43 protein-coding genes (1 of these 43 running past the window's edge) are annotated in these 43,694 nt (G+C 70.7%); 18 read left to right on the forward strand and 25 right to left on the reverse strand.

The window, feature by feature from the left end; genetic code table 11:
- The 4 genes in view from uca to CHC09_RS17455 are tightly spaced (at most 19 nt apart) and all read right to left on the reverse strand, a layout consistent with a single transcriptional unit that may run on beyond the window.
- Nucleotides 1-3,080: the 5' portion of an urea carboxylase gene (gene uca, locus CHC09_RS17440; RefSeq protein WP_089294132.1), read on the reverse strand. The gene continues 484 nt to the left of window position 1, outside the view; 3,080 of the gene's 3,564 nt are visible here — the first part of the coding sequence; it begins with the start codon at nucleotides 3,078-3,080; its stop codon lies off the left edge, out of view.
- A gap of 19 nt (nucleotides 3,081-3,099) precedes the next feature.
- Nucleotides 3,100-3,744: an urea amidolyase associated protein UAAP2 gene (locus tag CHC09_RS17445; protein ID WP_089294133.1), complete on the reverse strand. Its 645-nt coding sequence runs from the start codon at nucleotides 3,742-3,744 to the stop codon at nucleotides 3,100-3,102.
- Nucleotides 3,741-4,547 carry an urea amidolyase associated protein UAAP1 gene (locus CHC09_RS17450; RefSeq protein ID WP_089294134.1) on the reverse strand — a complete coding sequence of 269 codons (807 nt, stop codon included), beginning with the start codon at nucleotides 4,545-4,547 and terminating at the stop codon, nucleotides 3,741-3,743. The genes CHC09_RS17445 and CHC09_RS17450 overlap by 4 nt, the downstream gene beginning before the upstream one ends.
- The gene (locus tag CHC09_RS17455; RefSeq protein WP_089294135.1) at nucleotides 4,544-6,136 is read right to left on the reverse strand and encodes an amino acid permease; all 1,593 of its coding nucleotides are present in this window, start codon (nucleotides 6,134-6,136) and stop codon (nucleotides 4,544-4,546) included. The genes CHC09_RS17450 and CHC09_RS17455 overlap by 4 nt, the downstream gene beginning before the upstream one ends.
- Nucleotides 6,137-6,325: 189 nt before the next feature.
- Between CHC09_RS17455 and CHC09_RS17460 the strand changes: the two genes are divergently transcribed.
- Nucleotides 6,326-6,973 carry a TetR/AcrR family transcriptional regulator gene (locus CHC09_RS17460; RefSeq protein ID WP_203833100.1) on the forward strand — a complete coding sequence of 216 codons (648 nt, stop codon included), beginning with the start codon at nucleotides 6,326-6,328 and terminating at the stop codon, nucleotides 6,971-6,973.
- 48 nt (nucleotides 6,974-7,021) lie between these two features.
- Here CHC09_RS17460 and CHC09_RS17465 read toward each other — a convergent pair whose 3' ends face one another.
- The 3 genes from CHC09_RS17465 to CHC09_RS17475 are packed head-to-tail and all read right to left on the reverse strand — an operon-like array spanning nucleotide 7,022 to nucleotide 10,020.
- Nucleotides 7,022-7,894, reverse strand: a complete 873-nt coding sequence (locus CHC09_RS17465) for a TIGR03619 family F420-dependent LLM class oxidoreductase (protein ID WP_089294137.1) — start codon at nucleotides 7,892-7,894, stop codon at nucleotides 7,022-7,024.
- Between the two features lie 23 nt (nucleotides 7,895-7,917).
- Nucleotides 7,918-8,850, reverse strand: a complete 933-nt coding sequence (locus tag CHC09_RS17470; RefSeq protein WP_089294138.1) for an acyl-CoA dehydrogenase family protein — start codon at nucleotides 8,848-8,850, stop codon at nucleotides 7,918-7,920.
- Nucleotides 8,851-8,859: 9 nt separating this feature from the next.
- A complete protein-coding gene (locus CHC09_RS17475; protein ID WP_089294139.1) occupies nucleotides 8,860-10,020 on the reverse strand; it encodes an acyl-CoA dehydrogenase family protein in 1,161 nt (386 codons plus the stop codon).
- 68 nt (nucleotides 10,021-10,088) lie between these two features.
- On the opposite strand from CHC09_RS17475, the gene CHC09_RS17480 reads away from it, so the two are divergent.
- Both CHC09_RS17480 and CHC09_RS17485 read left to right on the forward strand, forming a co-directional pair.
- The gene (locus CHC09_RS17480; RefSeq protein WP_089294140.1) at nucleotides 10,089-11,222 is read left to right on the forward strand and encodes an acetyl-CoA C-acetyltransferase; all 1,134 of its coding nucleotides are present in this window, start codon (nucleotides 10,089-10,091) and stop codon (nucleotides 11,220-11,222) included.
- Nucleotides 11,223-11,710: 488 nt separating this feature from the next.
- Nucleotides 11,711-12,682, forward strand: a complete 972-nt coding sequence (locus CHC09_RS17485; RefSeq protein ID WP_143232393.1) for a DUF8189 domain-containing protein — start codon at nucleotides 11,711-11,713, stop codon at nucleotides 12,680-12,682.
- A gap of 150 nt (nucleotides 12,683-12,832) precedes the next feature.
- Here the strand turns inward: CHC09_RS17485 and CHC09_RS17490 are convergent, their stop codons facing one another.
- A complete protein-coding gene (locus tag CHC09_RS17490) occupies nucleotides 12,833-14,653 on the reverse strand; it encodes a response regulator (protein WP_179277154.1) in 1,821 nt (606 codons plus the stop codon).
- Between the two features lie 281 nt (nucleotides 14,654-14,934).
- On the opposite strand from CHC09_RS17490, the gene CHC09_RS17495 reads away from it, so the two are divergent.
- Nucleotides 14,935-15,516 carry a hypothetical protein gene (locus tag CHC09_RS17495; protein ID WP_089294143.1) on the forward strand — a complete coding sequence of 194 codons (582 nt, stop codon included), beginning with the start codon at nucleotides 14,935-14,937 and terminating at the stop codon, nucleotides 15,514-15,516.
- A gap of 8 nt (nucleotides 15,517-15,524) precedes the next feature.
- Here the strand turns inward: CHC09_RS17495 and CHC09_RS17500 are convergent, their stop codons facing one another.
- The 4 genes from CHC09_RS17500 to CHC09_RS17515 all read right to left on the reverse strand — a co-directional run bounded on the left by CHC09_RS17500 (nucleotide 15,525) and on the right by CHC09_RS17515 (nucleotide 18,914).
- Nucleotides 15,525-16,574, reverse strand: a complete 1,050-nt coding sequence (locus CHC09_RS17500; protein WP_089294144.1) for an NAD(P)H-dependent flavin oxidoreductase — start codon at nucleotides 16,572-16,574, stop codon at nucleotides 15,525-15,527.
- Nucleotides 16,571-17,263 (reverse strand): CoA-transferase subunit beta, encoded by a 693-nt coding sequence (locus CHC09_RS17505; protein ID WP_089294145.1) that lies wholly within the window; start codon nucleotides 17,261-17,263, stop codon nucleotides 16,571-16,573. Before CHC09_RS17505 ends, CHC09_RS17500 begins: the two co-directional genes overlap by 4 nt.
- Nucleotides 17,260-18,078, reverse strand: coding sequence for a CoA transferase subunit A (locus CHC09_RS17510; protein WP_089294146.1), 819 nt, complete (start codon nucleotides 18,076-18,078; stop codon nucleotides 17,260-17,262). The genes CHC09_RS17505 and CHC09_RS17510 overlap by 4 nt, the downstream gene beginning before the upstream one ends.
- Before the next feature lie 98 nt (nucleotides 18,079-18,176).
- On the reverse strand, nucleotides 18,177-18,914 hold the full coding sequence (locus CHC09_RS17515) for an enoyl-CoA hydratase family protein (RefSeq protein ID WP_089294147.1): 738 nt from the start codon (nucleotides 18,912-18,914) through the stop codon (nucleotides 18,177-18,179).
- Nucleotides 18,915-18,960: 46 nt separating this feature from the next.
- On the opposite strand from CHC09_RS17515, the gene CHC09_RS17520 reads away from it, so the two are divergent.
- Both CHC09_RS17520 and CHC09_RS17525 read left to right on the forward strand, forming a co-directional pair.
- Nucleotides 18,961-19,692, forward strand: coding sequence for an SDR family oxidoreductase (locus tag CHC09_RS17520; protein ID WP_089294148.1), 732 nt, complete (start codon nucleotides 18,961-18,963; stop codon nucleotides 19,690-19,692).
- Between the two features lie 26 nt (nucleotides 19,693-19,718).
- Complete coding sequence (locus tag CHC09_RS17525) at nucleotides 19,719-21,227, forward strand: aldehyde dehydrogenase family protein (RefSeq protein WP_089294149.1); 1,509 nt, start codon at nucleotides 19,719-19,721, stop codon at nucleotides 21,225-21,227.
- A 66-nt stretch (nucleotides 21,228-21,293) separates the two neighbouring features.
- On the opposite strand, the gene CHC09_RS17530 is transcribed toward CHC09_RS17525, so the two are convergent.
- Nucleotides 21,294-22,184, reverse strand: a complete 891-nt coding sequence (locus tag CHC09_RS17530; protein WP_089294150.1) for a helix-turn-helix transcriptional regulator — start codon at nucleotides 22,182-22,184, stop codon at nucleotides 21,294-21,296.
- A gap of 131 nt (nucleotides 22,185-22,315) precedes the next feature.
- Here CHC09_RS17530 and CHC09_RS17535 point away from each other — a divergent pair, with 131 nt between their 5' ends.
- Nucleotides 22,316-23,221 carry an oxidoreductase gene (locus CHC09_RS17535; protein ID WP_089294151.1) on the forward strand — a complete coding sequence of 302 codons (906 nt, stop codon included), beginning with the start codon at nucleotides 22,316-22,318 and terminating at the stop codon, nucleotides 23,219-23,221.
- Between the two features lie 54 nt (nucleotides 23,222-23,275).
- Here CHC09_RS17535 and CHC09_RS17540 read toward each other — a convergent pair whose 3' ends face one another.
- Nucleotides 23,276-23,977, reverse strand: a complete 702-nt coding sequence (locus tag CHC09_RS17540; RefSeq protein ID WP_143232395.1) for an HAD family hydrolase — start codon at nucleotides 23,975-23,977, stop codon at nucleotides 23,276-23,278.
- Nucleotides 23,978-24,275: 298 nt separating this feature from the next.
- On the opposite strand from CHC09_RS17540, the gene CHC09_RS17545 reads away from it, so the two are divergent.
- Together CHC09_RS17545 and CHC09_RS45225 are read left to right on the forward strand one after the other, a co-directional pair.
- Complete coding sequence (locus CHC09_RS17545; protein ID WP_143232396.1) at nucleotides 24,276-24,653, forward strand: hypothetical protein; 378 nt, start codon at nucleotides 24,276-24,278, stop codon at nucleotides 24,651-24,653.
- 351 nt (nucleotides 24,654-25,004) lie between these two features.
- Nucleotides 25,005-25,400 carry a hypothetical protein gene (locus tag CHC09_RS45225; RefSeq protein ID WP_179277155.1) on the forward strand — a complete coding sequence of 132 codons (396 nt, stop codon included), beginning with the start codon at nucleotides 25,005-25,007 and terminating at the stop codon, nucleotides 25,398-25,400.
- On the opposite strand, the gene CHC09_RS17555 is transcribed toward CHC09_RS45225, so the two are convergent.
- The 5 genes from CHC09_RS17555 to CHC09_RS17575 all read right to left on the reverse strand — a co-directional run bounded on the left by CHC09_RS17555 (nucleotide 25,397) and on the right by CHC09_RS17575 (nucleotide 28,867).
- Nucleotides 25,397-25,987, reverse strand: coding sequence for a uridine kinase family protein (locus tag CHC09_RS17555; protein ID WP_089294155.1), 591 nt, complete (start codon nucleotides 25,985-25,987; stop codon nucleotides 25,397-25,399). The two genes, CHC09_RS45225 and CHC09_RS17555, sit on opposite strands and share 4 nt — an antisense overlap.
- Before the next feature lie 61 nt (nucleotides 25,988-26,048).
- Nucleotides 26,049-26,528 carry a pyridoxamine 5'-phosphate oxidase family protein gene (locus CHC09_RS17560; RefSeq protein WP_089294156.1) on the reverse strand — a complete coding sequence of 160 codons (480 nt, stop codon included), beginning with the start codon at nucleotides 26,526-26,528 and terminating at the stop codon, nucleotides 26,049-26,051.
- Nucleotides 26,525-27,424 carry an SDR family NAD(P)-dependent oxidoreductase gene (locus CHC09_RS17565; RefSeq protein ID WP_089294157.1) on the reverse strand — a complete coding sequence of 300 codons (900 nt, stop codon included), beginning with the start codon at nucleotides 27,422-27,424 and terminating at the stop codon, nucleotides 26,525-26,527. Before CHC09_RS17565 ends, CHC09_RS17560 begins: the two co-directional genes overlap by 4 nt.
- A 1-nt stretch (nucleotide 27,425) precedes the next feature.
- Nucleotides 27,426-28,178, reverse strand: coding sequence for a glucose 1-dehydrogenase (locus CHC09_RS17570; protein ID WP_089294158.1), 753 nt, complete (start codon nucleotides 28,176-28,178; stop codon nucleotides 27,426-27,428).
- An 83-nt stretch (nucleotides 28,179-28,261) separates the two neighbouring features.
- Nucleotides 28,262-28,867, reverse strand: coding sequence for a TetR/AcrR family transcriptional regulator (locus CHC09_RS17575; protein WP_089294159.1), 606 nt, complete (start codon nucleotides 28,865-28,867; stop codon nucleotides 28,262-28,264).
- Nucleotides 28,868-28,963: 96 nt separating this feature from the next.
- Here CHC09_RS17575 and CHC09_RS17580 point away from each other — a divergent pair, with 96 nt between their 5' ends.
- From CHC09_RS17580 to CHC09_RS17595, 4 genes are all read left to right on the forward strand, one after another.
- The gene (locus tag CHC09_RS17580) at nucleotides 28,964-30,052 is read left to right on the forward strand and encodes a Zn-dependent alcohol dehydrogenase (protein WP_089294160.1); all 1,089 of its coding nucleotides are present in this window, start codon (nucleotides 28,964-28,966) and stop codon (nucleotides 30,050-30,052) included.
- A gap of 1 nt (nucleotide 30,053) precedes the next feature.
- The gene (locus CHC09_RS17585) at nucleotides 30,054-31,100 is read left to right on the forward strand and encodes an LLM class F420-dependent oxidoreductase (protein WP_089294161.1); all 1,047 of its coding nucleotides are present in this window, start codon (nucleotides 30,054-30,056) and stop codon (nucleotides 31,098-31,100) included.
- Between the two features lie 71 nt (nucleotides 31,101-31,171).
- A complete protein-coding gene (kstD, locus tag CHC09_RS17590; protein WP_089294162.1) occupies nucleotides 31,172-32,935 on the forward strand; it encodes a 3-oxosteroid 1-dehydrogenase in 1,764 nt (587 codons plus the stop codon).
- A 1-nt stretch (nucleotide 32,936) separates the two neighbouring features.
- Entirely contained in the window at nucleotides 32,937-34,532 is a 1,596-nt protein-coding gene (locus tag CHC09_RS17595; protein ID WP_089294163.1) for a GMC oxidoreductase, read from the forward strand.
- A 64-nt stretch (nucleotides 34,533-34,596) separates the two neighbouring features.
- Here the strand turns inward: CHC09_RS17595 and CHC09_RS17600 are convergent, their stop codons facing one another.
- The 3 genes from CHC09_RS17600 to CHC09_RS47640 all read right to left on the reverse strand — a co-directional run bounded on the left by CHC09_RS17600 (nucleotide 34,597) and on the right by CHC09_RS47640 (nucleotide 37,186).
- Entirely contained in the window at nucleotides 34,597-35,862 is a 1,266-nt protein-coding gene (locus CHC09_RS17600) for a hypothetical protein (protein ID WP_203833101.1), read from the reverse strand.
- A gap of 56 nt (nucleotides 35,863-35,918) precedes the next feature.
- Entirely contained in the window at nucleotides 35,919-36,065 is a 147-nt protein-coding gene (locus CHC09_RS46340; RefSeq protein ID WP_179277156.1) for a hypothetical protein, read from the reverse strand.
- Nucleotides 36,066-36,487: 422 nt separating this feature from the next.
- Nucleotides 36,488-37,186 (reverse strand): hypothetical protein, encoded by a 699-nt coding sequence (locus tag CHC09_RS47640; protein ID WP_089294164.1) that lies wholly within the window; start codon nucleotides 37,184-37,186, stop codon nucleotides 36,488-36,490.
- A gap of 184 nt (nucleotides 37,187-37,370) precedes the next feature.
- Between CHC09_RS47640 and CHC09_RS17610 the strand changes: the two genes are divergently transcribed.
- Together CHC09_RS17610 and CHC09_RS17615 are read left to right on the forward strand one after the other, a co-directional pair.
- On the forward strand, nucleotides 37,371-37,925 hold the full coding sequence (locus CHC09_RS17610; protein WP_203833102.1) for a GNAT family N-acetyltransferase: 555 nt from the start codon (nucleotides 37,371-37,373) through the stop codon (nucleotides 37,923-37,925).
- Nucleotides 37,926-38,029: 104 nt separating this feature from the next.
- The gene (locus CHC09_RS17615; RefSeq protein WP_089294166.1) at nucleotides 38,030-38,473 is read left to right on the forward strand and encodes an NUDIX domain-containing protein; all 444 of its coding nucleotides are present in this window, start codon (nucleotides 38,030-38,032) and stop codon (nucleotides 38,471-38,473) included.
- Here CHC09_RS17615 and CHC09_RS17620 read toward each other — a convergent pair.
- Complete coding sequence (locus CHC09_RS17620) at nucleotides 38,470-39,108, reverse strand: PadR family transcriptional regulator (protein WP_089294167.1); 639 nt, start codon at nucleotides 39,106-39,108, stop codon at nucleotides 38,470-38,472. The two genes, CHC09_RS17615 and CHC09_RS17620, sit on opposite strands and share 4 nt — an antisense overlap.
- A 165-nt stretch (nucleotides 39,109-39,273) precedes the next feature.
- On the opposite strand from CHC09_RS17620, the gene CHC09_RS17625 reads away from it, so the two are divergent.
- Together CHC09_RS17625 and CHC09_RS17630 are read left to right on the forward strand one after the other, a co-directional pair.
- The gene (locus CHC09_RS17625; protein WP_089294168.1) at nucleotides 39,274-40,221 is read left to right on the forward strand and encodes an ATP-binding cassette domain-containing protein; all 948 of its coding nucleotides are present in this window, start codon (nucleotides 39,274-39,276) and stop codon (nucleotides 40,219-40,221) included.
- Nucleotides 40,218-41,036 carry an ABC transporter permease gene (locus CHC09_RS17630; RefSeq protein ID WP_239138266.1) on the forward strand — a complete coding sequence of 273 codons (819 nt, stop codon included), beginning with the start codon at nucleotides 40,218-40,220 and terminating at the stop codon, nucleotides 41,034-41,036. Before CHC09_RS17625 ends, CHC09_RS17630 begins: the two co-directional genes overlap by 4 nt.
- Before the next feature lie 128 nt (nucleotides 41,037-41,164).
- Here the strand turns inward: CHC09_RS17630 and CHC09_RS48705 are convergent, their stop codons facing one another.
- Nucleotides 41,165-41,821, reverse strand: coding sequence for a DoxX family protein (locus tag CHC09_RS48705; protein WP_089294228.1), 657 nt, complete (start codon nucleotides 41,819-41,821; stop codon nucleotides 41,165-41,167).
- An 82-nt stretch (nucleotides 41,822-41,903) separates the two neighbouring features.
- The gene (locus CHC09_RS17640; RefSeq protein ID WP_089294170.1) at nucleotides 41,904-42,464 is read right to left on the reverse strand and encodes a TetR family transcriptional regulator; all 561 of its coding nucleotides are present in this window, start codon (nucleotides 42,462-42,464) and stop codon (nucleotides 41,904-41,906) included.
- Nucleotides 42,465-42,559: 95 nt separating this feature from the next.
- Between CHC09_RS17640 and CHC09_RS17645 the strand changes: the two genes are divergently transcribed.
- Nucleotides 42,560-43,474 carry an SDR family oxidoreductase gene (locus tag CHC09_RS17645; protein ID WP_089294171.1) on the forward strand — a complete coding sequence of 305 codons (915 nt, stop codon included), beginning with the start codon at nucleotides 42,560-42,562 and terminating at the stop codon, nucleotides 43,472-43,474.
- Nucleotides 43,475-43,694: the final 220 nt, after the last annotated feature.

A 43,694-nucleotide genomic window follows, 5' to 3' on the forward strand; every position in this document is an offset into this window, starting at 1 on the left:
CCGACCGGGTACCAGGAGATCCGGTCGAAGTGGCGCAGCAGCCACGGCGAGCCGGGTTCGAAGCCGCCGGCCTGCCGCCAGCGCGACCACACCTGCACGGTGCGGCCGACGAACTGGTATCCGCCCGGTCCCTCCATGCCGTAGACGCACAGGTAGGCGCCGCCGATGCCGACCGCGTTCTCGGGTGTCCAGGTGCGGGCCGGGTTGTACTTCGTCGTGACCAGCCGGTGCCGTGGATCCAGCGGGGTCGCGACCGGCGCGCCGAGGTAGACGTCGCCCAGGCCGAGGACGAGGTAGCTGGCGTCGTAGACGGTCCGGTGAACGTCGTCGGTGCTGTCCAGGCCGTTGACCCGGCGGATGAACTCGATGTTCCACGGGCACCAGGGCGCGTCGTCGCGGACACCCGCCATGTAGCGGGCGATCGCCTCCCGGGTCGCGGGGTCGTCCCAGGACAGTGGCAGGTGCACCACCCGGCTCGGCACCTCGAGGTCCCGGGTGGCAGGCAATTCGTCCTCGGCCTCGCGGACCAGGTCCAGCAGCCGGCGAACCGGCAACCGGTCCGGGTCGACGTGGATCTGCAACGACCGGATGCCCGGGGTCAGGTCGACGACGCCGGACAGTCCTTCGGCACGAAGCCGGTCCATCAGGGCGTGCGCGCGCATCCGCAGGCCGAGATCCAGGGTCATCGGGCCGTACTCGACGAGCAGGTTGTCGTCGCCGCTGCGGCGGTAGGTCACGGCCGGCGCGCCGCCGGTGGGCTCGCGGCGGGCGAGGACGCCGTCGTCGCCCGTGATCAACGGCTTCACCGGGGCCAGCGGCCGGCCGCGCAGGACGACGGCGGTGTCGTCGGAGACGGGTACGAACCGCACCGTGTCGCCGGGGCTGAGCTGCCCGAGCTTCCAGCGTTCCGCGGTGACGACGGTGGCCGGGCAGACGAAACCGCCGAGACTGGGTCCGTCGGGCCCGAGCAGGATGGGCACGTCCCCGGTGAAGTCGACGGCGCCGACCGAGTACGGGGTGTCATGGATGTTCGACGGATGCAGGCCGGCCTCACCACCGTCGGTACGCGCCCAGCGGGGTTTCGGGCCGACCAGGCGCACGCCGGTGCGGGCGGAGTTGAAGTGCACCTGCCATTGCGCGGCGTAGAACGCGTCGAGGTCCTCGCGCAGGAAGAACTCCGGGGCCGCGTGCGGTCCCTCGGTGACGGCGATCCGCCAGTCCCGCCGGATGGCCGGACGCTCGTCGCGGGCCACCGGGCCGGCGACGGCTCCGGTGGGCGTGCCGTGGCGCAGGACGTCGCCCACGCGTAACGTACGCCCGCCGTGGCCGCCGAACTGGCCGAGCGTGAAGGTGGCCGCACTGCCCAGGTAGCGCGGCACGTCGAATCCGCCGGCCACCAGGATGTAGACGCGCAGCCCGCCGTCGGTCGCCTTGCCCACGTCCAGCACACCACCGGCCGGGACCTCGACCGGCTCCCAGCCCGGGACGCGGACGCCGTCGACGGTGATCGGCGCGGCCGCACCGGTGACGCAGACGGTGGCCGCCGCGGTGAAACGCAGGGCGGGGCCGTCGACGGTGCATTCCAGGCCGGGGGCGCCCTCCGGATTGCCGAGGGCGCGGTTGCCGAGCCGGAACGACAGATCGTCCATCGGTCCGGACGGTGGGACGCCGACCTCCCACAGGCCGGTACGGCCCGGCCAGTCCTGCACCGTCGTCAGGGTGCCGGGCCGTTCGACGACTATGCGCGGCTCGTCGTCGTACACGCCGGCGAGGGTCGCGGTGGAGTGCCGGGCGGCCAGGACGGTGGGGTCGGCGGCCGCGGCGCGCAGCAGACCGAGGTTGGTCTCGATGCCGTCGACCCGGGTGGCGGCCAGCGCGTCGCGGAGTTTCGCGTACGCCTCGTCGCGTGTCGCGCCGGTGACGATGACCTTGGCGAGCATCGGGTCGTAGGAGGTGGTCACCTCGGTGCCGGACTCGATCCAGCCGTCGACGCGGACACCCTCCGGAAGTTCGACGTGGGTGACCAGCCCGGCGCTGGGCCGGTGGCCCTGGGTGGGGTCCTCGGCGTAGACGCGGGCCTCGATCGCCACGCCGGTCGCCCGAGGCGGTGTCAGCGGAACCTCGTCGCCCTGGGCGAGGCGCAGCATCCACTCGACCAGGTCGACGCCGAAGGTCTCCTCGGTGACCGGGTGCTCCACCTGAAGGCGGGCGTTGACCTCCAGGAACGAAGCCTGTTCACGCCCGGCGTCGTAGACGAACTCGACGGTGCCCGCCGAGCGGTAGTCCACCGACGCGCACAGCGCCGCGGCCGAGGCGTGCAACCGGTCGCGGACCACATCGGGCAGGCCGGGCGCGGGTGCTTCCTCGATCACCTTCTGGTTGCGGCGCTGCAGGCTGCAGTCGCGGTCGCCGAGCACCGCCACCCGGCCCCGGCCGTCGCCGAAGACCTGCACCTCGACGTGGCGGGCCTGTTGCACGAACCGTTCCAGGAAGACACCGCCGCTGCCGAAGCTCGCGACGGCCATGCGTTCGACCCGGTCGTACGCCGCGGTCAGCTCCTGTGGAGTGTGGCAGGCCTGCATGCCGATGCCGCCACCCCCACCGGTGGCCTTGACCATGACGGGGTAGCCGATGCGCTCGGCGGCGGCCAGCGCTTCGTCGAGCCCGGAGAGCAGACCGGTGCCCTCGATCATCGGCACTCCCGCAGCACGGGCCAGGTCCCGGGCGGTGTGCTTGGCGCCGAAAGCGGTCAGCTGAGCCGGGGTGGGGCCGACGAAGGCGAGACCCGCCCGCTCGACGGCGGTGGCGAAGCCGGCGTCCTCGGAGAGGAAGCCGTAGCCCGGGTGTACCGCGCCGGCACCGGTCGACAGCGCCGCGTCGAGAACCCGCTCGACGTGCAGGTAGCTGTCGCGGGCGGGGGCCGGGCCGAGGCGTACTGCCAGGTCGGCCATCCGGACGTGTGGGGCCGCCCGGTCGGGGTCGGAGAAGACGGCGACGGTCTTGAGGCCCATCCGCGCGGCGGTGCGGATGATCCGGCAGGCGATCTCGCCGCGGTTGGCGACGAGCAGGGTGTCGAACATGGGGGCGCGTCCTAACCGGTCAGGGGGCGGTGACGACCATGCGCACCGGCGTCGGGTCGAAGCCGTTGCACGGGTTGTTGATCTGCGGGCAGTTCGACACCAGGACCAGAACGTCCATCTCGGCGCGGAGTGCGACGCGCAGGCCCGGTGCGGAGATGCCGTCGACGATGCCGAGGCTGCCGTCCGGGTCGACGGGCACGTTCATGTACCAGTTGATGTTGCTGACCAGATCGCGCTTACCGAGCCCCCAGCGGGCCCCTTCGATCAGGAAGTTCTCGACACAGGCGTGCTGGTGCTTGGTGTGATGGCCGTACCGCAGGGTGTTCGACTCCCGGCTGCACGCACCGCCGACGGTGTCGTGCCGGCCCACCTCGTCGGCCACCACCGTCATCAGCGGCCGCCCCTCCGACGAGCGCAGCACACTGCCGGTGGTGAGAAAGACGCCGCCCTGCGCCGCGAGGGTGTCCGGCGCCGAGTACCGCTCGGCGGTGTCCTGCGCGTTGTAGATCAGGCAGTCGACGGCCTGGTTGCCGTGCAGGTCGACGATGGTCAGCACCTGCCCGCGGCGCACGATCGCCGACCAGGGCGCGCGCGCCGGGACGGTCTCGTCGAGGATGACGGTGCCCGGAACCAGTGCGGGCGATTCGGTGGTGGTGGCGCTCACGAGATCCCCCGGGCGGTGAGGTAGTCGGCGGTGTTGAGGAAGGCGCGCTCGCCCTCCGGGGTGCGGGACCAGAGCCGGTCGGTGGGCGCGGTGGGCGCTCCGTTCCAGGCCCGGATCTCGACGGGCGAGCAGGTGTACGCGTCGCGCGGGTCGAGCGGGTGCGCGGTGTTGACCAGCAGCACCGTGAGCGCCATCTCGGCACGTAGTTCGACGCTTGCCCCGGGGCCGGCCGAGCCGAGCCAGGTGAACATGCCGTCGTCGCCGACCCGCACCCCTTGGAAGAAGGAGATGCTCGGGGGCAGGTCACGGCGGGTGAGGCCGTGCTTGGCGGCGGCGAGGGTGAACAGTTCCCGGCCGGCGGGCGACGGGCCGTGCGGGGTGCCGTCGCCGTACCTCTCGGTGTTGCGCGTCAGGGTGGAGACGCCGCAGAAGGTGTCCGAGCGGTTCCGTTCCCCGGTGGTCACCGAGGCCAGCACTCGCCCCTGGTCGGAGAGGAGCAGGTGCCCTTCGCCGACGTACGCCTGCCACAGCACCTTGACGGTGTCGGCGACGTTGAGCCGTTCCCACGGCTCGTCGGCGTTGAACAGCAGCACCGAGACGCAGGCGTCGCCGTGCGGGTCGGTCAGCCGCAGTGTCGTCCCGCGGGCCAGCCGCCGGCTCGTGCGGCCGCCGCCGGGGATCGTCTCGGCCCAGGTGAGTCCTTCGCCGGCGGCGGAGGCCGGAACGATCGGCATGCAGTCGACGACGGTCCCGCCCTGTGCGCGAGCGTGTTCGCGGGCTCCTGCGGTGGTAGCGGTGCTCACGCGGTTTCTCCTTCGGCGCCGGCGGGAACGACGGTCGTCAGTGGCCGCCACGAGTGCGGGGACCGGGTGCGGTAGCGCAGGTAGGCGAGGCCGCCTGCGAGCAGGGCGCCGCCGACGAACAGCAGCGAGAAGTAGTGCAGGTACCAGTGGCCGCCCGCGGGGTCGTAGACCTCCGGGCGGGGCCAGCCGAGGTTGAGGATCATGCCGATGCCGTAGAGCACCGCCAGGACGTTGACGACGATCCCGAACCGCCCGAGAGCGAACAGCCGGCCGCCCCGTTCGGTCCGGGCGATCCCCTCCTCGTGCGGCCAGCCTTTGCTCCGCCGGACCAGCAACGGGACGGTGACCAGGGCGTAGGCGATGTAGAGCATGACGATGCAGACGCTGGTGATGGCGGTGAACAGGGCGGCCTGGCCGATGTTGACCAGCAGCAGCCCGGCGGCGCCGGCTCCGACGACGATCGCGGGCAGTGCCGGGGTGCCGGTGCGCGGCGACACCTTGCGCAGTGCGGCGGAGAACGGCAGCACGCCGTCGCGGGCCATCGAGAAGACCATCCGGCTGCCGGCGGTCTGGATGGCGAGGGTGCAGACCGCGATCGCGATCGCCACGTCGATCAGCAGGATCTTGCCGCCGGTCTCGCCGAGGCGGCTGGTCAGCACGTACGGCAGGCCCTCTGTGGCGAGCCGGCCGTCGGTGAGGCTCGGCGCGGCCATCAGTGCGGCCAGCAACATCAGCCCGCCACCGATGCCGGACGCGGCGAGCGCACGCAGGATCGTGCGGGGCGCGATGTGGCGCGGGTCCCGGGTCTCCTCGCTGAGTTCGCCGGCGCTGTCGAAGCCGACCACCACGTATGCCGCCATCAGCGCGGAGACCAGGAACGGGCCGACGTATCCGAGCCCGGAGCCGGTGCCGCCGGTGTCGAAGACGACGCCGGGGCCTCGCTCGGTGTTGAACAGCAGCAGCACGACGACCGCGAGCACGCCGATGATCTCGAGGGTCACCCCGGTGCTGTTGACGATCGCCATGAGCCGTACGCCGATGACGTTCACCACGGTGGTCACGGCGATCAGGATCGAGCCGAGGATGACGGCGTTGGTGGCGCCGCTGCTGGAGGTCAGCGCCGGGTCGTCGCCGACGAGCTGAAACCCGGACCAGATCGACGGGAGCACCACCTGCAGGGCGATCGCGGCGGCCGCGACGGTGGCGATCTGGGCGATGATCATGACCCAGCCCGCGAACCAGCCGACCGTGGCGTTGGACAGTCGCCGCGACCACTGGTAGATGCAGCCCGACAGCGGGTAGCGGGCGGCCAGTTCGGCGAAGTTCAGCGCCACCATGAACTGGCCGGCGAAGACCAGCGGCCAGGTCCAGAAGAAGGCGGGGCCGCCGAACGAGAAGCCGAAGGCGAACAGCTGGAAGACCGTGGTGAGGATCGATACGAACGAGAATCCCGCGGCGAACGACGCGTAGCTGCCGATGCCGCGGCGCAGCTCCGGCTCGTACCCGAACCCGCGCAGGTCCGTGGCATCGGTGGACGGGTCTACCGCACCGCCCGGAGGCGGTGCCGACAGTGCGGGAGTAGTGGACATGACCGCCTCCTCGGGCAGGCGGCAGCGGGGCGCTGGCCGCCCGCCACCGGAATACCTGTCAGTTGACAGGTTGCGGTAGCGGGTATCGACGATGGTTTCTGTGCCGTAAACCTTGGGTTGCCGGATGTGTCGCTGGCGTTACAGCCCCGGCCGGGCGGTTGTGACATGGCCGCGTGCGACGATGCAGTCGTGAGCTCCCCGCCATCGACCCCGACCGCCGGCCGGCCCCGCTCGGGCACGCGGCGACTCCCGGCCGCCACCGCCCGCGAGGAGATCCTGGACGCGGCCGCCGAACTCTTCGCCCAGCGTGGCTACACGGCCACCTCTACGCGGCTGATCGCCGAAGCCGTCGGCATCCGTCAGGCTTCGCTCTATTACCACTTCGCCAACAAGGAGCAGATCCTCGCCGAACTGCTCGAGGCCACCGTCCGGCCCTCGCTCGCCTACGCCGGCGAACTCTCCAGGAAGGATCTGACCGCTGCGGTCGCCCTGCGCGAACTGGTCAAGTACGACGTCGGCGTCCTTCTCGGCGCCCGCTGGAACATCGGCGTCCTCTATGCCCTGCCCGAGATCGCCACCGAGCCGTTCACCCACTTCCGCCGTGAACGCGAGCGTCTGCGCCTCGCCTACCGACGGCTGGCGGCCGCTGCCGCTTCCGACCGCATCGGTGACCCCGATGTCGCCGGTGACCTGGTCTTCGGCCTGGTGGAAAGCGTCATCGGCATGCGTCGCGATCTACCCGTCCTGTCCTCGGCGGAACAGTTGCAGCGTACGGTCGCGGCCGCGGCCCTTCGCCTGCTCGGCGCGGACGACGACCGGTCCGACGATCCCGCATAGCTCATCGGGTGCACAGCCTCCGTGGCCACGCGCCGGGATCGATCCTCATCAGGCGAGCTTGCTGATCACCTCGTCGGCGAAGCGGCGGATGCCGTCGCGTTTGGCGGTCAGGTCGCCGTCGAAACCGGTGCCGTAGAAGCGCCAGGGCACCACGATCGCGTCGGTCACGCCGGCCTCGGCCTGCTGACGGAAGCCGTCCAGGCCGAAGCGGTCGATGCACACCGCCTGGATCTCGAAGGGCTGGCCGGCGCGACCGTACTCGGCGCGCAGGCGGGCCAGGCGGTCGATCACCGCGCGCAGGTCGTCGAAGCGCATCATCGCCGAGGACCAGCCGTCGCCGACCCGGGCGGCGCGGCGCAGCGCCACGCCGGTGTGGCCGCCGACGTAGATCGGGACCGGCTCGGTCGGGGCGGGGCTCATCTGCAGGCGGCCGAACTCGAAGTGCTTGCCGTGGTACTCGACCATGCCGCCGCCGAGGATCAGCTTCAGCACCTCGATCGCCTCGTCGCCGCGGGCGCCCCGGTCCTCGAACGGGGCGCCGCACCACCGCGACTCCTCCGGGGACCAGCCGAGCCCGACGCCGAGGCCGAAGCGGTTGCCGGTCAGGTGGGCCACCGAGCCGACCTGGCGGGCCAGCAGCACCGGGTTGCGCGGGCCGAGCTTGAGCACCTGGGTGTAGAACCGGATGCGGCTGGTGGCGGCGCCGAGCGCGGCGGCCGTCACCAGCGGGTCCGACCAGGGTGTCTCGGCCGTCCAGAAGCGGCTCCCGTCCGGGGTGTACGGGTACTTCGCGCTGACCTCTTCGGAGTAGAAGAGCGAGTCGGGCAGCGCGATGGACGCGAAACCGCACTCCTCGGCGGTCCGCGCCAGGTCGATGAGTTGGTCGAGAGGGCTGAGCGCGATGCCGAGGCTGAACTTCATCCTAGAACTGTAACGTGTTCTAGTTACGACCGGAAGGTGTCGGCCAGCGCCAGCAGCTGCCCGGTGGCGCCACCCAGCAGGAACTCGTGGTGTTTCGCCGCCAGGAAGTAGCGGTGCAGCGGGTAATCGATGTCCAGGCCCACGCCGCCGTGCACGTGGACGGCGGCGTGCAGCACGCGGTGGCCGGCCTCGGCCGCCCAGAACCCGGCCGTGGCGACCTCGGGCGCCCCCGGTGACCAGGCCGCCTGCCAGAGGGCCAGGCGCAAAGCCTCGACGTCGATGTAGGCGTCGGCGAGCCGCTGCGAGACGGCCTGGAACGAGCCGATCGGGCGGCCGAACTGGATCCGCGACCGGGCGTATCCGGCGGTCATCTCCAGGGCGCGCTCGACCACGCCGAGCTGGGCCGCGCAGGCGCCGACCGTGGCGTGCGCGGCGAGCCAGGCGGCGGCACCGGCCAGCCGCGGAGTCTCGGCGCCCGCGAAGTGGACCAGGCCGGCTCCGGGGCCGCCGTCGACCCGTTGTGGCCGCACGGTGACGGCGGGGTCGTCGGTGCGGACCAGGAGCACGTCCGACCCGTCGGGGACCAGGACGAGAGCGGCCTGATCGGCGGCGGGTACCGGGGCGCCGGGAGTCGGCGCGGCGGTCAGCACCAGCCTGCCCTGTCCGGCCGGGGCGGCCCACGAGGCGACCTGGTCGTCGGTGCCGAACCGGGCGAGGGTCGCCGCGGCGGCGACGATCGAGGGCAGGTACGGCACGGTGGCGGCGGCCCGGCCCAGCTCGACGAGGATCGCGCACTGCTCGATGAGCCCGTACCCTTCGCCGCCGGCCCGCTTCGGCAGCGCGGCGGCCAGCACCCCGGCTTCGGCGAGGGCCGGCCACAAGGGGCGGCCGGAGGCGGCCAGCTCGCGGGTGAGCGCGGCCAGCTCGCGAGCCTCGTCGCTGAGCGTGAAGTCCATCAGGCCCTCCTAGCGCTTGATCGGCAGGCCGAGGGCGCCGGCCGCGATGATGTCGCGCTGCACCTCGTTGGTGCCGCCGCCGAAGGTGAGGATCAGCGAGGCGCGGTGCATCCGCTCGATCCGGCCGTGCAGCAGGGCGCCGGGCGAGCCCGCGCGCACCGTGGCGGCCGGGCCGAGCACCTCCATCAGCAGCCGGTACGCCTCCACGGCGAGTTCGGTGCCGTAGACCTTGCCGGCCGAGGCGCGCACCGCCGCGGGTGGCCCGTCCCCGCCGGCGGCCACCCGCCAGTTCAGCAGTTTGAGGACCTCGGTCTTCGCGTGCACCCGGGCCAGGTGCAGCCGCACCCACTCCCGCTCGATGGCCCCGGTCTCCACGGCCCACGCGGTGACCTCGTCGAGCGCGCGGCGCAGCGGGGCGGCCGAGGTGAGCGCGACCCGTTCGTGGTTGAGCTGATCGGTGATCAGCCGCCAGCCCTCGTTCTCGGTGCCGACCAGCGCCGAGGCCGGCACCCGGACATCGGAGTAGTAGGTGGCGCTGGTGGTCGGGCCGGCGACGGTACGCACCGGCGTCCAGGAGAAGCCGGGCGCGTCGGTCGGCACGACCAGGATGGACAGGCCCTTGTGCCGGGGTGCCTCCGGATCGGTGCGGCAGGCCAGCCAGACGTAGTCCGCGTACCGGATCAGGCTGGTCCACATCTTCTGACCGTTGATCACGTAGTCGCCACCGTCACGGACCGCGCGGGTGCGCAGCGCCGCGAGGTCGGTGCCGGCCTCGGGCTCCGAATAGCCGATCGAGAAGTGTGCCTCGCCGGCCGCGATCCGTGGCAGCAGCTCGGCGCGCTGCTGGGCGGAGCCGTGCCGGGCGATGGTCGGCCCGACCGTGTAGATGGTCAGGAACGGGACCGGCACGCCGGCCATGGCCGCCTCGTCGGCGAAGATGAGCTGGTCCAGGCGGGAGCGCCCGCCGCCGCCGTGCTCGACCGGCCAGCCCAGCGCCAGCCAGCCGTCGCGGCCCAGCCGGCGGACCACCGCCCGGTAGGCGTCGCCGTCGCCGTACTCACCCTCGTCGTCGGTGAGCGCCGCGCGCAGCTCCGGCGTCATCAGCCCGGCGAAGTACTCCCGTAGCTCCTGGCGGAGCTTCTCCTGCTCCGGTGTGTATCCCACGTGCATTGCGCCCGCCCGATGCCATGGATTAGAACAAGTTCTAGTAGAGTCCATCCGGCGGAGAGGCGTCAACTGTGGAATCGGCCTACTTGGCGGCGGCGGTCCGGACACCTGTCGGCAGACGCGGCGGCCGTCTGTCCGGAGTGCACCCGGCCGACCTGGCCGGGCACACCATCGCGGAGCTGCTCGACCGCGCCGGCGTCGACCCGGCCGAGATCGACGACGTGGTGCTGGGTTGCGTCGACACCCTCGGACCGCAGTCCGGCGACATCGCGCGGACCAGCTGGCTCGCGGCCGGTCTGCCCGAACACGTCCCCGGGGTGACCGTCGACCGGCAGTGCGGTTCGGGCCAGCAGGCCGTGCACTTCGCGGCACAGGCGGTCCTGAGCGGCACGGCCGGCCTCGTCGTGGCCGGCGGGGTGCAGAGCATGAGCCAGGTGCCGATCGGCAGCGCGATGGCGCCCGACGGGCCCTACCGGGGATCCCGCGGCTGGGCGGCCCGCTACGGCGACCGGGAGGTCGACCAGTTCCGCAGCGCCGACGAGATCGCCGCCAAGTGGGCCCTGACCCGCGCCGAGCTGGAGGAGTGGGCCCTGACCAGCCACCGGCGGGCGATCCGGGCCATCGACGAGAACCGGTTCGCGGCGGAGATCGTGCCGGTCGCCGGATGCGACACCGACGAGGGCCCGCGCCGGGACACGACCGCCACGCGGATGGCCGGGCTGGCGCCGCTGCGAACCGGCGGCGTCACCACGGCCGCGACCTCCAGCCAGCTCGCCGACGGTGCCGCGGCGCTGCTCGTCGCGTCCGGCCGGGCCCTGCGGGAGCACGGCCTGCGGCCCCGGGCCGCCATCCGGCACCTGTCCGCTCGTGGCGGTGACCCGGTGCTCATGCTCACCGCGCCGATCGAGGCGACCGCGTACGCGCTCGCCCGGGCCGGACTGCGGGCCGCCGACATCGACCGCTTCGAGGTCAACGAGGCGTTCGCCAGCGTGGTGCTGGCCTGGCTGCGCGAGACCGGCGCCGACCCGGCCAGGGTCAATGTGAACGGTGGCGCGATCGCGCTGGGCCACCCGCTCGGCGCCACCGGCGCCCGCCTGCTGACCGGCCTGCTGCACGAACTGGAGCGCTGCGGCGGCCGCTACGGCCTGCTCACCATGTGCGAGGGCGGCGGCCAGGCCAACGTCACCATCATCGAACGCCTTTAGCTCGCGAGCCGATGTGAGAGGCCGTTCTCACATCCCGCTATGCATGATTCGTGATCGAAGAGGAGAAGACGGCCGACCCGAGAGGGAAGCTGCTCGAATCCTCCTGATCGACGAGCTGCGTCACCAGCGAGTGACCATCCAGAACGGAATCCCGGCGGCCGATGAGCCGGACCGGCCTGCCGCAACTCGGCCGGCGCCGGATGCGGATTCGCCGCTCACCCGTCGTCGAACAGCCCTCTCCTCGCAGCGGGCAAAAATCGACCACCATCTTTCTTCTGCGCGACACCCGCTACGTCGCCGGCGGAACGTGCCTGCTCCGCCGCCCTGAGGTGTGCTCGAGATCGCCCGATGGAATTAAGGATGGAAGCGCCCGCGGCAGTGAGTTATGTCCCTCCGAAATGGTCTTAACCTTTGATTCTTAATCATCGATTAGTGTCACTGCGTCCCGCACTGAGCGTGCGGAAGCGACCACAGGGAGAGAAGTCTTGATGGTTCATGAGACGCGTGATGGCGTCGGCCAGCGTTTGGTCCGCGCCATCGTCGTCGGTGTCGCGGCGATCTTCGCGGCGACCGCACTGATCGGTTCGCCGGCGCAGGCAGCCCTGTCCCCGGCGTGGTCCGGATGGTCGCAGGTGCCCGGCGGCGGTGCGACACCGGACTCGCCCGCCACCGCGACCTACCACGACATCCAGTACGTGTTCGTCCGCGGCACCGACAACCGGATCTACGCGCAGACCCACAACGGTGTGCAGTACTCCGGCTGGCGCGAGGTGCCCGGCACCGGCCTGACCCCGTCCGCTCCCGCGGCCGCGGTGTACCGGGACAAGCTGTACGTGTTCGTCCGGGGCACCAACGACCGGATCTACAGCAACACCCTCACCGGCACGACCTGGGGTAACCAGTGGACCGAGGTGCCCGGCACCGGCCTGACCCCGTCCGCTCCCGCGGCCGCGGTGTACCGGGACAAGCTGCAGGTGCTCGTCCGGGGCACCGACGACCGGATCTACAGCAACGCCCTGACCAACACGGCGTGGGGCAGCCAGTGGACCCAGGTTCCCGGCACCGGCATCACGCCCAGCGGGCCCACGCTCGCCGTGTACCAGGACAAGCTGTACGCGCTGGTCCGCGGCACCGACAACGGGATCTACAGCAACACGCTGACCAACGCGACCTGGGGCAACCAGTGGACCGTGGTCCCGGGCACCGGCCTGACCCCGTCCGCGCCGAGTCTCGTCGCGTACCGCGGTGACCTGCACGCCTTCGTCCGGGGCACGGACGATCGGATCTACCTCAACACCCTGACGAACACGACCTGGGGCAACCAGTGGACGGAGGTGCCCGGCGGCGGCGCTACCCCGTCGGCTCCCGGCGCCGGCGTGTACCAGGGTGTGCTGCACCTGTTCGTCCGGGGCACGGACAACGCCATCTGGCTCAACCGGGTCGGCCCTCCGCTGCCCTGACGCCCGGCCGGCGCCTCGGATCCGCCAAGCGCGCGGTCGGAGGATTCGAGGCGTCGCGTGGGAATGTCACGGCACTTGGCTCGAGCCTGGGCACGGGGCCCCATCGGTCGTACCTGGGAATGGATTTTGAATTTGTTTTTAAAGATCCGATCAGGTACGTACGTAGTTCTCGCTGAGTGCGGTTTGCAGGCCCTGGTGAACGGCGTTGAGCAGTTCGGCCGCGGTGAAGGGCTTCTGGACCAGCGGAATGTCCGAGTCGATCATGTCCTGGGCGGCGAGCAGGCCGTCGCTGTAGCCGGACATGAACACGACCGGTAGCCGCGGGTGCTGCTGATGCAGCCGGCGAATCAGCTCCGGGCCGGACATCTCCGGCATGATCACGTCACTGATCACGATGTCGACGGGGTGCTCCTGGAGCACCTCGAGCGCGAACGGGCCGTTGTCGGCCGCGACCACGTGGTAGCCGTGGCGCTCGAGGATGCGTACGACCAGGTCGCGTACGGCGGGTTCGTCCTCGACGACGAGGGCCCGCTCGCCTCGCGCGGGCCGCGGCAACCCCGCCCTGGGTTCGGCCACCGCGGTGGCCGACTGCTCGCTGAGCGGCAGGTACACCCGCATGGTGGTGCCGATCCCGAGCTCTGAATAGATGCTGATGGCTCCGCCGGCGCGGCTGACGATGCCGTAGACCGTGGCGAGCCCCAGCCCGACGCCCTTGTCCTTGGGTTTGGTGGTGAAGAACGGCTCGAACGCGTGCGTGATGACCTCGCTGCTCATGCCGGTGCCGGTATCGCTGACCAGCAGGCGGGCGTAATTGCCGGCCGGCAGCGACGGCTGCAGGCCGCTCTCGTCGCCGTCGAGTTGGACCCGGTTGGCCTCGATGACCAGGGTGCCGCCGTCGGGCATGGCGTCCCGCGCGTTGAGTACGAGGTTGAGCAGGACCTGCTCGATCTGGCCACCGTCCGCGCTGATGTTGAGGTGTTGTGCCGGATTCTTGGTGATCAGTTTGATCTGCTCACCGAGGGTCTTCGTGAGCAGGTCGCCGGTGGACTTGATGATCGACGGCAGGCTGACCTCTTCGGTGTGGTTCGGTTCCCGCCGGGCGAAGACCAGGAGTTGGCGGACCAGGGCCTGGGCCCGTTCGGCCGCGCCGCGGATGCGCGCCAGATCGGCCTGGGCGCCCTTGTTGTCAGGGAGTTCCTCGGCGACGAAGTCCGTGTAGTTGAGGATCACCGCGAGCAGGTTGTTGAAGTCGTGGGCCACGCCGCCGGCGAGTTGCCCCAGGCATTCCAGGCGTTCGTTGAGCGTCGTACGCTGCTGGATCTGCTGTGCGAGCGCCTCGGCTCGCTTGCGGTCGGTAATGTTGCGGCCGATCGCCGCGGCCGCGATCACGTTCCCCTGGTGATCGCGAATCGGCGAGAAGTTGACCGACACGTCCAGGATCGTGCCGTCCTTCGTGACGCGTTTCGCCTCGAAGTGGTCGATGTGCTCGCCGCGGGAGACCCTTTCCATCAGGTGAGGCAGGTCGGTCGCCTCGGCCGTGGGCATGATCAGGGAGATGGGCCGGCCGATCATCTCGTCGCGGCGGTAGCCGTACATGCGTTCCGCGCCCGCGTACCACGCGAGGGTCGTCCCATCCAGATCCTGGATGACGACCGAGTCGTCGGAGGACTCGGCGACCGCCGCGAGCCTGAGGTCGCCCGCCTCGAGCAGTTGCCGGGTCCGGCGGTGGATGGTGGCGGCGATGGCGCTCAGCGCCGTCACCACGCTGATCATGCAGACGTAGAACAGTTGCTCCCGGCTGCCCCAGATCCCGTCTCTCCAGGCCATCACCATGGCCAGCAACAGGGTGTACGTGCCCACGGCCAGGACAGCGCCGGTGCTGCGCGAGAACGCGGCCAGGATCGGTCCTATCGTCAGCGCCGCGATCAGCAGCAACGGCGCCGGAGTCACCAGATCCAACAAGGTGATCATCGTGACCACCATTACCGCCATGCCCACCAGCCATGGCAGTACCAACCGCTGCACTTTCCTGGTCGCCCACTGCATGAGCACACCCCCGGTTCAGCGCGTTTCCGCTGCTTGAAAGCGTAGGCGGTGACGGGAGCAGCCCTCGCGAATCGGCCACATGATCTAGAGCCCGGCCGCCTTGCGGCGCCGTATCAGGGCTATGTCGAGAACGGCCGCCCTGCTAGAGTCCCGCGCCGACGAGATCAACTTTCCAGCCCTCCGGCTGCGTTCCCCTCGAGGCGCTCATGAGCATCGCAATCCCCTCCGGCCTGGTCCATAACGGTGCCGGCATTCCTGACCTCTGCTCGCGGCACGGCGAGTCCGCCTCGGTGCGCAAGCCGGTCAAGTTCTGGTCCAAGCCTCCGGCGTGGTCGTACCTTCTGATCGTCTTCGGCGCCCTGCCCTTTCTGATCGTGACCCTGATTCTCCGCAAGGAGGTTCAGGCGCAAGCCTGGCCGTTCTGCCCGCAGTGCGTGAAACTGCGTAAGAACCGGCTGATCATCGGTATCTCCCTGATGGCTCTCCTGCCGCTCAGTTTCGTGCTGGCGGGCGTGGCCGGGGACGCAGGCCCGGTCCTGGTCATGCTGGCGTTCTTCCTCGCCATTGCCGGCCTGCTCGTGGTGACCCGCGGCATCTACCGCATCCTGCCGTGGGGCTTCGCGTCGAGGGACGGCTCCACGGTCGATTTCCCGAAGGCCCACCCCAACTTCGTCGCCGCCGCTCAGGCCGCCCACGCGCAGGCCATGCAGCAGTACGCCGCGTGGCACGCGAGCCAGCAGGCCGCGTACGCCCAGCAGCAGGCCGCATACCAGCCGCCGCAGTTCTGAATCCAGCCCTAGCGAACGGCCGCGAGGGCGGTCAGCCGGGCGTCGGCCTCGGTCATGATGCGGTCGATCAGCTCGGCGCAGGACGGCAGGTCGTCGATCAGGCCGGCGACCTGACCGGCCGACATGACACCGGCCGACGGGCGGCCGTCGACCATCGACGCGTGCAGCATCGCCGGGGTGTTGGCGGCCATCAGGGTCTGCGCCCAGGACAGGTCCCGGCCGTGCCGGGTGGCGCGGCCGGCCCGCAGCAGGGCCGGCCAGGACAATCCGGACGCACGGCGGAACGCTGCGGCGTTGCGCAGCGCGCGGGTCAGCGCCGTGACGCGGCCGGCGCGCTCCAGCGAGTCGACGAACGGGGTCCGCAGGACCCGGTGCGGCACCCCGTCGACCCGGGTGGTGACCACGGTGCCGGTCACGTCGGCGGCCAGGTACCGGCGCTTCACGTCGAGGGCAACGGGACTGTCCGAGGTGAGCAGGAAACGGGTGCCCATGGCGATGCCGGACGCGCCGTAGGCCAGCGCCGCGACCAGGCCCCGGCCGTCGAAGAAGCCGCCGGCCGCCACCACCGGGATGCCGACCGCGTCGACCACCTGCGGCAACAGCAGCGTCGTCGGGACCGGGCCGGTGTGGCCGCCGCCCTCGCCGCCCTGCACCAGGACGGCGTCGACGCCCCAGTCGGCGACCTTCTCGGCATGCCGGCGGGCGCCGACCGACGGCATGGTCAGCACACCGCCGTCCGCGCAGCGGCGGATCAGGTCCCGGCTCGGGGCGAGGGCGAACGAGGCGAGACGGACCTTCTCCCGTACCAGCAGATCGATTCTCTCCTCGGCGTCCGGCGCGTCGGTGCGGACGTTGACCCCGAAGGGCGCGTCGGTGCGGGCGCGGATCTTCCGCAGGGTGAGCCGCAGCTGATCCAGCGGCATCGTCGCGGAGGCGACGATGCCGAAGCCACCGGCCGCCGAGGTGGCCGCCACCAGGCCCGCACCCGCCACGTAGCCCATGCCGGTCTGCACGATCGGATGCCGGCAGCCGAGCAGCTCGGTGAGCCGGGTCCTCACCGGATCTCCCTCTCCCGCAGGCCGTCCGGGTCGAGCCGCTCCCGGAGAAGCGCGAGCTCGTCGCCGGTGGGCCGCCGGGAGACCGGCACCTCGGCGGGCACGACGAGAGGGAAGCCGGTGGCGGCCCGCACGTCGGCGACCGACACCCCGGGATGCACCGAGCGCAGCCGCATCGACCGGTCCGGGGTGGCGAAGTCGAGCACGGCCAGGTTCGTCACCACCACCCGGATCTCGACGGCGCCGCGGTCGTGGCCGACCCCGGACACCATGTCGACCCGCTCGACGAAGACCCGCGGTTCGTGCCGGGGCACCCAGTAGCTGGTGGTGTGGTTGACCGTGTTGCCCGGCGCACCACGCACGCCGAGCAGCTGCCGGGCCGGCCGCCGCCAGCCGCCGACGCAGGAGATGTTCTGGTTGCCGAAGCGGTCGAGCTGGCTGGCGCCCATCATCACGTGCCGGGTGCCGGCCGCGACCACCCCGAAGACCGCGCGGTAGGGCAGCCAGCCCTCCGGCTCGTCGTCGTATGTCAGCGTGGCCTCGCCGTCGGTGAGCAGCAGCGCGGGAGCGAAGGTGAGCTGGGCGAGCCGAGCGCCGAGCCGGGGGATCAGCCCCGTGGGGGAGGCCAGCACCGCACCGTCGCCGCGCCAGGCGTCGGCGCACGCCACCACACAGACGTCGGCCCGGCTCATCGCGCGGCCACCGCCTTCTGGTAGTGCTCCTCGTCGCCGTCCAGATAGGTGGCCCGGAACGTCTCCCAGTCGGTGGTCGCGTACTCCCGCTGGAACGACTCGTCGCGGTCGTAGTCGGGGACGCAGCTGGTGAAGTGTGCCCCGTGCGGCGTCTCGATCACGCCGTCGACCATCATCCGGTTGAGCAGCAGGCCCTGCGGTGGTCCGCTGTCGATCAGCTCCGCGGTGCTGACCAGTCGCTCGCAGGAGACGAAACGGCGGCGGGCGGCCAGGCAGAACAGGTCGTCGAAGTAGGGATCCGGGCCCAGATACCGCGCGTTGCCGCGCCGGTCGGCGCGATTGAGGTGGACCAGCGCGGCGTCCAGGGTCACGGCCGGCATCGCGACGAGATCACTGCGATCCGCGTACGGCGATCTGACGGTTCGGAGTTCGGGATTGACGTTCAGGACGTCGGAGCCGAGCCCGGCCCGGATCGGCAGGAAGGGCAGCCGGTTGGCGGCCGCGAGCAGGCCCCAGTAGAGCATCCCCTCGTCGTACTCGGTCAGCTCGATCGTGCCGCGCTCGCGGGCCCGCCGGAAGTGCGGCTCGAGCGGGATGCTGTCGAGCGACACGAAACCGGTGACCACCCGCCGCGCGCAGCCGGCCGCGACCAGCAGGCCCACGTCCGGTCCGCCGTAGGAGACCACCGTCAGGTCGCGCAGCCCGGCCCGGCAGATCGCCCGGACCAGCGCCATCGGCTTGCGGCGCGACCCCCAGCCACCGATGCCGATCGTCATCCCGTCCCTGAGTTCGGCGACCATGTCGTCGACGGACATGACTGAACTTTTTTCGGCGTGGCGAGGGCGGCTGGGCCCGGCGCCGGTCGTCGCCGCCGGAACCGCAGGCCCGCTGCCAGGTTGAAAATGGTTCACAGTCATCGGCCCTCCACGAACTTCTGCCGGGCGCGGTCGCCCGCGCCGTTGAGGTTGAGCTCGAAGGTGAAGCCCTGCTCGAACCGGTACGACCGCTTCACGTCGACCGGGTCGATGCCGTTGAGCGCCTCCTTGGCCCGGCGGATCACCACCGGGTCCTTGGCCGCGATCGAGTCGGCCACCGCCCACGCCGCGGCCGGCAGGTCGGCGGCGGGCACCACCTCGTGAACGGTGCCGAAGCGGTGCAGGTCGGCGGCGGTGACCGGGCGGCAGGTGTAGACCATCGCCCGCATCAGCTGCGGCGGCACCAGCCGGGCCAGGTGGGTGGCGGCTCCGAGCGCGCCCCGGTCGACCTCGGGCAGGCCGAAGGTGGCGTCGTCGGCGGCCACGATCAGGTCGGCGTTGCCGGCCAGGCCGATGCCGCCGCCGAGGCAGAAGCCCTGCACGGCGGCGATCACCGGGACCGGGCAGTCGTAGACGGCCGCGAACGCGGCGGCGCAGCCCCGGTTCGCGGCGAGCAGCACGTCGTGGCCGGCGGAGCGCTGCATCTCCTTGATGTCGACCCCGGCGCAGAAGCCGCGGCCCCGCGCCGACAGCACCACCACCCGGGTCGCCGGATTCGCACCGGCCGCGGTGACCAGGTCGGCGATGGACTGCCAGCCGGCCGCCGGAACCGCGTTGACCGGCGGGAAGTCGATCACCACCTCGGCGACGGCGCCGGGTTCCAGGTGTACGCCCATGCGGCGAGTCTAACCAAGCGCTTGCTTGGTGAGCTAGCATCGCGCCATGGACTTCACCGGCCGTTGCGTGGTCGTCACCGGCGGCACGCGGGGGATCGGTGCCGCGATCGCGTCGGCCTTTCTCGCGGCCGGGGCGAAGGTGCTGGTCTGCGGCCGAGGCTCCTATGCCGGGCCGGCCGACTTCGTCCGCGCCGACGTCCGTGATCCTGAGCAGGCCGCCGCGCTGGTGGCCGCCGCGCGGGAGCGACTCGGCCGCCTCGACGTGCTGGTGAACAACGCGGGCGGTGCGCCCGCCGTCCCCGCCGCGACCGCGTCGCCCCGGCTGCACGCGAAGATCATCGAGCTCAACCTGATCGCCCCGCTGCACGTCTCGCAGGCGGCCCACGCGGTCATGCGGGAGCAGCCCGATGGGGGCGTCATCCTCATGGTGGGCAGCGTCAGCGGCACCCGCCCGTCGCCCGGCGGTGCCGCCTACGGTGCGGCCAAGGCCGGCCTGCATCACCTCGCGACGAGCCTGGCCGCCGAGTGGGCGCCGGCGGTGCGGGTCAACAGCGTCGTCCCCGGCCCCGTCGCCGGCTTTCTCGACGCCGAGGCGGTGGCGCGCACTGTCCCCATGGGACGGCCGGCGACGCCGGAGGAGGTTGCCGGCGTCTGCCTGCTGCTGGCCTCGCCGCTGGCCTCCTACGTGACCGGCGCCGCGGTGGCGGTGCACGGCGGCGGCGAGTGGCCGGGGTATCTGGCGGACCTGCGCGATGCGGCGTACCGTGCGCAGAAATAGAACCTGTTTCAAAAAAGAGGTGCCCGATGGTTCTCTCGATCAAGACGAAGCGGGACGCGGTCGGCCTGGCCACCGGCGAGCTGCTGATCGGCGGCGCCTGGCGCGCCGCGGCCGACGGCCGGACCTGGACCCACCGCCATCCGGCCACCGGGGAACAGGTCGGCGACTTCGCGGTGGCCACGCCGGCCGATGTGGACGCGGCCGTACGCGCCGCCCGCCAGGTGTTCGACGAGGGCTCGTGGCCGCGGTCCCGGGCCAAACAGCGGATCACCGTGCTGCGCCGGGTGGCCGAGCTGATCCGCACCCACACCGATGAGCTGCGAACCCTGCAGGCGCTCGACAACGGCGTGCCGCTGACCTTCGGCGACGAGTACGCGATGTCGATCGAATGTGTCGCCGACGTCTTCGACCACCACGCCGGCTGGGTCGACAAGCTGGCCGGCGAGACGCTCCCCGGTTATCAGGGCGGCGATCACCTGGTGATGACCCTGCGCGAGCCGGTCGGCGTGGTGGCCGCGGTGGTCCCGTGGAACGGCCCGCTGCTGCTCACCGCGCAGAAGGTCGCGCCGGCCCTGGCGGCCGGCTGCACCGTCGTGCTCAAGCCGTCGGAGTTCGCGACGTTCGCCGTGCTGCGCCTGGCGAAGCTGCTCGAGGAGGCCGGGCTCCCGCCGGGCGTGCTCAACGTGGTGACCGGCCCGGGGGACCCGACCGGCGAGGCGCTCATCACCCATCCGCTGCTCGACAAGATCACCTTCACCGGCAGCCGGGCCGTCGGCAAGCGGGTCCTCGCCGCCGCGTCCGAGGGGATGAAACGGGTCAGCCTCGAGCTCGGCGGCAAGAGCCCGTCGATCGTCTTCCCCGACGCCGAGGTCTACGCGGCCGCCACCCTCACCATGGGCACCGTGACGCTCGGCCTCTCCGGCCAGGCGTGCGTGGCCCACTCCCGCGCCCTGGTCCACCGGGACGTGTACGACGAGTTCCTGGCCATCGCCGAGGGCATGACCACCCTGGTCACCTACGGCGACCCGTTCGACCCGGAGGTCACCGCCTCGCCGCTGATCAACGACCGGCAGCTGGCCCGGGTGCTCGGCTACATCGAGCGCGGCCAGGCTGAGGGCGCCCGGCTGGTGTGCGGCGGCGGACGCCCGGACGGCGAGCTGTCGGCCGGCAACTTCGTCGAGCCGGTCGTCTTCGCCGACGTCGCCAACAGCGCCACCATCGCCCAGGAGGAGATCTTCGGCCCGGTGCTCGCGGTGGTGCCCTTCGCCGACGAGGAGGAGGCGATCCGGCTCGCCAACGACACGTCGTACGGACTCGCCGCCACCGTCTACACGGCGGACGTGAAGCGGGCGATCCGGATGGCCCGGGCGGTCCGGGCCGGGACCGTCGGCATCAACGGCTACCAGCTCGAACCGCACGTGGCGTTCGGCGGGTTCGGGCAGTCGGGGTTGGGTCGCGAGGGCGGGCGCACGGCGATCGAGGCGTACACCGAGGTCAAGACCGTGCTGATCCCGACCGGCGACGAGATGATGTAATCCGGCCCGCTGCTCGACAATCCACCGTGGTCTGTAGCGGTGGCAGGCCCGGGCGGTGTTCGATCGTCATCGGGTTGCGCTGGTAGGCACTCGCCGGTGGGCGGAACGGGTCGCGTGCAACGACGCCAGGAGTTGCAGCCGGTCCGCGTCAATGCTGCCCGGTTCGGTGGTGAAGACAAGCATGACCGGGCCGGGGTTGCCGGGCAGCGGGTAGGTGTCCCAGTCCAGGACGATGTCTCCGACCTCGGGAATCTGGAAGGTCTTGGTGCCCCGGACCGACTCGCGGACGTCGTGGCGTGCCCACAGCCGCCGGAACTCGGCGCTGCGGATGCTCAGCTCGCCGACGATCGCGGTGGCGCGGGGATGAGTGGGGTCGGTGGCGACGGCGGCACGCATCATGCCGATGTAGTCCAGCGCCTGCCGCTCCCAATCCGAGCAGCTCCGCTCACTGGTCAACGTGTCGTCGAACATCAGCAGGAGCATGTTGAGCCGGTCAGGCGGGTAGCCGGCGGGGTCGCCGAGCAGCGCCTCCGCCATCGGATTCCAGGCGAGCAGGTCGAGATGCCGGCCGATGACGAGCGCCGGGGTCTCCATCACTCGAAGCAGCCGCCGGGTGCTGTCCGGCACCCGTTCCGGCTCGGTGTCGAGCCGGGCGGCCACCGGTCGGCGGGCGGCGTGGGCCAGGGTCAACAGGTGCCGGCGTTCCCCATCGTCGAGGCCGAGCGCGCCGGCGATCGCCTCCAGGACGTCGTCGGACGGGCGTACCTCCCGGCCCTGCTCCATACGCTGGTAGTAGTCGGTACTCAGCCCGGCCAGCAGAGCGAGCTCCTCGCGCCGCAGCCCGGTGACCTTGCGCCGGCCGCCCGGCTCCAGGCCGACGTCGTGTGGGCGCAACCTGTTGCGCCGGGCGCGTAGGAAATCTCCGAGCTCACGAGCGTACGGATGAGGGCTGCTCATGCCGTCAGTGTGCCGCGGCCCGGGCCACAGAGGGTAGGTCCCGCGGACCTAGGCAACCGAGAACGACCGAACGGGTTCGCGTTGCCCCTAGCGTCGTCGGTCTACCACACCGATACCTCCAGGAGCAGCCGATGACCGGATGGACGAACGACCACATCCCCGACCAGCACGGCCGGACCGTCGTCGTGACCGGCGCGAACTCGGGCCTCGGCCTGGTCACCGCCGCCGAGCTCGCCCACCGCGGCGCCCACGTCGTGCTCGCCGTCCGCAACACCGCCGCCGGCGAGGAGGCGGCCCGGCGGATTGGCGGAGCCGTCGAGGTGCGCGAGCTGGACCTGGCCTCCCTCGCCTCCGTGCGAGCCTTCGCCGTGCAGCTGACCGCCGACCACCCGGCGATCGACCTACTGGTCAACAACGCCGGCGTGGTTCTGCTCGGCCCGCGCCGCACCTCTGCCGACGGCTTCGAGCTGCACCTCGGCACCAACATGCTGGGCCACTTCGCGCTGACCGGCCTGCTGCTCGGCAACCTGGCCGCGGCCCGGCAAGCCCGCGTGGTCAGCCTCAGCTCGATCACCCACAGGAACGCGCACCTTGACTTCGATGATCTGATGTTCGAGCGGGGCTACCGAGCAGCTTCCGCCTACGGCCGGTCCAAGCTCGCCACCACGATCTTCGGCGTCGAGCTGGACCGCCGCCTGCGTGCCGCCGGGTTGCCGATCGTCAGCGCACTGGCCCACCCCGGCCTCACCCGGACCAATCTGACTCCGCGTGCCTGGGAGCACCGCGGCCGGCTCGGACAACTGATCGCGTCGCTCGGCCTGCTGGCCACCCAGCCGGTGGAGCGAGGCACGCTGCCACAGTTACGCGCCGCGACCGAACCCGGGGTGCGGGGTGGCCAGTTCTTCGGCCCGGGCGGGCCCTGGGAGACACGTGGCCGGGTCACCGAGGCCAGGCTCAGTCCGGAAGCGGCGGATCCGGCCGTCGGCAAGAGACTCTGGGCAACGGCCGAGGACCTGACCGGCATCAGCTATCTGTGAGGTGGCGTTCATCGGCCCCGAGCCGTAACCCACGGCACCCCGGACCGGCTGCCCCTAGAGAACCGCCCTGTGTGACTCCGGCGGGCCGTCGTGCAGCGCCTGACGCAGCCGTGTGAGGTTGGAGACCACCGGCGCGGCGTCGGCCAGCCATTTGCGGGTGTCGTGGCCGGAGACGACACCCAGCAGCGCCATCCCGGAGTCTTCCGCGTGCCGGAGCACGTCGGTCTGCCCGCTCACGAGCAGGCACTCGCTCGGGTCCACACCCAGCAGCCGGACGGCTCGCGTCGCCACGGACACCGTCCCCAGCGTGTCGTACTCGAGACCCTGTCGGCCCGCGACCACTGTGGCAGGCTGCTCGACGCCGTGGGCGCGCAGCCCGGCCCGCATGGCGTCCTCGGAGTACTCGCCCACCACCCACATCCGGCGCCCGGTGGCTGTGGAACCGGTGAGCAACTCCGCGAGCCCGGTGGCCATCCTGGCGGTGAGGACCGCCTCCCACTCCACCGCGGACCTGGCGGCCTCCACGGCAGGGGCGAGTTCCGGCTCGTGCGCGGACAGATAGGCGAGGACGTGCGGCACGGTGTAGGTCGGAACCGCCAAGCGCGAGGTCCGGAGCTTCAAGCCGTTGAGCAGCTCCCACGGCCTTCCCATCTCCGGCATCGCGAAGCACACACCGTCGAAATCGAGCAGCACGTGACGGGCCTGGGCCACCGCCCGAGCCACGTGCGGTCGAACCCGTACACCATCCTCGTCCACCGGCACATCCTGCCAGGACGATGCTTGTCGATAAATCGATGGGGTGCGCGTGCCGGCGACATTCTACGTCTTGCGAATGTGTGGGACGGGAGCCGGCCGGAGTCGGTGTTCCCGCTGCGGCGGAAACGGCGACGACAGTGCGGATGACACGCCGTGAGCCCGGCAATCATCCCGACTTCTGTCATCGCCGGCATGACACTTCGTGAAAGCCGGGCCCGGTCACCCCGGGCGACTGTAGATTCACGGTGCTCACATAATCGGCACAACGAAGTTGGTGCATTTGATGAAGACTCGGCGAATGATGGGAACTGCTGCTGTCGGGGTTGTCGTCGCGGTCATCGCAACAACTCAGGGCGGAGCCAGTGCGGCGTCGGCCGGATTTTCGTACACCGGTGTGTCCCCGTCCCCGTGCGGACGAGCGCTGGTCTCCCAATCGGGTGACGATACAAAGGTTCCGCTCGACATCACGAATGACACCGCTGAGCCGATCGGTCTGGCCTGGCGCGATTTCACCGGAAAGCGGAGCCAGTTCCGGACGATCGCGGCGGGTGACAGCGTCGAGACGTCGCTGACCTACCGGAAGCATGTCTGGGAGGTCACCGACAAAGCTGGGAAGTGCCTCCGGCTTTTCGTCATCAATACGACGGCAACGTCGGCGAGCATCGTCCTCAACTGATCGTCGATGGCTCACCGGACCGCCGCACGGTAGTGACCGGAGCGGCGGTCCCCACCGGTTCCGTGCCGCCGGTGGCCGGTGACGGTGCCAGGCGCGGGTAGCTTGCTGAATGGGGCAGAGCGCCGATGTCCGGCCGGGCCTCGACGCGCACTCCGCGTCTTGCGGGATCGCGCCGCGCGCACGGCCCCGGTGTCATACGCTGACAGTGATGGAATCGGGCGATTCGATGCTGCCGGGCGGCGTCCTGGAATTCGCGATCCGTCACCCGGGATGCCTGGCCGGTCGGCGGACTGTGGAGTCTCGAACCTTGGTTCCTATCAGTTCTGCTCGCGCTCGGCCAGGAGGGGCGAAATGAGGAGCAAGATTCGACTGCGGTGGCTGGCGTCTCCCGTCGTGTCACTCATGTGCGTGGCCGGGATCCAGGCGCCGGCGTACGCCGCGAACGACGTGGTCAAGTGCAATTTGACCCCCTCGGGCGGCCCGCACTGCCAGACCGGCACCATCTCGCCCAACAGCAGCGGGCACTGGATCCGGGTTTACGCGGTGAATGTCCAGTACGTCGCCGTCCGGGATTCCGATACCAATGTCAGGGTGTTCTACAACGCCGCGGGCAGCGTCGGCCCCGTCGCGGTTTACGGACTGTATGGGCGTTACTACGCGTCGGCTGCCAGAAATGGAAATTCGGCCGGCTTCGTGCAGATCTGTAATTACACCGACGTTCACGGAGAACCGTGCGTCGTATTCTAGGCCGGCGGCGACGGAATCGTGTCGGCGCCGAAGGCTGACGTGTCGACGATGCGATCGGCGCGTTCGCGGGTTCCGTCAGCGCCGAAGAACTCGTCCTCCTCGCGCATCCACCGCTTCCACAACTCCTCCTTGCCGGGGAACTGGCTGTCCCGGGCCATGCCCCGGGCCAGCCTCGTCTCCTCGGGAGCGTCCACCCAGACCGCGTACGCCAGCCGGCCGATCGTGTCTCGACGGGTGCAGGTGACGCCCTCGAGAATGACCGTCGGCGACCACTGCTGCGTCTTCCAGCCGCCGAGAGTCGATCCGTACCAATCGTTCCAGTCCCTGGCCTGGTAGGTCGCGTCCTGACCGGCCAGCAGCGGCGACAGCACCTGCTCGTCGAAGCGTGGCCACCACCCCGAGAAGCAGTCCCACGAGACGAAGTCGTCGATCTCGATCACGGGCGCCGACAGCAGGCTCGACAGTCGAGCCGCGAGAAAGCTCTTGCCCGCCCCGCTCCGGCCGTCGACGCCGACGATCCGGATGCCGTTGACCGGAGCCCGCTCGGACACGGCCGCGGCGATCTGATCGGCAACGTCGAAACCCACCCGGCACCCCTCGTCTTCTACGATGGATCACCATCTTAGGGGTGCCGTTTCGGGCAGGCGCTCAGCTGACGAGGCGCCGATGGTCCCAGCTGATCACCCGGCGCGGCTCGACCAGGTAGGCCACCCGCTTGGTCGCCGCGTGCGCGACGTACCCGTCGAGCGCGGCGGCGACCTGCTCGGGCGGCAGGTCACCCACGACCGGGCTGGGCATCCGCGCGGCGACCAGCCGTCCGACCGTGGTCACCCCGGCGAGGTCGTCGATCCGGGTCACCTCGCCGGTCACCTGAACGCCGCGTAGCTCGAAGTAGTCGTCGCCGTCCTCGACCAGGCAGGTCACCCGGGGGTCGCGGGCCAGGTTAATGGCCTTCTGCGAGGCGCGGTAGGTCCAGAAGACGATGCGTCCGTCCCGCATCCCGTAGAACATGCTGACCAGGTGCGGGGTGCCGTCCGGGTTGATGGTCGCGAGCTGCAGCTTGCGACTGTTCTCCAAGAGCTTCTCGATGTCGGAGGCCGGCATCGAGACGGTGTCGCGCTGCTTCACTCGGTCTCCCCGAAGGTCGCGTCGGCCAGCGGCAGGGTCTCCTCGCAGAGGAAGCCCGGGCGCGGTGGGTCGGCGGTGAACACCTTGCCCAGGGTGGCGTCCAGCTCGTCGACTGTCCACTGGTCGCCCGAGGCGTGGAAGGCGGCGCGGACCGTGGGGGGCCCGAGCAGCGCCACCACGTCGCCGTGCGCCACGAAGACCTCGCCGGTGATCCGCTCCCCGGCCGGGCCGGCCAGGTAGGCGACGAGCGGGGCGACACGTGCGGGGGAGAGCGGGTCGGAGCCGTCCGGGGCGGGGCCCATCAGGTCGCCGGTCATCGCGGTCCGGGCGCGCGGGCAGATGGCGTTGGCGCGAACGCCGTACCGTCCGCAGCCGCGGGCCGTGGCGAGGGTGAGCGCGACGATCCCGCCCTTGGCGGCGGCGTAGTTGGGTTGCCCGGCGGAGCCGAGCAGGAAGGCCTCGGAGGCGGTGTTGACGACCCGGGCGTAGACCGGGCCGCCGGTCGCCTTGCTCCGCTCCCGCCAGTACGCCGTGGCCAGCCGGGTGGTGACGAAGTGGCCGCGCAGGTGCACCCGGATGACGGTGTCCCACTCCTGCTCGGACATCGAGAAGATCATGCGGTCGCGCAGCACGCCGGCGTTGTTGACGAGGATGTCGACGCCGCCGAGGGCGGTCAGCAGCGCCTCGCCGGTGGACCACTCGGCGATGTCGCCGGGACAGACCACGACCTCACCGCCGGCGTCCCGCACCTGAGAAGCCACCTGATCGAGCCCCGGGCCGGGCAGGTCGTTGAGGACCACGCGGGCGCCTTCAAGTGCCAGCGCACGGGCCTCGGCCGCGCCGAGCCCCTGGCCGGCGCCGGTGACCACGGCGATCCTGCCCTCGAGCGACCCCATCTCAATACCCCGGCCCGGCCAGCAGCCCGCCGTCGGCGAGGAACTCGGCGCCGGTGGTGTACGACGACTCGTCCGAGGCGAGGAACGCGACCAGCCGGGAGATCTCGATCGGCTCGGCGAACCGGGCGATCGGCAGCGACTTGAGGAACGCGGCCGGGTCGACGCCGGTCAGGTGCTCGGCCGCGGAGATCGCCATCGAGGTCATCACCCCGCCCGGATGCACCGAGTTGACCCGGATGCCGGACGGCCCGAGCTCCTGCGCCGCCGACCGGGTGATCCCGCGGACGCCGAACTTGCTGGCGCTGTAGGCCGAGAGACCGGCCGCCCCGGCGAAGCCCTCGATCGACGACACGTTAACGATCGAGCCGCCGCCGGCCGCGATCATCGGGGGAGCGGCGAAGTGCACGCCGAGCCAGCAGCCCACCAGGTTCACGTCTAGGACCCGGCGGAACTCGGCCGGGTCCATCTCCGCGATCGGCCCGTGCCGCAGGATGCCGGCGTTGTTGACCAGAACATCGATTTTTCCGTACGCGTCGAGCGTGGCCCGTATCGCCGCGGTCCAGTCCGCCTCGCTGGTCACGTCGTGGTGCACGTAGACGCAGCCGAGCCCGTCGGCGACCGCCGTGCCCTTGTCGTCGAGCACGTCCCCGATCACCACCCGGGCACCTTCGGCGACGAAGTGCCGGGCGTGCGACTTGCCCATGCCCCGGGCACCGCCGGTGATGAGAGCGACCTTGCCGTCCAGACGGCCCATGGCAACCTCCCAAGCGCTTGCTTGGGAGGGTACTCACAGTTCGATTGGTTATCCAGGGTTCACGTCAGCCCCGCCAAACACCGTCAGCGCGCGATGATGCCGTCGAAAAGCAGCCGGAGCAGGCCGTCGACGATCTCGTCGGTGCTCCACGATTTGCCCCGGGCCTGCTTCCACGAGGTGGGGATCCAGAGGATGTCACGCAGCAGCCGGTAGACCAGCCGGGCGTCCAGGTCGGCCCGGAACTGTCCGTCCTGCTTGCCCCGTTCGAGCTGGTCGAGCCAGGTCTGCTCGATCTCCTTCATCGCCGTGCGCAGATAGGCGAAGCGTTTCTGGGCGCTGAAGTAGGCCCAGTCGTTCTGCAGCATGGTCAGGGCGGCCCGGTGCCGGCTGAGCGCCGCCGTGCTGAAGCGCACCATCCGCTCGATCGCGGCGCGCGGGTCGTCGACGCCCGCGACCGCCTGGCGGTAACCGCCGACCACGTCGTCGAGGAACCCGCGCAGGATCTCGTCGCCGATCGACTCCTTGGAGTCGAAGTGGTGGTAGAGGCTGCCGGAGAGGATGCCGGCGGCGTCCGCGATCTCGCGGACCGTGGTGGCCCGGAAGCCCTTCTCGGCGAACAGGTCGGCCGCCAGCCGGATCAGATGGGCCCGGCGCTCCGACGGCGGGGCGGCCTTCTTCGTGGTCGTCACCTGGTCGATTATGGCCTACTCCCGGCCAATCGCTTGCTTGGGTACGGACTCGGCCACTAGCTTAGAACGTGTTCTAATTTCTGAGGAGGTGGCGAGGTGCGGGCCGCAGTACTCCACGATCTCGGCGAGAAACTCGACATTCGCGACGATGTGACCGTGCTCGGGCCGGGCCCGGGCGAGATCCGGATCCGCGTGCGCGCGGCCGGTGTCTGCCACTCCGACCAGTCCGCCCGCGACGGCGGGTTGCCCCAGCCGATGCCGGCGGTGCTCGGCCACGAGGCGGCCGGCGACGTGCTCGAGGTCGGCGACGGTGTGGACGACCTCGCCCCCGGCGACCGGGTCATCGTGAACTGGCTGCCCTCCTGCGGCACCTGCGCCGAGTGCCGGCGCGGCGAGCCGTTCCTCTGCATGACCCACGTCATGGCGGGCTACGCGCTGCCCCGCTTCATGGCCGGCGACCTGCCGATCTTCGGGATGGCTGGGTGCGGCGCGTTCGCCGAGGAGATGGTGGTGCCGCGCATCGGTGCCGTGCCGATCGAGGCCGACGTGCCCTACGAGGTGGCCGCGCTGGTCGGCTGCGGCGTGATGACCGGGGTCGGCGCCGTCGTCAACACCGCACAGGTCCGGCCGGGCGACAGCGTCGTGGTCATCGGCTGCGGCGGCGTCGGCGTCTCCGCGATCCAGGGCGCCCGGCTCTCCGGCGCCGCGATCATCGCCGCCGTCGACACCGTACCGGCCAAACTCGACGTCGCCCGCCGCTTCGGCGCCACCCACGCGGTCACCCCCGACCGGCTCAGTGATCTGGTCACCGAGATCACCGGGGGCGAGGGCTTCGACTACGCCTTCGACGTGGTCGCCCTCCCACAGACCCTGCGGACCGCGTGGAACGCGGCCCGCCGCGGCGGCACCGTCGTCGTGGTCGGCGCCGGCCGGGCCGAGCATCAGGTCGAGTTCAACCCGTTCGAGCTGCTCTTCGAGGGCAAGAGGATCATTCCTTCGCTGTACGGGTCGGCCTACCCGCCGCGGGACTTCCCCAAGCTGATCGCACTGTGGCGGGCCGGCCGGCTCGACCTCGAGGGCATGATCTCGCACCGGCTGCGCCTGGAGCAGGCCGACGAGGCGCTCGCCGCGCTCGGCCGGGGCGACGTGATCCGCCAGGTGATCGTCCAGGACGTGGACGCCTGACATGCGGCTGGGCCTTCAGCTCGGCTACAGCGGGGAGGGCTTCGCGCGGGCCGTGGACGAGGTCGTCGAGTTCGAGGCGGCCGGTGCCGACCTGGTGGTGGTGCCGGAGGCGTACAGCTTCGACGCCGTCAGCCAGCTCGGCTACCTCGCGGCCCGCACCAACCGGATGGAGCTGGCGTCCGGGGTGATGCAGCTCTACACCCGGACGCCGACGCTGACCGCGATGACCGCGGCCGGTCTCGACTACGTCTCCGGCGGGCGGTTCTCGCTCGGCCTCGGTGCCTCCGGGCCGCAGGTCATCGAGGGCTTCCACGGGGTCGCGTACGACGCGCCGCTGGCCCGGACCCGGGAGGTAGTGGAGATCTGCCGCCGGGTGTGGCGCCGGGAGACGCTCGTGCACGCGGGGGAGCGCTACCGGATCCCGCTGCCGCCCGGCGAGGGCACCGGCCTCGGCAAACCCCTGAAGTTGATCAACCGGCCGGTCCGCGACCGCATCCCGATCCTGCTGGCCGCCATGGGGCCGCGCAACGTCGCCCTCGCGGCCGAGATCGCCGACGGCTGGCAGGCGCTCTTCCTCGACCCCGCGGCGCTGCCGGAGGTGTTCGGGCCGGCTCTCGCCGCGGGCCGGGCCCGCCGTGACCCGGCGCTCGGGCCGCTCGACATCATGGTGCCGCTGCCGTTCGCGGTGGCGGAGCCGACCGAGCGGCTGCTGGCCCGGCATCGCGCGCAACTCGCCCTCTACATCGGCGGGATGGGCGCACGCGGCCGGAACTTCTCCAACGACCTGGTCCGCCGGTACGGCTATGCGGACGAGGCGGCCACGATCCAGGAACTGTTCCTGAGCGGGCGGCGGGACGAGGCGGCCGCGGCCGTGCCCGAGCGGCTCGTGCACGCGACCGCTCTGGTCGGGCGGCCGGACGAACTGCGTGACCGGGTGGCCCGGCTGGCGGCCGCGGGCGTGACGACGTTGCTGGTCTCGCCGCTGGCGGCGACCCGGGCCGAGCGGGTCAAGGACATTGCCGAACTGAAACATGTTCTCAGTCGTTAACACCTTTGACATCTGGGACTGCATGGCCGGATAGTAGAACGTGTTTCAGCTCCAACGTCCGAGGAGCTTTCATGTCCGGTCACCTCAATCGGCGTCAGGTTCTGGCCGGCGCCGCCGCTCTCGGAACCGGCCTGGTCGCCGGTTCGTCCGCGCTCGGCAGTCCGGCGCGGGCCGCCCAGGCGTCGTACGACGTCGTCGTCATCGGTTGTGGCGCCGCCGGGATGACCGCGGCCCTGCGCGCCGCGAAGCGAGGGCTCAGCGTCCTGGTCGTGGAGAAGGCGCCGACCTTCGGCGGCTCGGCCGCCCGCTCCGGTGCCGGCATCTGGATCCCCAACAACCAGGTCATCCTCGCCGCCGGAGTGCCGGACACCCCGGCCAAGGCCGCCGCCTACCTCGCCGCGGTCGTGGGCGGTGACGTGCCGACCGCCAAGCAGCAGGCGTTCCTCGACAACGGGCCGCCGATGATCTCCTTCGTCACGGCGAACAGCCCACTGCGCTTCCGCTACATGAACGGCTACTCCGACTACTACCCCGAGCTGCCCGGCGGTATCGCCCAGGGGCGCTCGATCGAGCCGGACCTGTTCGACGGCAAGCTGCTCGGCGCCGAACTGGCCAACCTCAACCCGGCCTACCTGGCCACCCCCGACGGCCTGACCGTGTTCAGCGCCGACTACAAGTGGCTCAACCTGGCACTGGTCAACGTCAAGGGCACGGCCGTCGCGGCCGAGTGCCTCGCCCGCTACACCGCGGCCGTGCTGGCCGGCAAGACACCGCTGACCATGGGGCAGGCGCTGGCCGGGGCCCTGCGCGCCGGGCTCGCCTCCGCCGGGGTGCCGGTCTGGCTCAACACCCCGCTCACCGAGCTGCAGATCGACACCAGCGGACGGGTCACCGGCGTCGTCGTCACCCGCAACGGCGTCGCGACCGGGATCACCGCCACCCGCGGCGTGCTGGTGGCCGCCGGCGGCTTCGAGCACAACCTCGCGATGCGCCTGGCCTACCAGCGGCAGCCGATCGGCGTCGACTGGACGGTGGGCGCCAAGGAGAACACCGGCGACGGCATCCGGGCCGGACTGCTCGCGGGCGCGGCCACCGACTTCCTCGAGGACGCCTGGTGGGGGCCGGCCATCCCGCTGCCCGAGGAGCCGTACTTCTGCCTGGCCGAGCGGACCCTCCCGGGCAGCATCATCGTCAACAGCGCCGGGAAGCGGTTCGTGAACGAGGCCGCGCCGTACAGCGACGTCGTACACGTCATGTACGACAAGAACGGCGTCACCTCCGACATCCCGTCCTGGCTGATCTTCGACCAGAACTACCGCAACCGGTACCTGTTCCGGGACCTCGCGCCGGGCCTGCCGTTCCCCGACTCCTGGTACTCCTCGGGAGCGGTCGTCAAGGACTTCACGCTCAGCGGACTGGCCGCCAAGATCGGCGTGCCGGCGTCGGCGCTGTCCGCCACCGTCGCCCGGTTCAACGGGTTCGCCTGGACCGGCAGGGACGTCGACTTCCACCGGGGCGACAGCGCCTACGACCACTACTACACCGACCCGGCGGTCATCCCGAACTCCTGCCTCGCGCCGCTCTGGCTGCCGCCGTACTACGCCTGCAAGATCGTGCCGGGCGACCTCGGCACCAAGGGCGGCCTGCGGACCGACCCCCGCGCCCGGGTGGTGCGGGCCGACGGCTCGGTCATTCCCGGCCTGTACGCGGCCGGCAACTCCAGCGCCGCGGTGATGGGGCACAGCTACGCGGGCGCCGGCTCCACCATCGGCCCCGCCATGACCTTTGGCTACATCGCGGCCAACGAACTCGCTTCCCTCGCCGACGGAGCGTGAGATGACCAGTCGTCGCACCCTGCTGCGTGCCACCGCTCTCGGCGCCCCGGCCGCCGTACTGCTCGCCAAGGCGTCCGCGGCCGGGGCCGCCCTCTCCACCGGCGACCACGTCGCGGCCCTGGTCATCGGCAGCGGTTACGGCGGCGCGGTCACCGCGCTGCGCCTGACCCAGGCCGGCATCGCCACCGCCGTCGTCGAGATGGGCATGGCGTGGAACACCGCCGGCTCGAACGGCAAGATCTTCTGCGACATGCTCGAACCCGACCAGCGTTCGTACTGGCTGCGGACCACGACCGACCAGCCGCTCGGGTACTTCCTCGGGATCAACGTCAACAAGTCGATCACCAGGTACACCGGGGTGCTGGACTCCGAGAAGTTCGCCGGCATCCGGGTCTACCAGGGCCGGGGCGTCGGCGGCGGCTCGCTGGTCAACGGCGGCATGGCCGTGGTGCCCAGACGCGACTACTTCGCCGAGATCCTGCCCTCGGTCGACGTCGCCTCGATGTACGACACGTACTTTCCGCGCGCCAACGCCGGCCTCGGCGTCAACGCCATCGACACCGCCTGGTTCGAGACCGCCAGCTGCTACCGGTACGCGCGGGTCAGCCGCGACCAGGCCAGGGCCTCCGGCTACAGCACGACGTTTTTGAACAATGTGTACGACTTCGGGTACATGAAGCAGGAGTTGGCCGGCACGGTGACCCGGTCGGCGCTGGCCAGCGAGGTCATCTACGGCAACAACTACGGCAAGCGCTCACTGGACAAGACCTACCTCGCCGCGGCGGCCGCGACCGGGCGCCTGTCGATCACCGCCCAGCACGTGGTCACCGCCGTCGCCCCGAACAGCGCGGGCGGCTACACCGTCACGATGAACCAGATCGACACCGCCGGCGCCACGGTCACCACCAAGACCGTCCGGGCCGACCGGGTGTTCTTCGCGGCCGGCAGCATCGGCACCAGCAAGCTGCTGGTCGCGATGCGAGCACAGGGCGCGCTGCCGAACCTGCCCTCCGCCGTCGGGCAGGGCTGGGGCAACAACGGCAACGTCATGGTCGCCCGGGCCCAGCACCTCTGGAACACCACCGGCGCCCTGGAAGCCGGCATGCCGGCGATGGGCATCGACAACTGGGCCGACCCGGCCGGACCGGTCTTCGCCGAGATCGCGCCGTTCCCGGCCGGGACCGAGCTGTGGATCAGCCTCTACCTGGCCATCACCAAGAACCCCAACCGGGCCCAGTTCTCGTACAACTCCTCGACCGGGGCGGTAGAGCTGAGCTGGCAGACGGCGCAGAACCAGCCGGCCGTCAACGCGGCGAAGCGGGTCTTCGACACCATCAACAAGGCCCAGGTCACCGTCTATCGCAGCGACCTGTTCGGGGTGAACAAGGTCTGGGGCGACGACTTCACCTACCACCCGCTCGGCGGTTGCATCCTCAACCAGGCCACCGACAACTACGGCCGGCTGCCCGGCTATCCCGGGCTGTACGTGATGGACGGCTCGCTGATCCCGGGCAGCACCGGCGTGAACCCGTTCGTCACGATCACCGCCCTCGCCGAACGCAACATCGAGAAGATCATCTCCACCGACCTGACCTGATCGCCGGTCTCCCCGGCGCCGCGGGCGCACCGGTGCCGGGTGAGGTCGCGCCGCCGGGTGGCGGTCAGGGTTCCTCGCGTTGCCGGCGGTGGGTGTTGATCGCGGCCCGGAGACGGAGCCAGGTCGGATCCGCTTCCTCTGCCGTGGTGACGGTTTCCAGGTCGCCGGAGCTCCACGTCCGCTCGCCGTCGTGACGGATCAGGCTCTCGTCGAGGTCGGCGTCGTCCGGCAACTCGGACGTAGCGGCGAGGAGCCGTTCGGCGACCTCCCGGGCAACCGCCGCCCTGGCCTGCCGGCTTTCGCGAGCCTCGTCTCCCGGCGCGTTCATCACCGTGATCCGTCCGGATCGGTCGGCGACCACCAGCCGGCCCCTTGACGTGATCGCCAGCGCGCTGATCGGCACGGAGCTGTGTTCGTGTTCGGACACCCGCCCATCGTCGAGGCCGATCGTGGCTATCGTGCCCTGGGCCGTGCCCAGCAGAATGGTCCCGGACCGGGGAGCGAAGACGACGTTGTGGTGGGACCAGCGCTCTTGTTCTTCGAGCCACGCGGGCGGATACGGGTAGCCGGGATACGGATCGCCCAGGGTCGTGCCGAGCACCTTGCGCATCGCCGGGAGCTCGAAGACGTCCAGGGAGTGAACGTAGGAGTTACCGCGCAGCGCCAGATAGCGGCCGTCGTCGGAGAACGTGGGCGCCTCGTAGCCGTCGACGTCGAGGATGATCGCATGGCGGACTATCCTCATGCGGGCGGGAGCGTCGCCGTCCGGCCGAGCGAACAGGACATAGGTGGCGCCCTGATCGCTGGCCAGGGTCACCACCAGGCCTCCGCCGGGATGCTCGACGACGTCGGTGTCCCATCTCGGCCCGAGCCGCAACGCTCCGGTGGCGAGGTCCAGAGTGTCCGACCTCTGCCATGCCTCCTCCTCGTCGAGCAACGATGACGGCGACGCCCACAGCGTTCGCCCGTCCGGGCTGAAGGCGACGCTGTGATAGCTGTGATCCGCAGGGGACTGCGGCACGGCGCCGGCGCCGTCGGGAGTCCAGACCCGCAGTCCCGCGACGCCTGTCAGGATCAGCCTGGGCTCGTACGGATGCCAGGTGAACGCCGGAACGAGGCCGGCGCGCTCCCACGACTCAGCGGGGTAGGCGGCGGCATCGGGATCGGTGATCCCGACTCTTCGCAGCCCGTCGGATCCGCATTCCCACACATGTACCGCGGGGCGGCCCGCATCCAGTCCGGCGATCAGTGGCAGCCGGCTGTGACAGACGAGCCGCTCCACGAAGGAATCGTCGGTAAGGGTCCAGTTCGCGCTCGCCCCATCGGTCACGCGTCGGAACCCTACGCGACGCCGGCTTCCGTGGCGATCATCCCGGCGGTACTCCCTCAGGCGGTCACGACGGCGCGGTGGATCCAGAATCCGGCAACTGGACCGCTCGCGGCCAGCAGGTACTCCCGCCCGTTCCAGACCGCGGACGCGGTGGCGCCGAACGATGTCACCTCGGCGGTCCGGATGCTCCTGTGGCTCTGCACGCTGCCGTCGCGTTGAATCTGTAGCCCGTGAACGTGGGTTCGCCGCCATCATCACTTACCGCGCCGGGTAGTAGCTCAGCGGTCCCGTTCTCGTTGAACCTCACACCCCGCGTCAACCGGGCCGCCTGCGCCGGGGCCCGGTTCAGGAAGACCTGGTCCTCGGTGACCACGTAGTTCTCCACGTTGTCGATGCCGTACGACGCCTGGGTGGCTACGGAACGGAGCTGCCTAGGGTCGCTCTCCTTCGGGCGGCCGCCGAGACAGCCGCACCTTCGCCCGGCAGCACTGCCCCGACCGGGTCGTCCAAGATCATAAGTATGCTCCGGCGGCAGCCAGGCGTGAGGACATGGTGAATTGCTGTCACCCCCGGCACTCTTGCGAGAGGGACCCGCTCGCCGGGCCCGATGATCTCGGGCAGCCGATCAGCGGCTCGCGGCGAGGCGGGCGTCGGCCGCCGCGAGTCCTGCGCGCATCGCCGCCCGTTTCGCGGGGTCCCATGGTCCGGAGGCGGCCAGCGGGATCTCCGTCATGAAGCGCCGTTCGGATTCCGGGATCAGCGCGACGACCAGATCGGGCTCCGACCCCGCGGTCGCGTAGAGGTTCGGGCCGTCGGCGTAGAACAGGTCGATGACGACGAGCCGCCCGTCCGCTCCGCGCATGATGTTGGCCGGGTTGTGGTCCAGCGGGCCGCACCACGGGAGATCGCGTCGTGCCTGATCATGGACACGACGTGCGACGTCGGCGAGGTCGGCGGCCTCCGGGGAACGCGAGGCGATGGCTTGATGGAATGCGATCGCTTCGGCCTCGGGGACCGGTTCCAGCCATTCCAGTAGCTGCAGGTCGCCCCCACCGGTCAGACGACGGTGGGCGAACAGCGCCGGGACCTGGCGGGTCATCGCGGCCTGCGAGTACAGCGCCGCGGAATAGGGAGCGGTCGGGTCGAACGGGCTGATTCGCGCGGCGGCCGTGCCGTCGGGCGAGCGGAGCGCGATCGCCCAGTCGCCGGCGCCGCACGGCGTCCACCCCTCCCGCAGCAGTGCCTGTTCGACGTCGCGATGGTCGGACTGCTGGGTAAGCAGGTCGAGTGTCTCCGCGTGTGGGCTCGCGTCCTGCGGCGTCATGGCGTTGAGCGTAGGAGATGAGTGGCGAGCCCGTTTCAACTGAGAGTTCCCACAGCCGATCGACGGGACCGGCGAACTCCCAGTCGATGAACGCGTCAGGCCGCCCGTGCTCGCCGACGATGTTCCATGGGCCCGGATCGCAGTGCCCGAACCGCGTGGCGCGGGCTGTCCAGAATGCATGTCCATGACGATCACTCTGTCCGTGGCGGGAACCGGATCCGCGCTGTTGCTGCGGCCGTGGCGGTTCGACGACCTGCCGGCACTGGTCGCTGCGCACCGAGATCCTGAGCTGCGTCGCCGGCTGTCCACCTCACTGACCGACGCCGCTCAAGCCCGGCAGTGGCTGGACCGGCAGGCCGACGGTTGGGCCGCCGCAGACCGGTTCAGTTTCGCCGTGGTCACCGACACGGATGACCGTACGCCGCGCGGCCACGTAGTGGTGACGGTGACGACCGCCGGCGTGGCGGAGGTCGGATACTGGACCGCGGCGCACGCCCGGAAGCAAGGTGTCGCCGCTCGCGCCCTGGAGACCGTGTCCCGATGGGCGCTGGAGACACAGGACATGGTCTCGCTCACCCGTTTGGACCTGTTCCACACGGCCGCCAATGAGGCATCCTGCCGAGTCGCGATCAAGTGTGGATATTCCCTGCGCGATCTGCTCCCGGCCGCACCGCCCGCCTTCCCGGCCAGCGGGCACCGGCATGTGCGCACAAGCGATCGAGACCTGGTCAGGCCCTGACGCCTCCGCTCCCGCTTCGCCCAGCGTCCGAGTTCGGCCTCGTCGCGGCCGAGATCCGACCATGCCGCCGGGTCGACGGTGAGGTGTCGTTAGGCTGGCCGGCCATGAGCGGGAGAGCGGATTTCCGGATCGCCGGGGTGATTCTGGTCGATGTGGCCGGGCGGCTGTTGTTGCAGTTGCGGGACGGGAACACCCGGGTGGATCCGCATCGCTGGTGCCTGCCGGGCGGGCATGTCGAGGACGGCGAGGACTTTCTCGCCGCGGCTCATCGGGAGCTGTTCGAGGAGACCGGTCTCGAGGTCGAGGCATTGGACCTGTTCACGCGAGAGTTGTTGCCCTCGGCGAGGTTCCCCGGGGCGGTCGGTGAATTTGCGATCTTCTATGCCGCTACGGGGGCCACCGACGACGATGTGGTGTGCGGGGAAGGGGCGGCGATGCGGTTCGTCGACCCGGGCACGGTGGCCGGGCTCGAGTTCGGTGCCGCGTACGCGGTGATCGTGCCCCGGTTTCTCGCGTCCAAGGAGTACGAGGCGCTCCTCAGCGCCTAGCGGTTGTCCTCCGGGTGTGGTCCCGTCGTGTAAGGGTTCGGATCGTCGTCCGCGAGCACGCCGACGAAGGGTTCGCCCTCTCCCGCGAAGGTGTACGCGCCGCCTTCGATTCGCTCGATCAGGCCGCGTGTCCATTCGGCGCCGCGGTCGGCCGAGTGCACCCACAGGTTCATGATCTCGCCGATGTGCCCGAGTTGCTCAGGCCCGTCCTCGGGCGTGTAGTACTCGGTGACCCCGGACCGCCACTGCTCGAGTCCCGCGATCCGCTCCTTGAGGAGCGCGACGGCCTCGTCCCGGGGCAGGTCGACGATGAATCCGATGCCGGCCGAGAGCACGTCGGTCTTCTGCTCGTGCGAGCTCAGAGCCTCCCGTAGCAGGGTGAAGAACTCCTCGGTGCCCTTGTCGTTGATCTCGTATTCGACGCGGGGCGGGCCGCCGGCGGTGCTCGGTGCGACCTCGTGAGCGACGAGGAGTCCTTGCTTCGCCATCTGCTTGAGCGCGTGGTAGATCGAGCCCGGTTTGGCGTTGGACCACTCGTGGGCTCCCCAGAACTCCAGGTCGTTGCGGACCTGGTAGCCGTGCGCCCGCCCGTGTTGACGGACCGCGCCGAGGATCAGCAGCCGGATCGCTGACATGCACGTCCCCTCGTCAGGCAATTGTCGCCAGTGTCTTTATACAAGTTTGACTAGCGGGCGCGGTCTCCGGAGGCCGTCGCACGGTAGTCAAGTTTGACTAGCTGCCCCCGAAGCCGTACCTTGCAGGATCTAGTCAAGTTTGACCAATGACTGAAGGAGGGCGTTTTGCCTGACCACGATCTGGCGATCGTCGTCGAAGGCCTGCGGAAGAGGTACGGGAGCAAACAAGCCCTCGACGGCCTCGACCTCACGGTCCGGGCCGGGACCGTCCAGGGGATCCTCGGCCCGAACGGCGCCGGCAAGACCACAGCCGTACGCATCATGTCCACGCTGCTACGCCCCGACGAGGGACGTGTCGAGGTGGGCGGAGTCGACGTGCGGACCCGGGCCGACGAGGTGCGCTCGAGGATCGGGCTGCTCGGCCAGAACGCGGCCGTCGACGAAGAGCTCAGCGGGCGCCAGAACCTGGAGATGTTCGGCCGGCTCTACCATCTCGGCGCGCGTCGCGCCGGCGCGCGGGCCGACGAACTACTGGCCCGGTTCGGGCTCGCGGACACCGGCAACAAGGCTGTCAAACAGTACAGCGGTGGCATGCGGCGGCGGCTCGACCTGGCGGCGTCCCTGATCTCCCGGCCCGGTGTGCTCTTCCTGGACGAGCCCACGACCGGGCTCGATCCGCGCGGCCGCATGGAGGTGTGGAACGCGGTGCGGTCGCTGGTCGGTGGAGGTACGACCGTCCTGCTGACCACGCAGTACCTGGAGGAGGCCGACCAGTTGGCCGACCAGATCGCGGTGATCGACCACGGAAAGGTCATCGCGGAGGGCACGGCGGACGAGCTGAAGTCCAAGATCGGCGGCGACCGCATCGACGTGGTCCTGCACGACGTGGCCCAACTGGCCCGCGCCGCCTCCCTCCTGCCCGGTGACGTGGTGGTGGACGAGGATCGGCGGATGGTCAGTGCCTCGATCACCGATCGGATGGCCGCGTTGACCGAGGCCGTGCGGGCGCTGGAAGCGGCCGGCATCGAGGCGGAGGACATCGTGCTACGCCGGCCGACGCTCGACGAGGTCTTCATGCACCTGACGAGGGATGACGCGGAGGTGGCGGCGTGAGCGAGGCTACGAGCGAATCGAGCGGCACGGGATCGAGGCTGAGCTGGGCGGCCGCCGATTCCTGGACGATGACCAGACGCGAGCTGGCCCACTGGGCGCGCCAGCCCGTGCAGGTGGTCGTCGGGCTGGTCTTCCCGGTGATGATGCTGCTGATGTTCAGCTATCTGATCGGCGGCGGGCAGGGCGTCGCCGGGGATTTCAAGGCCTATCTGCTGCCCGGCATGCTCACCATGACCATGGCTTTCGGCCTCGAGGCGACGATGCTCGCGGTCACCCAGGACCTCGGCAAGGGGGTCATCGACCGGTTCCGCTCGATGCCCATGAACCAGGGCGCGGTTCTGGTCGGGCGGAGCGTCGCCGACATGCTGCAGTCGGTGGTCGGCCTGGTCGTGATGGTCGCGGTCGGATACGCGATCGGCTGGCGCTGGCACGAGGGTCTCGCCTCGTTCCTGGGCGCGATGGGACTGCTGTTGCTGCTGCGGTTCGCGATGCTGTGGGTCGGCATCCACCTGGCGATGGTCGCGGGGAAGCCGGAACTGGTGCAGGCGGTGCAGATCCTGGTCTGGCCGGTCAGCTTCCTCTCCAACGCCATCGCCTCGCCCGAATCGATGCCGTCGTGGCTGGGGACGATCGTGGAGTGGAACCCGATGTCGGCGACGGCCACCGCCGTACGCGCTCTGTTCGGCAATCCGGGGGCGGGTGGCGACTCCTGGGCCGCGACCCACGCGGAGCTGCTCGCGGTGGCCTGGCCGGTGGTCCTGATCGCGGTGTTCTTCCCGCTGGCGGTGAAGCGGTTCCGGGATCTGAGCCGCTGACGTCTTCCGGCCTCCGGTCCGGTTCGCCGGTCCGGAGGCCGGCGCCGGCCTCGGTGAGTCGGTGTCCCTGATCGCCGGCGCGATCGGCGCCTACGGCACCGTGACCGACACGGTGTTCAGCGAGGCTCTCATCGCGTACGGCGCAACGACGGAGGACCGGCGGGGCGCTGTCCTCGACGCGGTGCGGAGCGCGGCATCCGGGAAAGCCGCCCGGTCGATCGCCAGGCGGCTGAGGGCGCCCCGGTCGTGATTTTGTGGTGCTCGATCCGGGAGACGAGGCCGCCGTACTCCTCGGTGACGTTCTCGGCCGCGTGCCGGTGCAGGTTCCGGGTGGCTTCGTTGTGCCACCGGTACGTCGTGTCGGGGATGGCGAGCTGCTGGGGTGCGCGGAGGCCGCTGATCAACGCGTCGAGCGACCAGGTGCCCGCGCCGAGCACCGCGATGGTGAAGAACGACCAGCAGAACAGCACCGCGGGTTCACCGCCGTTGGTCAACGGCCACAGCCCTCGCGGCTGGTGCACCGTGAAGTACCCGTAGGCCATCGCGCCGGAGCAGATGACGGCTGCCGGGCGGGTGAACAGACCGAGGAGCACGAGTCCGCCGCCGACGAACTCGATGACGGCGGCCCACCAGCCGGGCCACGCGCCGACCGGCACGGTGGCACCCGTGCCCCGGACACCGCCGAGCACACCGAACAGGGATGCCGCACCGTGGCAGGCGAACAACAGGCCGACGACGACGCGGAACGCGGACAGCACCGGTCCGGACAACCGTGATGACAGCATGGCGCGAACCTCCAGGACGGTTTCCACCACGTCTTAAGCTGTCAGCTTTCGAGGTCGTGCGCAGGACTTTCCGGGGGATGCCCTACCGGACAGCCGACTTGAGCTCGGTCAGTGACTCGCCGAGGTGATCCGCCAGGGTGCGCCGGTCGGACCCGTTGATCCAGCAACCGAACGCGACCCGGAAGACGGCGATCCCGGTCTCCGCCAGCAGGCTCGCGGCGGGCTCGCCGGTGCCGCGCTCTCGCAAGGCTCCGGCGAGCGCCGCCCCGAGGGTGGCGAGCTTCAGCAGCTCGCGCTCCTGGAGCACGGGACTGGTGTCGATCACGCTCTGGCGGTGCCGGGCGTGCTCGCGGCGCTCCTCGAACAGGGGGCAGGTGGCTCCGAGGGCGCCGGCGACCGCCGCCATCGGGGTGGCCGAGCCGGGACTGCCGGCCACGTGACTCACCAGGATCTCCTGCAGCACGGCGGAGCCGGAGAAGAGCACCTCCCGCTTGTCGGCGAAGTGCCGGAAGAAGGTCCGCTCGGTCAGGCCGGCCTCCTTCGCGATCTCGGCGACGGTGGTCTGCTCGAACCCGCGCTCGACGTAGAGCTTCAGCGCCGCCTCCTCCAACCTGACGCGGGCGTTGGGCTCCCATCGACTCATGGCCCGATCGTACGCGATGGCAGTCGCTGACATCAGGTGCTACCTTGATGTCAGTGGCTGACATCAAGGTCGGGCCGCTCATGTGGAGGTTTACGATGCGTCTCTTCGTCACCGGAGCGTCCGGCTGGATCGGCTCGGCGGTGGTGCCGGAACTGCTCGGCGCGGGTCACCAGGTCACCGGGCTCGCCCGCTCCGACGCCTCGGCCGCCGCCCTGGCCGCCGCCGGCGTCGGCGTGGTGCGCGGCACCATCGACGACCTGGACACGCTGCGGCACGCGGCGGCCGCGTCCGACGGCGTGATCCACCTCGCTTTCAAGCACGACATCGCGTTCTCCGGCCGCTTCGACGACGCCGTCGACGCCGACCGCCGCGTGGTCGAGGCGATCGGCGAGGCACTCGCCGGCTCCGACCGGCCGCTCACGATCGCCTCCGGCCTGCTCGGGCTGCTACCGGGCCGGCTCGCCACCGAAACGGACGGCCACGAGGGCTCCGACGCGACGTCCGGCGGCCCGCGGGCCCGGCACGCCACGGCCGAGCTGACGCTGTCCCTGGCCGGGCGCGGCGTGCGTGCGTCGGTCGTCCGGTTGCCGCCGACCGTGCACGGCGACGGAGACCAGGGCTTTCTGGCCTCGCTGATCGGCATCGCACGCCAGCGGGCCGTCGCCGGCTATGTCGGAGACGGGAGCAACCGCTGGCCGGCCGTGCACCGCTTCGACGCCGCCCGGCTGTTCCGCCTGGCGGTGGAGAAGGCGCCGGCCGGCTCGACGCTGCACGCCGTCGCCGACGAAGGGGTGCCGGTCCGGGAGATCGCGGAAGTCATCGGCCGGCACCTGGATGTGCCCGTGGCCGCCGTGGAGCCCGAGCACATGGCCTGGCTGGCCGGCTTCATCGCGCTCGACAGCCCCGCCAGCAGTGCCCTGACCCGCGAACTGCTCGGTTGGCAGCCGACCGGTCCTGGACTCATCGACGACCTGGACCAGGGTCACTACTTCGAGGTGCGCGGCAGCTGAGCGTGACCTACACAAAACGCCGCCCGGTGGTTTCCGGGCGGCGCTTTGCGTTGTTCGTGTGGGTCAGCCGAGCTTGACGTTGAAGATCGGGTTGGCGGCGAGCTTCTTGAACGAGGCGAGGCTGGTCTTGGTGCTGTCGATGCTGATGTCGCGGTCGCCCTGGTCGTCCTTCTTCGTGTCGAAGTGCACGATGGCCTTGATCTGCGGGCGCTTGGTCAGC

Source organism: Actinoplanes regularis, from assembly GCF_900188005.1.
Lineage (GTDB): Bacteria > Actinomycetota > Actinomycetes > Mycobacteriales > Micromonosporaceae > Actinoplanes > Actinoplanes regularis.

What these genes read in the sequence shown, in the direction of transcription:
- CHC09_RS17475 (WP_089294139.1), bottom strand. Translation starts at nt 10,020, where the DNA reads ATGCACGTGGGATACACACCGGAGCAGGAGAAGCTCCGCCAGGAGCTA.
- CHC09_RS17545 (WP_143232396.1), top strand. Translation starts at nt 24,276, where the DNA reads ATGATGGGAACTGCTGCTGTCGGGGTTGTCGTCGCGGTCATCGCAACA.
- CHC09_RS17615 (WP_089294166.1), top strand. Translation starts at nt 38,030, where the DNA reads ATGAGCGGGAGAGCGGATTTCCGGATCGCCGGGGTGATTCTGGTCGAT.
- CHC09_RS47640 (WP_089294164.1), bottom strand. Translation starts at nt 37,186, where the DNA reads ATGACGCCGCAGGACGCGAGCCCACACGCGGAGACACTCGACCTGCTT.
- CHC09_RS17510 (WP_089294146.1), bottom strand. Translation starts at nt 18,078, where the DNA reads ATGTCCGTCGACGACATGGTCGCCGAACTCAGGGACGGGATGACGATC.
- CHC09_RS17490 (WP_179277154.1), bottom strand. Translation starts at nt 14,653, where the DNA reads ATGATCACCTTGTTGGATCTGGTGACTCCGGCGCCGTTGCTGCTGATC.
- CHC09_RS17505 (WP_089294145.1), bottom strand. Translation starts at nt 17,263, where the DNA reads ATGAGCCGGGCCGACGTCTGTGTGGTGGCGTGCGCCGACGCCTGGCGC.
- CHC09_RS17530 (WP_089294150.1), bottom strand. Translation starts at nt 22,184, where the DNA reads ATGAGCAGCCCTCATCCGTACGCTCGTGAGCTCGGAGATTTCCTACGC.
- CHC09_RS17515 (WP_089294147.1), bottom strand. Translation starts at nt 18,914, where the DNA reads ATGGGCGTACACCTGGAACCCGGCGCCGTCGCCGAGGTGGTGATCGAC.
- CHC09_RS17585 (WP_089294161.1), top strand. Translation starts at nt 30,054, where the DNA reads ATGCGGCTGGGCCTTCAGCTCGGCTACAGCGGGGAGGGCTTCGCGCGG.
- CHC09_RS17640 (WP_089294170.1), bottom strand. Translation starts at nt 42,464, where the DNA reads ATGAGTCGATGGGAGCCCAACGCCCGCGTCAGGTTGGAGGAGGCGGCG.
- CHC09_RS17520 (WP_089294148.1), top strand. Translation starts at nt 18,961, where the DNA reads ATGGACTTCACCGGCCGTTGCGTGGTCGTCACCGGCGGCACGCGGGGG.
- CHC09_RS17610 (WP_203833102.1), top strand. Translation starts at nt 37,371, where the DNA reads ATGACGATCACTCTGTCCGTGGCGGGAACCGGATCCGCGCTGTTGCTG.
- CHC09_RS17570 (WP_089294158.1), bottom strand. Translation starts at nt 28,178, where the DNA reads ATGGGCCGTCTGGACGGCAAGGTCGCTCTCATCACCGGCGGTGCCCGG.
- CHC09_RS17535 (WP_089294151.1), top strand. Translation starts at nt 22,316, where the DNA reads ATGACCGGATGGACGAACGACCACATCCCCGACCAGCACGGCCGGACC.
- CHC09_RS17465 (WP_089294137.1), bottom strand. Translation starts at nt 7,894, where the DNA reads ATGAAGTTCAGCCTCGGCATCGCGCTCAGCCCTCTCGACCAACTCATC.
- CHC09_RS48705 (WP_089294228.1), bottom strand. Translation starts at nt 41,821, where the DNA reads ATGCTGTCATCACGGTTGTCCGGACCGGTGCTGTCCGCGTTCCGCGTC.
- CHC09_RS17455 (WP_089294135.1), bottom strand. Translation starts at nt 6,136, where the DNA reads ATGTCCACTACTCCCGCACTGTCGGCACCGCCTCCGGGCGGTGCGGTA.
- CHC09_RS17565 (WP_089294157.1), bottom strand. Translation starts at nt 27,424, where the DNA reads ATGGGGTCGCTCGAGGGCAGGATCGCCGTGGTCACCGGCGCCGGCCAG.
- CHC09_RS17470 (WP_089294138.1), bottom strand. Translation starts at nt 8,850, where the DNA reads ATGGACTTCACGCTCAGCGACGAGGCTCGCGAGCTGGCCGCGCTCACC.
- CHC09_RS17495 (WP_089294143.1), top strand. Translation starts at nt 14,935, where the DNA reads ATGAGCATCGCAATCCCCTCCGGCCTGGTCCATAACGGTGCCGGCATT.
- CHC09_RS17620 (WP_089294167.1), bottom strand. Translation starts at nt 39,108, where the DNA reads ATGTCAGCGATCCGGCTGCTGATCCTCGGCGCGGTCCGTCAACACGGG.
- CHC09_RS17595 (WP_089294163.1), top strand. Translation starts at nt 32,937, where the DNA reads ATGACCAGTCGTCGCACCCTGCTGCGTGCCACCGCTCTCGGCGCCCCG.
- kstD (WP_089294162.1), top strand. Translation starts at nt 31,172, where the DNA reads ATGTCCGGTCACCTCAATCGGCGTCAGGTTCTGGCCGGCGCCGCCGCT.
- CHC09_RS17525 (WP_089294149.1), top strand. Translation starts at nt 19,719, where the DNA reads ATGGTTCTCTCGATCAAGACGAAGCGGGACGCGGTCGGCCTGGCCACC.
- CHC09_RS17485 (WP_143232393.1), top strand. Translation starts at nt 11,711, where the DNA reads ATGGTTCATGAGACGCGTGATGGCGTCGGCCAGCGTTTGGTCCGCGCC.
- CHC09_RS17645 (WP_089294171.1), top strand. Translation starts at nt 42,560, where the DNA reads ATGCGTCTCTTCGTCACCGGAGCGTCCGGCTGGATCGGCTCGGCGGTG.
- CHC09_RS45225 (WP_179277155.1), top strand. Translation starts at nt 25,005, where the DNA reads ATGAGGAGCAAGATTCGACTGCGGTGGCTGGCGTCTCCCGTCGTGTCA.